This window comes from Pseudomonas sp. W22_MBD1_FP4 (assembly GCF_052113765.1).
Taxonomy (GTDB): domain Bacteria; phylum Pseudomonadota; class Gammaproteobacteria; order Pseudomonadales; family Pseudomonadaceae; genus Aquipseudomonas; species Aquipseudomonas sivasensis.
The window spans coordinates 567,759-621,875 of record NZ_JBGQOI010000001.1 but is presented as its reverse complement, the minus strand read 5'-3'; the positions used below and the strand labels follow the sequence as shown (position 1 = coordinate 621,875).

Genomic DNA, 54,117 nt, shown 5'->3' with positions numbered 1-54,117 from the left:
CCACACTTCCTAAAGACCAACACATAACCCTGTGGTGAGCGGGCTTGCCCCGCGCTGGGCTGCGAAGCAGCCCCAAAACCTGCCAACGCGGTTTTACTAAGAAATCACGGCGGTCTTAGTGGGGCCGCTCCGCAGCCCAGCGCGGGGCAAGCCCGCTCACCACAAGAGCGTCGTTTTCTCAGGTTATGTCTTCACCACAGATGTGTAGATGCCCACGGCCATTGCAGCATGGCCATCTCCACACTTCCTAAAGACCAACACATAACCCTGTGGTGAGCGGGCTTGCCCCGCGCTGGGCTGCGAAGCAGCCCCAAAGCCTGCCAACGCGGTTTTACTAAGAAATCACGGCGGTCTTATTGGGGCCGCTCTGCAGCCCGGCGCGGGCGGTGCGACGATTCGATAAGCCCGCTCCCAGCGTTGATAAATGTGCTTGCCAACCCTCAGGACTTGAAGCGTCCCACCAACCCATTGAGCTCATCCGACAAATTCGACAAGCGCCCCGAGTCGTCCTGCGCTGAGTTGGCCAGGCTTTCCACCAGGCGCGCTTCGTCGTAGATCTGCTGGATATGCCGGTTGATTTCTTCGGCCACGCTGTGTTGTTCCTCGGCGGCGGCGGAGATTTGCAGGTTCTGGTCGCGGATCTCGTTGACCGACAACTGGATGCCTTCAAAGCTGTCCCGCGCGCTTTCAATGGACGACACACTGGCCCGTGACAGGTCCAGGCAACTGCCCATTTTTTGCGTGACTTCCTGGGTCTTGTTTTCCAGGGTGCCCAGCAGGTTTTCGATTTCGCCGGTGGAGTCGGAGGTGCGCTTGGCCAGCGCCCGTACTTCATCGGCCACTACCGCAAAACCACGACCCTGATCACCGGCGCGGGCTGCTTCGATGGCGGCGTTGAGCGCCAGCAGGTTGGTCTGTTCGGCAATCGCGCGGATGGTGCCGATGATCTGGTTGATGCTGCGGCTGCCGGCTTCGAGTTCGACCATGGCGTCGGACGACTCGGTCAGACGGCGGCCTAGGCGGTTGACGTTATCGGTGGTGACTTCGATCTGTTGCTTGCCCTCGGCCACACGGCGATGGCCGTTCTCCGCCGACTCTGCCGCGCTGCTGCAGGAGCGCGCGACTTCGTTAGCGGTGGCGACCATTTCGTTGAATGCGGTGGACACCAGTTCCACGGCCTCACGCTGGCGCCCGGCGGCTTCGTTCATGTTGTGCGCCACTTCGCTGTTGACCTTGGAGGCGTTGTGCAAATTGGCCGAGGCCGCGCCGATGTGCTGGATCAATTGGCGGATGGCGGCGAGGAACTTGTTGAACCAGCCAGCGAGTTCAGCGGTTTCATCCTTGCCCTGCACGTGCAGTTCGTGGCGCAGGTCGCCTTCACCCTCGGCAATCGACTGCAAACCGGTACTGACCTGGCCGATGGGCTTGACGATCACTTTGGAAAACGCCGCCGCGAGCACGCCGAAGATCAGCACCAGCACGCCGACGATGACGGCGGTGAGGTAGGTCATGCGCGTGGCTTCGGCCATGACTTCGCGGTGTTCGATCAGGCCGATATAGCGCCAGCCCAGGCCGGGAGAGGTCCACACGTTGGCCATGTAGCGCACGCCGTTGATTTCCACTTCGGTAGAACCCTGGGGTGTCTCGGCCAAGTGCGCATAGGCGGCACCCAACTCCTTGAGCGGCTTGAAGCTGTGGGCGGCGTCGCGCGGGTCGACCAGCACCACACCGTCCTCGATCAGCATTACATAGCCGCTTTCGCCGAGCTTGATGCTCTTGACCAACTCGGTGAGGTTCTTCAGCGACACGCTGACCACGAACACCCCCTTGGCCTTGCCGGCGTTATCCAGCAATGCCCGCGCGGTGCCCACCAGGGCCACGTCGTCTTTGTCGTAATAGTACGCCGGGGTGCGTACGGTCTTGCCGGGGCTGGCCATCGCGGCTTTGTACCAGGGGCGTGTGCGTGGATCGTATTTAGCCAGTTGTGGATCATCGGGCCATTTGACGTAGGTGCCGTCTTCCAGGCCGATGGACAGGATGGCCGCCGCCGGATGGGTGGCGCCAAACCGGGCGAATCGGTCGATCACCTCTTGCGCGGCCGCAGGCATCGGTTGGCTGGCAGCGTCGGCGGGTTGGTAATTCTTGAGGGTGTTGACGGAGGTGTATACAGGATCCGTGGCCATTTGATCGACGTTCTGCAGCGTGCCGTCGAAGAACTGACGGATATTGCCATCGATCTGGCGGATTTCGCGGGTGCTGCCGTCAATGAACTGATCGACCGCCTGGGTCCGCGTGTTCATGACAGAGATCACCGCCACCAGGCTGACCGGGATAAACGCGACAGAGACAAACGCCAGTACAAGCTTATTTTTTATTTTCATCGAGACGACCATCAGCACGGAGGGTGGTGAAACCGTCGCGTTCTGCACCCGCAGCGCGGCGATTTGCTATCACCGTTGTTTCGGCTAGATGCCGGCAAATCTTTAGGGTTTTTTGTACACAATACAATCGGTGATTGTTCTGTATCCAATCAGTAGACATCACGCAGATAACGCTTCTGCTCACTCAGTTGGCGCCAGTACTCCACGGCGTCCTCTACGCCCAGTCCGCCGTGGGTATTTGCGACCTGGCGCAGTGCCTGGTCAACGTCCTTGGCCATATGGCGGGCATCCCCGCAGATGTACAGCTTGGCGCCGTCCTGCAACCAGCGCCACAGCTCGGCGCCGTGTTCGCGGATGCGGTCCTGCACGTAGATCTTCTGCGCTTGGTCGCGGGAAAACGCCAGGCTCAGATGGGTGAGCAGGCCGTCGCGCTGCATGCCTTGCAGTTCGTCCTGGTAATAAAAATCGCTGGCGGCGTACTGCTCGCCAAAAAACAGCCAGTTACGGCCCTGATGCCCCAGGGCCCGACGCTCCTGCAAGAACGCACGGAACGGCGCCACACCGGTGCCGGGACCGATCATGATCATCGGCACATCGCCGTCGTTGGGCGTGCGGAAGTGTTTGGACGGCTGCACAAACACCGGCACTTCGCCGTCGCCGACGCGGTCGGCGAGGAAGGTGGAGGACACGCCTTTGCGCTTGCCATAACGCACGGCGGCCACCGTCAGGTGCACTTCGTGGGGATGGGCCTTGGCACTGGAGGCAATCGAATACAGACGCGGTTGCAGACGTTTGAGGGTGCCCAGTAGCTCGTCCGCCGAGCAGTCGATGGGATATTGCTGCAACACATCCGTGAGCTGTCGGCCCCATAGCCAGTCTTTGAGTTCAGCCTTGCGCTCGGGCCGCAGCAGTTGTTCCAGGCCCGGATTGGCACTGCGCTCGGCAATAAAGGCCAGGGTCTCGCTGCCAGGACGGGCGATCTCGAAGTGCTGGGTCAGCGCCTGTTGCAGCGATACCTCACCAAAGGTGTCGATGTTTACCGAGGCGCTAGGGCTCAGGTGGGTCAGCTCCAGCAGTTCGCTCACCAGTTCCGGGCAGTTGCGCGGCCGCACGCCGAGGGCGTCTCCGGCTTCGTAGGTCAGGCCGGAGTCCGCCAGGTCCAGGGCGAATTGGCGAGTTTCCTTGTGGGCGTTCTGGGGGTTCAGGTGCCGGTTGAGCAGCAGGCGTGATTGATGCAGTTTGGTTTTGCCGGCGGGTGTGGCGGCCAGTGTGACGGGCTTTGCCGGGTTGAGGGTTTGCTGCAACTTCGTCAGCCAGGCATCGGCGCGTTCTTCGAATTCGGTATCGCAGTCGACGCGTTCCAGCAGGCGCGTCGCCCCCAGTTCCACTAGGCGCTGATCAAGCCTTTTGCCGTGCCTGCAAAACTGGTCGTAATTCGGATCACCCAGGGCCAGTACGGCAAAGCGCAGGGACTCCAGGCGCGTGTCGACGGTGCTGAGGCTGTGCCAGAAACCTTCGCCATTGTCCGGTGGGTCGCCGTCGCCAAAGGTGCTGCTGATCAGCGCCAGGTTCTGGGTACTCGCCAGTTTGCTCGTCGGGAAGTCCGCCATGGCGCTCAGTTCCACGCTGATGCCCGCTTCGCGCAGGCGTTTGGCGAAGCGCTCGGCCAGGGCTTCGGCGTTGCCGGTCTGCGAGGCCCACAACAGGGTGACGTCCGGGGAGGGGAGTGGTGCAGCGCCTGTGCGACTGAACAAACCACCGAGCAACCCGTCCAGCCATAAGCGGGTGTCCTGGGCCAATGGCGCGCTTGCCGGCATCACCGGGACGCCAGCGTCCTGCCGCGCGGCGCTGGAGTGCAGGCCACTGAGGAAGCCGGCGAGGTAGGTGCGTTCACTGTCGCTCAGTGACGGCGCCGGCCTGTTACGGATACCGGTGAGATCAGCGAAGGCGTCAAGGCGCGACATGGTGAGGTCCTCCGGAAGGTCATGGGAAGTGGGCGCCGGTTGGTCGAGGAATTGATGGTCGATCAGCTCGACTCGGGCCAGCGCGACCGCGCAGCACTTGAACTCGGGCTGCAGGGAAGTCGGGTCGACGGCATCGTTGGTCACCGCATTGATCGCCAGGTGCTCGCCAAACACATCGTTCCAGTGGAAGGGCGCAAAGCAGTTGCCGGGCCGCACGCGGTCAGTGATCACCGCAGGCAGCACGGCACGCCCGCGCAAGGAGCGCACCTCCACCGGATCCTTGGCCGTGATGCCGAGGCGCGCGGCATCGTCGGGATGGATCTCCACGAACGGGCCGGGGTTGAGTTTGTTCAGGGTGGCGACTTTGCCGGTCTTGGTCAGGGTGTGCCACTGGTGCTGCAGGCGGCCGGTGTTGAGCACGAAAGGGAAGCATTCGTCGGGCATTTCCGCAGGCGGCATATGGGGGCGCGGGAAGAATTGGCCTTTGCCGCTGTCGGTGGCGAATCTGAGCGTGCCGGTATTCAGGTAGCGGATCGGGTTTCGGTCTGCGCCGTCGGCTGAAGGGCAAGGCCATTGCAACGGTTGTTCACGCAGGCGCGCATGGCTGGCGCCGCGCATGTCATAGCCGGTCTTGGGGTTCCAGGCGCGTTTGATTTCTTCGAAAACGTCGGCGGCGCTGGCATACGTGAACGCGTCGGCAAAGCCCATTTCACAGGCGACCCGGGCGATGATCTGCCAGTCCGGCAAGGTTTCACCGGGTGCATCGACGGCCTTTTGCATCAGGGTCAGGTTGCGCTCGGAATTAATCATCACCCCTTCGGCCTCGGCCCACAGCGCGCCGGGCAGCAGGATGTCGGCGTAGCGGTTGGTCTCGGTGTCGAGGTAGGCGTCCTGGGTGATCACCAGTTCTGCTGTGCGCAAACCGTCGATAGCGGTCTGGCGATTGGGCACGCTGGCCACCGGGTTGGTGCAGATGATCCAGCAGGCTTTGATCTGCCCGGCGGCCATCTGTTCGAACATCGCCACGGTGCCGTTGCCGGCTTGGCGCGGCAGGTGGCCAGGCGGGATTTGCCAGAGGTCTTCGATAAATGTGCGGTCGGCGTCGACCATGACCGAGCGCTGTCCTGGCAGGCCCGGGCCCATGTAGCCCATTTCGCGGCCGCCCATGGCATTGGGTTGGCCGGTGAGGGAAAACGGCCCGCTGCCGGGGCGGCAAATCGCGCCGGTGGCCAGGTGCAGGTTGCACAGGGCGTTGGTGTTCCAGGTGCCGTGGGTGCTTTGGTTGAGCCCCATGGTCCAGCAGCTCATCCACTCGGCGGCCTGGCCGATCCAGTCGGCGGCTTGGCGGATATCCGCTTCGGCCAAACCCGTGATGGCAGCGACGCTGTGCGGCGGGTAGTCCTCAAGAAAACCGGGCATAACCTCCCAACCTTCGGTGAACGTGGCGATAAAGCCGGGGTCGGTGTGGCCGTTTTTCACCAGCAGGTGCAGCAGGCCATTGAGCAGCGCGAGGTCGGTGCCGGGTTTGATCGGCAGGTACAGATCAGCTTTGTCGGCGGTGGCGCTGCGCCGGGGGTCGACCACGATCAGCTTCGCCCCGGCCTTGACCCGGTCCATCATGCGCAGGAACAAAATCGGATGACAGTCAGCCATATTGGCGCCGATCACGAAGAACAGGTCGGCGCGGTCAAAGTCTTCATAGGAACCCGGTGGCCCGTCGGAACCGAGGGACAGCTTGTAGCCGCTGCCGGCACTGGCCATGCACAACCGCGAGTTGGATTCGATATTGCGGGTGCGCACAAACCCCTTGGCCAATTTGTTGATCAGGTACTGCGCCTCCAGGGACATTTGTCCGGACACGTAGAACGCCAACGCATCGGGGCCGTCACGGTCGAGGATATGGCGCAAACGGCCGGCGGTTTCGCTGATGGCGGTGTCCATGGCGACCCGCACCGGGTCGTGATCGCGCTGCTCACGCAGGTAAGCGTTTTCCATGCGCCCGGACTCGGCGATGGCTTGGCCGCACGTAGTGCCTTTGGTGCACAGGCGGCCAACGTTGGTGGGGTGGGCCTTGTCGCCGATCACCTTGACCACCTTATTGTTTTCCACTTGCATCACGATGCCGCAGCCGACGCCACAATAAGGACACACGCTACGTACGCTTTGGTTTGCCATCCGTCACCCTCTAAACTTTTTTACCCGCCAACAAAAAAGCGCCCTGCAACCCTCCGTTTGGAAACGGGGGTTGCACGGCGCCTTTGTCGTGAATGGGCAATCAGCGTTGACTGCTTTATGCAGGTGTTCCTAGCAAGTCACGCGCCAGGTTTTTTCAAACGCTGCAATGGGTGCTTTTTTGTGAAGAACCGGGTTGTTCTGGTGAGCTGGCTGTTGGGGTGTGCGGGCTAGTCGAATCGTCGCACCGCCCGCGCTGGGCTGCGAAGCAGCCCCAACACTCATCAGCCTGGAAATTGATGATGCAAGTGCGCCTTTTTGATGCAACACGCACCAGTTGGATGCGCAATCCACGCTGTTCAGGCAACGCGAGGGGACTGCAGCGGCGCCACGTACGGCTCCGCGGCCGATTGGCACAGAGCCTGCAAGCTCCCCGTCAACCCCACTCGGTCAACGACGATCGACAGGCCATTGAGGTCATGGGCATAAAGCGATGGATCCGGCGAAGTCGTCCGAACAGATCCCGCATAAGAACAGGCAAAGACGCCTGGAACCGCAAGGTTTCAGGCGTTTTTTTTTGCTTTTTAAACCGTGATGAATGTTGTCAGGTGCTGATATGAACAAACCGATGAAAACCCTGATCGTCGTTGGCAATGGCATGGTCGGTCACCATTGTGTGGCGCAACTGATCGAGCGCGGCGCGCTGCAACACTACCACCTGCATGTGTTCAGCGAAGAGCCGATGCGCGCCTATGACCGTGTGCACCTGTCCGAGTATTTCACGGGCCGCGATGCCGAGTCGTTGGCACTTTCCGAGGCGTCGCTGTACCAGACGCCGGGAGTGACGTTGCACCTGGGCGTGCCGGTGCTGGAGATCGACCGCGTTCGCCGTGAGGTGATCACGGCTCAGGGCTGCGTGGCCTACGACACATTGGTCCTGGCCACCGGCTCCTATCCGTTCGTGCCGCCGATCGAAGGCGCCGAAGGGGATTCGCGGTTGGTGTATCGCACCTTGCACGACCTTGATGCCATCCGTGCAGCGGCAGCCAATGCCCGACGTGGTGTGGTGGTGGGCGGTGGCCTGCTGGGCCTGGAAGCCGCCAACGCCCTGAAAAGCTTGGGCCTGGAAGCCCATGTGGTGGAGTTCGCACCGCGCTTGATGCCAGTGCAGTTGGATGATTTCGGCGGCCTGGCGCTCAAGGCCCAGATCGAACGGCTGGGCGTCGGCGTGCACCTGTCCCGTGCCACGCAGTCGATCAGCGCTGGCGAGCAATACCGCTATCGCATGAACTTTGCCAACGACGAATTCCTCGAAACCGACCTTATCGTGTTCTCCGCCGGCATCCGCGCACAGGACGCCCTGGCGCGCCAGGCTGGCCTGGAGATTGGTCCGCGTGGCGGGGTGGTGATCAACGATGAATGCTTGAGTTGCGACCCGCACATCTACGCGATTGGCGAGTGCGCGTCGTGGAACGGCAGCCTGTTCGGCCTGGTCGCACCGGGGTACCAGATGGCCCGTGGGGTAGCCGCATTGTTATGCGGCCAGGTCGCCGAGCCCTTTGTCGGTGCCGACATGTCCACCAAGCTCAAACTGCTCGGCGTGGACGTGGGTTCCATCGGCGATGCCCATGCCCACACGCCGGGTGCGCGCAGCTATCAGTTCATCGACGAGGCCAGCGCCAGTTACCGGCGCCTGGTGGTGGACGCATCGGGCAAGCATGTGATCGGCGCAGTGCTGGTTGGCGACAACAGCTACTACGACACGTTGCTGCAATACACGCAGAACGCGATTGCACTGCCTGCGGAACCGGCCAGCCTGATCCTGCCGTCGTCCGCCGGTGCACCGACCCTCGGCCCAGGCGCGTTGCCGGAATCGGCCACGGTGTGTTCCTGCCACAACGTGACCAAAGGCGCGATTTGCTCGGCCATCGACGGCGGTTGCAGCGACCTCGGCCTGCTCAAATCCCAGACCAAGGCTTGCACCGGTTGCGGCGGTTGCGCGGGCTTGCTCAAGCAAGTGTTTGAACACGAGTTGATTGCCCGTGGCGTCAGCGTCGACAAGAGCCTTTGCGAACACTTCGCCTACACCCGTCAGGAGCTCTATGCCCTGGTGCGTGTGGAAGCGGTGACCACCTTCGAAGAACTGCTGGCCAAACACGGCCGTGGCCACACCGGTTGCGACGTGTGCAAACCGGCGGTGGGTTCGATCCTGGCGTCGTGCTGGAACCAGCCAATCATGGACGCCTCGTTGGTGCCGTTGCAGGACACCAACGACACGTTCATGGCCAACATGCAGAAGAACGGCACCTACTCGGTGGTGCCACGGATTCCCGGTGGTGAAATCACGGCCGACAAGCTGATCGTGATCGGTGAAGTGGCGAAGAAATACGACCTCTACACCAAGATCACCGGCGGCCAGCGCATCGACTTGTTTGGCGCGCAGTTGCATGAACTGCCGGATATCTGGGCCGAGCTGATCGCCGCTGGCTTTGAGACCGGGCACGCGTATGGCAAATCCACGCGTACGGTGAAGTCCTGCGTGGGCAGCACTTGGTGCCGCTACGGCGTGCAGGACAGCGTGAAGATGGCGCTGCTGATCGAGGATCGCTACAAGGGCCTGCGTTCGCCGCACAAACTCAAGTTCGCGGTGTCCGGCTGCACCCGTGAATGCGCCGAAGCCCAGAGCAAGGACGTGGGCGTGATCGCCACCGAGAAGGGCTGGAACCTTTACATCGCGGGCAACGGCGGCATGCGTCCGCGCCATGCCGAACTGTTCGCTACTGACCTCGACGACGCCACGTTGATCCAGTACATCGACCGCTTCCTGATGTTCTACATCCGCACCGCCGACAAACTGCAACGTACCTCTGTGTGGCGCGAAAGCCTGGAAGGTGGCCTGGATTTCCTCAAAGACGTAATCCTGCACGACAGCCTCGGCCTGGGCGCGGAGCTGGAGGCGCAGATGCAGCTGGTCGTCGACCGCTACGAATGCGAGTGGGCCAACGCCCTCAAAGATCCGGAAAAACTCAAGCGCTTCCGCACCTTCGTCAACGACAAACGCCCCGACCCGGACATCCACTTTGTCCAGGAACGCGGCCAGCGCCGGCCGATCATGGCCACCGAACTCAACCTGATTCCCGTCATCGAGGAGATTGCCTGATGAGCCAGCCTGACACTCAGCACCACCTGTCCACCTGGAAAGGGGTGTGCAGTGAGCAAGACCTGGTGAGCAACTCCGGCGTAGTGGTGTGGTTGGACGGCGCTCAAGTGGCGCTGTTCTACCTGCCGGGTGCGCAGGAGCAGACGCTGTTCGCCATCGACAACCATGACCCCGAGTCGGGGGCGAATGTAATTGGCCGTGGATTGGTCGGCAGTATCAAGGGCGATTTGGTGGTGGCTGCGCCGATCTATAAGCAGCATTACCGCTTGCAGGACGGCCAGTGCCTGGAGTCGCCGCACCAGCGATTGCAGGTGTGGCCGGTGCGATTGAATGAGGGCGTGGTGGAACTCGCAGTGAGCTGATCGACCTCGGTCCAAGTGTGGGAGGGGGCTTGCTCCCGATGGCGGTGTGTTAGTCAATATCGGTATGGCTGAACCACTGCTATCGGGAGCAAGCCCCCTCCCACATAAAACTGCTTCGCAGCTGAGAAATCCTACTGCTCTTTGCTGCAATCACGCGGGGTAATGCCTTTCTCCTTCGCGTACTGCGCCGCCGAGGCTTCGATGATCGGCCGCAGCAGCGCGCGGTCGGCTTGTACCCAATCGCTGATCAGGTTCCAGCGCTGGCCATCCCACTGCTGGAAGCGTACCGCGCCGCCGCCTTCATGGTCGGCGCAGGACAGTTTCAGCGGTTGCACCAGGCCTTTTGCGCCCAGGGCCTGAAGACGTGCATCGTCCAAGTTCAGGTGTTCGAAACCCCAGCGTACTTGTTCGCCAGTGAGGGGCTGGTGGCCGTATTTTTCCTGGGCCAGGCGCACGGCTTCGACGTTGAGAATGCCGTTCACCACACCGAGGTTGTAGTACACCGTGCCGAAGCGCTTCGGATCGGCCAGGTTGCCTTTGCCCGCGTCCACCACGCTTTGCTTGATGCCTTGCAGCACTGGGAAATCGGTGCCGGACGGGTGGGTGGTAATAGAGATAAAACCCTTGGCTGCGTTGCCGGCCGGCAACACGTCTTCTTCCGAGTTGCTCCAGATATTGCCGATGATGTGATCAGCCGGGTAACCGACTTTTTGCGCAGATTTGAGCGCCACCGGGTTCATCACGCCCCAGCCGCGCAGGATCACCCAGTCCGGCTTGAGACGGCGAATGTTCAGCCACTGCGATTGTTGCTCGTTGCCAGGGTGTGGCACTTCCAGCAGGGTCAATTCGAAGCCGGAATTTTTGGCCAGGGTTTCCAGTACCCCGTTGGTTTCCTTGCCGTACGGCGAGCCGTGGTAGAGCACGGCGATTTTCTTGCCCTTGAGTTTGTCGGCACCGCCTTCGCGCTGGCCGATGTAGTTGATGATCGCCGAGACTTCCGAATACGGGTTGAGCTGCAACGGGAACACGTAGGGGAAGACGCTGCCGTCGGTGGAGTCGGTGCGTCCGTGGTTGATGGTGATCAGCGGTAGTTTGTCGGCGGTCGAGCGATCCAGCGTGGCGTAGGCGATGCCCACCGACAGCGGGTTGGTGGCCGCTGCTGGCGCACCGTTGAGACCGCCCTTGAGGCGCTCGTAGCATTCGACGCCTTTTTCCACAACGTACTCGGTCTCGCATTCGCTCCAGGTCAACTTGACGCCGTTCACGCCGCCGTTGGCGTTGATGTATTGCAGGTAGTCGATAAACCCACCGAAGAAACCGGTGCCACCGGCGGCATAGGGCCCGACCCGATAGCTTTGCAACGGAAAGTATTGTTCGTTGGCGGCCTGGACGGTGCCCGTGAGCGTGGCGGTGATCAAGGCCAGGCCCAAGGCCAGGCGGCGCAGCGGTGCGGGGTGTCTCATGGAGGCAGTTCCTCGGGGTTCAGCTCGGGGGTTAGTAAGTTAGTAACGCAGCGGCCATACCCTGGCCCGTTGACGAAAGCGCTGCCACAGTCGGGCCAGCCCCTCCGGTTCCTTGATCAGGAAGGTGATGATCAGTGCACCGAACAGCATCTTCTGAAGGTTTTCCAGCTGGCCGGCGTCCATCAATCCGGCCGGCAGCAACGCGAAGAGGTTGCCCAGCAGGATCGGGAACAACACGATGAAGGCCGCGCCGAGGACGTTGCCGAGCACACTGCCCAGACCGCCGATAATGATGATGAAGAGCACCTGAAATGAGCGGCTCAGGTCGAAGCCGTGCGGCTCCACCGTGCCCAGGTAGGCGAAGGCCCACAATGAGCCCGCGACGCCCAGGTAGAAGCCGCTGATGGCAAACGCCAGCAGCTTGGCCTTGAGCAGTCGAATGCCGATCACGGCGGCGGCGGTGTCCATGTCTCGCACGGCCATCCAGTTGCGGCCCAGCTCACTGCGCACCAGGTTTTTACCGAGCCAGAACAGCGCCACGACCACGCTGAGGGTCAGCAGGTAGCGGCCACACGGCGAGCTGAAATCAACCCCAGCGATCAGCAATGGCGGTGAGGTGATTACGCCGGACGCGTTGTCGTTGGTAAACCAGCTGAAGCGGGTCAGTACCCACTCCACCACGAACTGGGCGGCCAGGGTCGCTACCAACAGGTAAAAGCCCTTGATGCGCAGGCTCGGCAGACCGAAGAACACCGCCACCAGCGCAGCGATCACGCCGCCCAGGCCAAAGCTCACCAGCAGCGGCAAACCGGGTACGCGCAATTGCAGGTTGTAGGCGGCAAATGCGCCCACCGCCATGAACGCCGCCGAGCCCAGAGAGAGTTGCCCGGCGTAGCCAGTCAGCAGGTTCAGGCCGAGGCCGGCCAGGGACAGCACCAGCAGCGGCACGAGGATCGCGCTGAACCAGTAGTCGTTGCCCAGCCACGGCATCACCACAAAGGCAAAGCCCAGCAGTAGCCACAGTGCGATGCGGTCCTGGCGCAGGCGAAAGGTGCGGCGCTCGGCCGCGTAGGAGGTACTGATTTGACCGACTTCTTGATACAGCATGCAGGCATTTCCTCAAAAAACGATCAGACCCGTTCGATGGCGCGCTCGCCGAACAACCCGGCAGGGCGCACCAGCAAGAACAGCAAGGCAAGGACGTAAGGCACCCAGTTTTCAATGCCGCTGCCGATGATCGGGCCGAGGTAGATCTCGGCGATTTTTTCGCTCGCGCCGATGATCAAGCCGCCGACAATCGCGCCGCCGATGGACGAAAATCCGCCGATGATCAGCACCGGCAATGCCTTGAGTACCACCAGCGATAACGAGAATTGCACCCCCAATCGCGCGCCCCAAAGCAACCCGGCCACCAGCCCGACAAACCCCGCCACGGCCCACACCAGGGCCCAGATGCGCGGCAGGCGAATGCCCACCGCCATGGACGCCAGCGGGTCGTCTGCGACTGCACGCAGCGACAGGCCGATACGGGTTTTGTTGAACAGCAATGACAGGGCGAGCACCAACGCGGCGGCGGTGCCGGCAGCGAACAGGTCGAACTGCGAGAGCAGCATGCCGCGGATTTCCAGCGGCTCGTCGGCAATGCCCAAATCCAGGCCATGCACCTGCGCACCCCAGAGGAATTGCGCGAAGCCTTCGATCATGTAGGACAGCCCAAGGGTGGCCATGAACAGGATGATCGGCGGGCGATTGACCAGGGGCCGCAGCACCACTTTCTCGATCAGCAGCGCAAGCACCACCATGCTCACCAGGGTCAGCAAAAACGCGAAGACAAACGGAAAGCCGCGCTCCAGCAGGCTGACAAAGGTCAGTGCGGCGAACAGCACCATGGCGCCCTGGGCGAAGTTGAAGACGCCCGAGGCTTTGTAGATCAGCACAAAACCGATCGCCACCAGGGAATACATCACGCCCGCCAACAGGCCGCCGATCAGCACCTCAAAGAAAAATTCCATGCTCAAGTTCCCAGATAGGCGGCGATGACATCGGGGTTGGCGCGCACTTGCTCGGGCGTGCCGTCGCCGATCTTGCGGCCGTAGTCGAGCACCACTACGTGGTCGCACAAGCCCATGACCACACCGATATCGTGCTCGATCAGCACCACGGTGGTGCCGAACTCGCGGTTGATGTCGCGGATGAATTGGCTCATCTGGGCTTTCTCCTGAGCGTTCATACCGGCCATGGGCTCATCCAGCAGCAACAGGGTCGGCTCGGACGCCAGGGCGCGGGCCAGTTCGACACGCTTTTGCAGGCCATAGGGCAGGGTGCCCACCAGCACGTGTCGCCAGGGATGGATCTGCAAAAACGCGATGACTTTTTCGGCGTGCAGGCGGTGCGCGTCATCCTCGCGCGGGGCTCGGCCCAGGCGCAGCATCTGCTCGATCCAGTTGCTGCGGCGCTTGAGGTTGCGCCCGGTGAGCACGTTGTCGAGCACGCTCATGCCCTTGAACAGCGCGATGTTCTGGAAGGTTCGCGCAATCCCGCCTTCGGCCGCCTGATGCGCGCGCATGCGCCGTCGGGTGTGGCCGGCGTAGTGGATGCTGCCGCTTTGGGGGTGGTAAACGCCGTTGATCACATTGAGCAGCGAACTCTTGCCGGCGCCGTTAGGGCCGATCAGCCCGCAGATGTCCCCGGCCTTGACGTCGAAACTGATGGAGGTGATGGCCTTGATGCCCTTGAACGACAGGGTAATGTCATCGAGCCGCAGTAAGACCGCTTGAGTGGTTGCATGCATGGTTGGGCTCGTCAGACAGCGTGAGGCAGTCGTTGGTCGGCGGGTTGGTGTTGGGGCGCTGGCTCTTGCCAACGGCCGGGATCGATGCCCAGGGCGGTAAAGAACGCCGCACTGTCCGGGCTCAACGCTGGCCCTACCAGCAAGGGCACGCGCAAGCGGCTCATGCCCAGCACATCGAGCAATGGTCGACGCACCAGCCAGTGGCCCAGCCAGCGGCGAATGATCGATGGGGTTGGCTGCATCGCCCAGCGGTACAGGCGATGACTGAATGTGCCCGGCAGCGGCAGGCGCTCACGAGCCCACTGTTCCAGACGGCCGTAGGATTCACGGGTGCCCAGCACCAAGGTTGGGCCCAGCTCGCGGCGGTCGGTGTCCCGGGTGGCCAGGGCTTCGGGGAAGTTCAGGCGAAAACCAGCGTGCAGCCAGGGCGCCAGCAAGTAGCGCGCCTGCCCGCTGGCGGCGAAAACCCGCGCGGCCAGGGCTTCCTCATTGGCGTCGAGGTGTTCGCGGGCCACCAAAGTGCGCGCGTCCATGAGCAACTGCCCGTGGGTCAATTGCACGCAGGTATCGGCGTGGAACACAAAGGCGAGGGCAGTTGACTGAGCGGCGCACGCCGGGGCAGGGAGGTCCGTGCGCAAGTCCGCATAAGCGACCAAGTGGGGGCCTTTGTGTTGATCCAGACCGCGCCCATCGAGGTACACCACCACACCGGGCCCACTGATTGACGGAATCGCCTCGGCGTTTTCGGCGAGAACAAATGTCGGCCGCAGTTGCACCAGCAGCGCACGATTGTCGCGCTCGGGATCGAGCAGCGTGACACTCCCCCCCAACCACTGCGCGGCCAGTGCCAGCAGCAAGGCTTCGGGGCGCGCTTGACTGATGATCAGCAGATCATCGTCAGGCCCGAAGTCCCGCTGGTGAAGGGCTGCGGCGAGTTGGCGTATGTCGTCTGCCAGCTCGCTCCAACGTCGCTCTTGCCAGATGCCCAGGCGCTTGTAACGCAAGGCAATCGCCGACCCTCGGGTGTGGGCTTGATGCAGCAGCGCCTGGGGCAGTGTCTGGGGCATGGGTGTGTCCTTTGGGTCGATGCAAAGGTGATTGCACGCGCCATGCCAGGGGGATAAATGCTTTTATTTCAAAGGGATACGTTTAATTTTAAAAAGGAGAGCCTGTTTGGATTCAGCACAAGCTGTGCAACTGCTGTTGGTGGGGCAACAGGCGTTTCCTCAGGTGGCCTGTCAGGTAACTCCCTTGGACTGTTCCCGTTGCTGAAAAGCAGGGGGCAAGCGTTAAAATGCCGCCCGCATCTTGCCCCCATCAAGGACCCTACATGCCACTGATCACGGAACGCGTAGCCCTGGCCCGCATCGGCGCCAATGAGAAGGTTATCTGCCGCATGGCCTCGGGCTGGGCGGTGATGGGGGATGTGCAGTTTCTGCCGGGCTACTGCCTGCTGCTGCCCGATCCGGTGGTCGCGAGTTTGAACGACCTGGATACCGAAGCCCGCGCGACTTACCTGCTGGACATGGCGCGCCTCGGTGATGCGGTGTTGCACGCCACCGACGCCCAGCGCATGAATTACGAAATCCTGGGCAACTCCGAGCCTGAGTTGCACTGCCATATATTCCCGCGCTACGCCTCGGAACCCGACGACAAGTGCCGGATGCCGGCATGGTTTTATGACTGGAAGAATGCTGTGCCTTATGCCGAAGAGGTGCATGGGGATTTGCGCAAGGCCATCGAGCGGTTGCTGCGTCAACCCAGTTGAGAGGCGAGAGCGTGCAGCCGCATTGGCGCCAACTTTTATTAACTTTCGCGTGAAGAGTGCACTTAGAAATATGAATCTACTCGATCCGTTGACTGGAACAGAACCGTTGACTCAATCGGGGAGACCCATAGAACCTGGGTTTCTAACGGCTTTCTGGGGCTGGGGTTTTTCAGCATTGGATAACCCCCTGCTACGAGGTTATCTGGCAGAGTTTTTGGTGTATCGGGCGCTGTTCAACATGCCTACTCCCGATTTCCAGGTACCCACATCGCATTTTTCAACCAAGATGGAAGGCGATGTTCATGACCTCGTGTTTTTCATGAATGATGAAAAATTCACTATTCAAGTTAAATCGAAAGACTCCTATAGCAAATCTCAGGTGTTCGATACCTCCTTCGCTGAAGGATTCGATTGTGTCTCCAATAGTCCGCTGCCCGCTGAGCATTGGTCAGACTTTTACATCTTCGCTTATCTGGCACTGGATAATAAAAAGTGTCAGGAGAACGAGCGTCTTCATGATAAGTGGAACCCCAATCCATCTCGTGCACTGCCGAGGGAGAAAGCGCGGTTCAAGCTCAATAAGCAGGCGTTGGTGAAATCGGTGTTGGAACTCGATAACTGGAGCTTCTACATTCTTGACCGAGAGCAATTACGTGGGCAGAAAAGCATCAACTTGAACAAGCTGCGCAGTAAGGTCAATAAGGGGGAAGCTGTGTGGGTACAGCATGGCGGTATTGCAGATGCGTTGGTGGATTTCGCCCTCGAACGGCACGCTAAACGCTGCGATGAAATGCTTTAGGTACCCTTCGCTCGTGGGGTACGTCACATAGCCGCCAGCGAAACCGCTACACTGCCGCCCCCGAATTTCAGCAAGGATGCTTTGAATGCGTTCGCTCGTCAGCGCTGTGCTCCTCTCCATGACCCTGGCGGCCCCGGCCATGGCCGAGCCTCGTTCGTTCTCGGTCAATGACCCGAGCGGCAAATACCTGGTCGAAGTGTTGTTCCCGCAGGTGCCGCAGGACTTGCAGTACCTGGCGCGAGCCCTGATCACGGTACGCGACGCAACTACCCTCGAAATCCTCCAGCAATTGCAGACTCCGGACGCCCAGGTGCCGCTGGACCAGAATGGTAAAACCGTCGACTGGCGTTTGATGGGCGAGAACGGCGTGGTCTACTTTGCCGACATCAATCAGGATGGCCGCCAGGACTTGGCGATCCGCAATGGCACCGGCGCGGATAAAGACTTCCAGTCCAGTTACGATGTGTACCTGCAAGACCCGCACAAGACGCAGTGGGTGCTCAACGGCCCCCTGACCGATCTTGCGAACGAAACCTCCGGCGGTATGTTTTCAGTCAATCCCAAGGACGGCGTTATCCATTCGCAGACCGACCAGGGTTGCTGCTGGACCCGCGCCAGCCGCTATCAGATGCGCGACGGTGAGTTGGTGAGGCTCAGCGCGTACACCCAGGCCCAAGTGCCTGCGACGGACGATGACGCCAACAACAGCATGCCCAGCGGCTACATGCTGCGCACCACCGGTGAGTGGAAGGACGGCCAGTGGCTGGAAACCCCAAGGCTCGAAGGGCCGGTCAATGAGGATCCTGAGTTCCTGGCCGGCACCCTCAACGGCAAGATCCCGGTGCAACTCTGGTACCAGCAACAGGGCGCGGTGTTGATTGGTGAATTGCGCTACACCAAAAGCGGCAGCGGCAAGCCAATCAAGCTGGTAGGCGAGTTGGGTGAATACGGCGACCAGTCGTTTGTCTACCTGCACGAATATGCCGACGATGGTCATCAAACCGGCATCTGGCGAATCACGCGGGAAACCGTCGAGCCCTATGCTTACTCCGGCACGTGGGTCAGTGGCGCCCAGGGTGACAAGCCAGAGTTGCAAATCCAACTGCATCGCGAGGACCGTGAGCCTGAGTACAAGAAACTCGGTGACGTTGCCCGCGATCAGCGTGACGGTCACTACCAGATGCGCAACGACTTCCTCGACCGTGACGGCGACCTGGACCTGAAGATCCTCCCCGACCGCGATGCCCAGGGCCGCGAAGTGGCGGAGTACACCGTAACGCTCAAGGAAACCGGTACCGACAAGGTCATCGTCAGCGCGCACCACAGCGTGCCGATGGAAACCGAAAACCTGATTATCGTGCGCGAGCCGTTGGCGACCCGGCGCGCCGGCCCGTATCACATTCAACTGGTGAAGGGTTTTGCGGTGATCAACCACAACTCGGCGCCGGACTTTCCGGATTACTTCACGGGGATGTATCGCAAGCAACAGCCTGGACAAACCCAGTGACTGCCCCAATCAGACCGGCCCCATAGAAATGCGCCTGGCGTTACAGCCTGCTCGCGGGCTGAGCGCCACGATATTCATCCCGGTGCAAGCGAGGCCGCCCAGCTGGCGGGCGGCCTCGCGTTGCGGGGTTAGCGGTTAAAGCGTTCTACCAACGCATATTGAGTGGCCGCCGTATTGGTCAGCTGCTTGCTAAGGTCGGTGGATTGATGGGCTTGTATCGACGTCTGGTCAGCCAGCTCCGCGATAGTGGTGATGTTGCGGCTGATCTCCTCGGCGACCGCGCTTTGTTCCTCAGTGGCGGCGGCGATCTGGGTGGTCATTTCGGTGATATGAGACACCGCTTCGCTGATGCCGACCAACGCCTGGTCTGCTTCCAGCACCCAGGCTACGCCTTCCTGCGCCTGGCGTTGGCCGTTTTCCATGCTTTGCACGGCATTGTTGGACGATGCCTGCAACTGAGTGATCAGCGCGTGGATTTGAGTGGTGGATTGGGAGGTACGCTGCGCCAGTTGGCGCACTTCATCGGCCACCACGGCAAACCCGCGGCCTTGCTCACCGGCGCGGGCCGCTTCGATGGCGGCGTTGAGGGCGAGCAGGTTGGTTTGATCGGCGATGCCTTTGATCACGTCCACCACGCTGCCGATTTCGTCACTGTCCTTGGCCAACTGCGCCACGGTGGTGCCGGTTTCGCCCACGACGGCGGACAAGCGCTCAATGGCCAGGCGGGTATCACGCGCGACTTCACGGCCACGTCCGGTCAGCACGTTGGCCTGCTGGGTGGCGTCGGCGGTGCGCTGCACATGGCTGGCGACTTCCTGGGTGGTCGCAGCCATCTGGTTGACGGCCGCCGAGACCTGCTCGGTTTCAACGCGTTGGCGATCCAGGCCTTTGGAGCTGGCGGTGGCCAACTGATCCGATTGCCCGGCCAGGGCGCTGAGTTGTTCGGCACTGTCCTGCAAGCGTGTGAGGCAGGTTTTCAGGCGCGAGTTTTGGCTGAGGAACGCGGTTTCCAGGCGTGCCTGGGGGCCGCTGGCGTCGCTGTACATCTGGGCAATCAAGGCATCCGACGTCGAGGGCTCGACACCCGCCAGCAGGCGCAAGGTGCTGCCTTGGCGTACGCGTGAGCAGAGCATACCCACCGGCACGGCAACGGCCACGGCCACCGCAATGGCGATCGGTGCACTGAGGAAAAGCCCGGCAATGCTGCCGGCGATACCGGTGGCCACGTACGGCACGGCACTCAACGCTGCGGGCAGCCAAGTGTCCTTAAGCAGCGCGCTGGATTTGCCTTGGCTGAGGCGGCGATACAGCACCTGCGCCCGGCGGATTTCATCGGCGCTGGGCTTGACCCTCACCGATTCAAAGCCAACGACTTCGCGGCCGTGGAAGATCGGTGTGACGTAGGCGTTAACCCAGTAATGGTCGCCGTTTTTCGAGCGGTTCTTGACGATGCCCATCCACGGCAGGCCTTGCTTGAGCGCACGCCACATATGGGCAAACACGGCCGGCGGGACATCGGGGTGACGCACGATGTTCTGCGGCGCGCCGATCAGATCGGCCCGTTCAAAACCGCTGATTTCGACAAAGGCGTCGTTGCAGTAAGTGATGCCCCCGTGAATATCGGTGGCGGAGATAAGTTTTTGCGAAGGCGCGAGTGAAATCTCACGTTGTGTTACTGGCTGGTTGTTGCGCATTCCGGCTACTCCCTGGTTGCACACAGTGCATCGGCGCCAACGTGCAGAAGATTAATCCACATCGGCTATTTCGCCAGCCATTGGTCAAAAGCCTGAAACTTATCGATGAAAAACCTCATAATGGCGGCCATTTTTGTTTAGCCCGTAATTCTGGTGTGCCCCCATGGAAATCAAGGTCAACTTTCTCGACAACCTCCGGCTTGAAGCCAAGTTCGATGACTTCACGGTGATTGCCGACCAACCTATTCGCTATAAGGGCGATGGTTCGGCACCGGGGCCCTTCGACTACTTCCTGGCATCGTCGGCGCTGTGCGCGGCGTACTTTGTGAAGCTGTACTGCCAGACCCGCAACATCCCCACCGACAATATCCGCCTGTCCCAGAACAACATCGTCGACCCGGAAAACCGCTATAACCAGATCTTCAAGATCCAGGTCGAGTTGCCCGCGGATATCTCCGATAAGGACCGCCAGGGCATCCTGCGCTCCATCGACCGTTGCACGGTGAAAAAAGTGGTGCAGGCCGGTCCCGAATTTGTGATCGAAGAGGTGGAAAATCTCGACGCCGACGCCCAGGCCTTGTTGATGCCCAGCAGCCTGTCGGAGCAGGGCACCTACATCGCGGGCAAGGACCTGCCGCTGGAACAGACCATCGCCAACATGTCCGGGATCCTTGCCGGCCTGGGCATGAAGATCGAGATCGCCTCGTGGCGCAATATCGTGCCCAACGTGTGGTCGCTGCATATCCGCGATGCGCACTCGCCAATGTGTTTCACCAACGGCAAGGGCGCGACCAAAGAGGGCGCGCTGGCGTCGGCATTGGGCGAATTCATCGAGCGGCTCAACTGCAACTTCTTCTACAACGACCAATTCTGGGGTGAAGAACTGGCCAACGCGCCGTTCGTGCATTACCCGGACGAGCGTTGGTTCCAGCCAGGCCCCAACGACGAGCTGCCGACTGAAATCCTCGACGCTTATTGCCGCAAGGTTTACGACCGCGAAGGCGAGCTGCGCGGTTCGCATCTGTTCGACACCAACTCCGGCAACGAAGCGCGCGGCATTGTTTCGCTGCCGTTCGTGCGCCAGTCCGATGGCGAGGTGGTGTACTTCCCGTCCAACCTGATCGAAAACCTCTACCTCAGCAACGGCATGAGCGCGGGCAACACCCTGGCTGAAGCCCAGGTGCAGTGCCTTTCGGAGATTTTCGAGCGCGCGGTCAAGCGTGAAATCATCGAAGGTGAATTTGCCCTGCCGGACGTGCCGGCTGAGGTGCTCGCCAAATACCCAAGCATTGTGGCGGGCATCGAAGGCCTGGAAGCCCAGGGCTTCCCGGTGCTGGTCAAGGATGCATCCCTGGGCGGCGAATTCCCGGTGATGTGTGTGACCCTGATGAACCCGCGCACCGGCGGGGTATTCGCCTCGTTCGGTGCCCACCCGAGCCTGGAAGTGGCGCTGGAGCGCAGCCTCACCGAATTGCTGCAAGGCCGCAGTTTCGAGGGTTTGAACGACTTGCCGCAGCCGACCTTCGAAGGCCAGGCGGTGACGGAGCCGAACAACTTCGTCGAGCACTTCATCGACTCCAGCGGTGTGGTGTCGTGGCGCTTCTTCAGCGCGCAATCGGACTACGAGTTTGTCGAGTGGGACTTCTCCGGTGAAGGCGAAGACTCCAACGTCCAAGAGGCTGCGACCTTGTTCGGCATCCTGGAAGGCATGGGCAAAGAAGCCTATATGGCGGTGTACGAGCACCTCGGCGCCACCGCTTGCCGCATCCTGGTGCCGGATTACTCGGAAATCTACCCGGTGGACGACCTGATCTGGGACAACACCAACAAAGCGCTGTTCTTCCGCGAGGACATTCTCAACCTGCATCGCCTGGACACGGAAGAATTGCAGGCATTGGTCGAGCGCCTGATCGAAAGCGAGCTGGACGATTACACCGACATCACCACCTTGATCGGCATCGAGTTCGACGACAACACGGTATGGGGCCAACTGACCATCCTGGAGTTGAAGCTGCTGATTTTCCTGGCCTTGCAGCAATATGAAGAGGCCAAGGAGTGCGTGGAGATGTTCCTGCAGTACAACGACAACACCGCCGAGCGCGGCCTGTTCTACCAGGCGTTGAACGGTGTGCTGGAGATGGAACTGGACGACGACTTGGACTTGGCGGATTACGAAGCCAACTTCCGCCGCATGTTTGGTAATGAGCGAATGGATGCGGTGATCGGCTCGGTCGATGGCAGTGTGCGGTTCTATGGGTTGACGCCGACCAGCATCAAGCTGGAAGGCTTGGACCGGCATTTGCGTTTGATTGACAGCTACAAGAAGCTGCATTCGGCGCGTGCCAACATCGTCCAGGTGTAACGCATACCCAATGTGGGAGGGGGCTTGCTCCCGATGGCGGTGGTTCAGACAAATATTCAGTGCCTGACACGCCGCTATCGGGAGCAAGCCCCCTCCCACGTTTGATCGTTGTTTTTTGGGGGGGTTATATACGGGCCAAGGCTTGCGCCAGGTCCGCTCGTAGATCCTCCACATCCTCAACCCCCACCGACAACCGCACCAACCCGTCGCCAATCCCCAGCTGCGCCCGCGTCGCCGCCGGGATGCTGGCATGGGTCATGATCGCCGGATGTTCGATCAGGCTTTCCACACCTCCCAGGCTTTCGGCCAGGGCGAAGATGTTCACGTGTTCCAGAAAGCGGGTGGCGCCCGCCAGGTCGCTGTTCAAATCCACTGAAATCATCCCACCAAACCCGCGCATTTGCCGGCGTGCCAGTTCGTGCTGCGGGTGGGATGCCAGGCCTGGGTAATAGACCCGCGCCACTTGCGGTTGTTGCTCCAGCCAGGTGGCCAGGTCCAGCGCGTTGCTGCAATGACGCTCCATGCGCAGGGCCAACGTTTTCACGCCGCGCAGGGTCAGGAACGCGTCGAAGGGGCCAGCGATGGCGCCCACTGAGTTCTGCAGGAAACCCAGGCGATCAGCCAATTCGGGGTTGTCACCGACAATGGCGATACCGCCGATCACATCGGAATGGCCGTTGAGGTATTTAGTGGTGGAGTGCACCACCACATCAACGCCCAGCTCCAGCGGGCGCTGGATCCAGGGGCTGGCGAAGGTGTTGTCAGCCACGCAGATGATCCCGCGATTGCGGCAGATACCTGCGATGGCGGCCAAGTCGGTGAGGCTGAGCAGCGGGTTGCTCGGGGTTTCGACCCAGACCATGCGCGTGTCGTCCTGCAAGGATGCTTCAAACGCCCTTACATCACTCAAATCGACAAAGCTGAAACGATGCCCGGCGCTGCGTTGGCGCACCTTGTCGAACAGCCGAAAGGTGCCGCCATAGAGGTCGTTACCGGAAACGATATGGGCGCCCGCATCCAGCAGTTCCAGCACCGTGGAAATCGCTGCCAGCCCGGATGCAAAGGCAAACGCCTGGCTGCCGCCTTCAAGGTCGGCCACGCAACGCTCCAGAGCAAACCGCGTGGGGTTGTGGGAGCGGCCGTAGTCGAAGCCCTTGTGCACGCCGGGGCTGTCTTGCAGGTAGGTGGAGTTGGCGTAGATCGGCGGCATCAGCGCGCCAGTGGTTGGGTCTGGGAACTGCCCGGCGTGGATCACACGGGTGGCAAACGCACTTTTATCAGGCTGGCTCATGCAAGGGACCTCCGTAGGTGGTTGAGCAGGTCGACGCGGGTGATCAGGCCATAAAAGCCTCCTGCATCGGCAATGATGGCGACCAAGCCGCGATCCAGTTCAGTTTGCAATTCGGCCAGGCTGGCGCTGGGGGACAGGGTTTGCAGGTTGTCGGTCATGGCGCTGGCGACGACCATCGTGAAGTGCGCGGCATCGTGGTGCAGGCCCAGCAGGATGTCGGATTCGTCGATCACGCCCACCAGTTCGCGGCCGTTGACCAACACCGGCAGTTGCGACACGTCGGCCAGGCGCATGCGCTGGAAAGCGGTGAGCAGGGTGTCGTCGGGGCTCACGCTGATCACGCGGCCGTCTTCGAAGCGGCGGGCGATCAGGTCGCGCAGGTCGCCGTAGTGTTTGTAATGCAGCAACCCCGCGTCGGTCATCCACTGGTCGTTGTAGACCTTCGACAGATAGCGCGTGCCGGTGTCGCACACAAAGCTAACCACGCGCTTGGGCGTGGTTTGTTCGCGGCAATAGCGCAAGGCAGCGGCGAGCAGGGTGCCGGTGGAGGAACCGCCGAGAATGCCCTCGGCCTTGAGCAGTTGGCGCGCGTGGTCGAAGCTCTCTTCATCGCTGATGGAATAGGCGTGGCGCACGCTGGACAGGTCGGCAATCGACGGAATGAAGTCCTCGCCAATGCCTTCCACGGCCCACGAGCCGGGTGTTATCAACTGGCCGCTGCGGCTGTATTCAGCCATTACCGAACCCACCGGATCGGCCAGTACCATTTCCAGCTCCGGTTGCACGCGCTTGAAGAATCGGGTCAGGCCGGTGAGTGTGCCTGCCGAACCGACGCCGACCACAATGGCATCCAGGTCGTGCTGGGTTTGCGCCCAGATCTCCGGCGCGGTGCTGGTCTCGTGAGCCTGGGGATTGGCCGGGTTGTTGAACTGGTCGGCGAAGAATGAGCCGGGAATCTCCTGGGCCAGACGCGCAGCCATGTCCTGGTAGTACTCGGGGTGGCCCTTGCCCACATCGGAACGGGTGATATGCACCTCGGCGCCCATGGCCTTGAGGTGCAGCACTTTCTCCGTGGACATTTTGTCGGGTACCACCAGCACCACCCGATAACCCTTGGCCCTGCCTACCAGCGCCAGGCCCAAGCCGGTGTTGCCGGCGGTTGCCTCAATGATGGTGCCGCCGGGACGCAGGCGGCCGTCACGCTCGGCGGCGTCGATCATGGCCAGGCCGATGCGGTCCTTGATGGAACCGCCGGGGTTTTGGGATTCCAGCTTGAGGAACAGCGTGCAGGGGCCGGTATCGAAGCGGCTGACCCGTACCAACGGCGTGTTGCCGATCAGTTCGAGTACGGCGGGGCGTGAGAGTGTAGGCATGGCGTCACCTGGGTGCGCAGAGGAGACATGAAACACTAGGTCGGTATTGGGTGAGTCGCAACCGGGCCGTCGGCTCGCTGTCTTTTTTTGGCGCATGGGCCGACGCGCCAATTGCGCCTGACGCTGCCAGGCGGAGCGCATTGAAGCCCTGGATAGCCTCGCCAGTTGCCGCCTCAGCCCTTTATCGCTGCCTCAATCGCCGCAATGTCGATTTTGGTCATGGTCATCATCGCATCGAACGCGCGCTTGGCGATGGCTGGATCAGGGTTAGTCACCGCCTCCGTCAACACGCGCGGCGAGATTTGCCACGACAGGCCCCACTTGTCCTTGCACCAGCCGCAGGCGCTCGGCTGGCCGCCGTTGTCGATGATTGCGTTCCAGTACCGGTCGGTCTCGGCTTGGTCATCGGTGGCCACTTGGAAGGAAAACGCCTCGGTGTGGGGAAAGATCGGGCCGCCGTTCAGGCCAATGCAGGGGATGCCGAGTACCGTGAATTCGACGGTCAAGACGTCGCCCCGCTTGCCGGACGGGTAATCCGCTGGTGCACGATGCACGGCGTTCACCGCACTGTCGGGAAAGGTGTTGGCGTAGAACTTGGCCGCCTCTTCGGCGCTCCCGTTGTACCAGAGGCAGAGGGTGTTTTTGTGGGTCATGAGCAGTCTCCACGCAGTCAAGGGTCTGTGGAGTTTAGCTGCGTTTCAATGGCGGCCTTATCAAGTCGAGACGGTTGAGGTCGGCGTTATAGGCTCGATAGAGGTCGGCCAATTCGTGGTGGGTCATCAGCGTTCACTTCTACCCGTTGAGTTCTGCGCTGACCTCATCCGCCCACATCGTGCCCGGCACGGCGGCGGCAGGATCGATGCATTGGATCTCGGGTAAACAGCGCGCCATCGTGTTGTCTCGCAGATGTGCCTGGAACACGCACAAGCTGCGGGCGAACTGGGGCAGTGAGGTATTGATGAGTACGCGCGCGTGATGGGCGTCGTGGTTGAAATAGACAATCGTCCGACTGTGTCGATCAAGCGCGATGACGTCCCCGGAGCCGGTGTGCCCCAAAGGATAATAGTGGTTGGCGATGCCGAATATTGCCAACCTGCGTTGTGCTTCGGCTTGGCTGTAGGCCTCGAAACTCAGAAAGGGCGCGGCGTCGCGCGGCAGGCCGTGCTTGAGGAGGAATTCCGCGTCTGGCGCGGGGAGGGTGGCCAGGTCACTGGGGTTGAAGGTGATGAATTCGTCAAAGCCGAGGTCCAGGCCGGGCGGGTCGGGTGGCAGTACCGAGATGAAATGTGTTTTGAAGTCGAAGTCGGTCATAGTCGTTCGCCGCGTTATGTGAAGGGGGGCGGGATGCTGACATAGAAACACTGCAGGGCCTGGGGTAGAACCCGTTCACAGCCTCAAGGTTGATCCAGCTAATACCGCAGCAATGGTTGCCGCAGCATGAGTGCGAGGAGTTTTAGTTACTCGACTTATCTGGCAGTGGCGCCGTATGAATTTCGTCATACATAGCGGTTGCCACTGAAGCAGCATAAACAATGTATTTCAGATCGCTCGCGTCACTCTTGACTTCGTAAATTTCACACAGAAGACTTCTTTTGTCCTTGGGCAACTCCACAGGCGACCAAGATGAAGGGCTCTTGAAGTTATACTCAGGGCCTTTGTATGTTAGAGACCTGATGCCAACAACCATGCGCTTATAGTGTTGCCTATCAGGTCTTTTAGAGTTTTCATAGCTGCCTTTAAATGTTCCTAGAGAGCCTGAGACAACATCTACGCACGCTTTGTCTAGCTCGGTCTCATAATCAGCAGCCGCATAGGTTCCAACGGTCCCATGATTGGAATAGAATTTTGCACGTGGCGACAACTTTTCTTCTGGGTATTTGGCGGTGTATTCATCACCCTCGAAGTAATATTCGATATACCCTCGCGAAATATCTACCCTGCTATATTTCTTTCGCTTTTCTATGATGTCGTTGAAAGAGTACCAGCGCTGCTCAATTAGTTTATGCTCGACTTCCAGTCCGCCCGCAAAGACCTTCAAGGAAAGCGCGGAGCCAAATAAGATAGATGCAATCAAAAGATTTTTCATGAATTGACCTGAAGTATGATTTTTTATTTTATTTAAAATAGGTCTGTTGATGTTGCGCGTTGATTAATTCCGCGAACCTTTTCAGCTTCGGCTTGTGTCTTCTGTTGAACAGTCCAAGTGATTGCCGCACCTACAATTGTCAAGCTTGTTGCCATATCAAAGCCAAGCTGGATGTTACTGAACCACGTGCTCATTTGACTTCCTTGAGTTTTATTTGATTTCCTTGAACATCACTTTTTGTAGCCGTTTACGCCGTAACAACGGACTCCAGCTCAAATTTCACGCCGCATAAGCGGCGTTGTCGTGCTTTTTTAATCGTGCTCTCGCTCTGAGCGGGCACGCCGCCGGTAATTTGCTGCGTGAGCATAAAGGCGATGCCGGGTCGTAACAACCGTCCGTCGCGACCCACACCGCCAACGCCCGGTATCTGAACCTGTCCGCAGGCGCGGTGCAGCACCACTACGAGACCAAACCTGCAGCGCACTGACCTGGCGCCATGAGTTGCGCGATGAAGAGGTGCGTTCGGTGGTCAACTACGTGGCGGATGTTGCTGGCAAAACCAGCTTCGGCAGTAACGGCCCATCGGCGATCAAGGACACCAGCGTGCTCGGTCTGGGCGTGACGTGGGGGTGCGATGCGGGCCACTTAAACTGCGTGGCCTGCACTCGTGGTGAAGCGATCACTCACTGATCCGACCAAACCGCCAGTTCATAACCATCCGGATCAATGAAGTGGAACCTGCGCCCACCGGGGAACGCAAACGTCTCGCGGCTTATCACAGCGCCTGCCGCCGTGATTCGTTGGTGCGCCCCTTCGAGGTCATTCGCAAACAAAATCACCAACGGCCCCCCTGGCCGAACGGGTTCTCCCGTGGTGAACCCGCCCGTCAGCCGCCCATCGCTGAACTCGGTGTAGGTGGGCCCGTAGTCCACGAATGTCCAGCCGAAAACGGCGCCGTAGAAGGTTTTGCTACGGGCAATGTCGCCCACGTTGAATTCTATGTTGTCGATCTGACGGTCTTGACCACGAACGCTCATGGTTGCCTCCTTGGCGGATGATTGAGGCGCGAGTGTAACGGTTCTGACGACGGACTGAGTTACCATGCCGCCGCGAAATTCCCGCCGACCGCTCTGGCTACCTATGTCCTCCAACGCGCTGTACACCGATCTTTCCATCTACTACGACCTGATGTGCGCCGACATCGACTATCGCGCACAGAGTCACAGCGTTCGCCGGTTGCACCAACTGTTCGGCAATAACGGGCGTCGACACTTGGACCTGGCCTGCGGCACCGGGCCCCATGTGCGTCATTTCCTCGACTTTGGCTACCACAGCGCCGGCCTGGACATCAGCCAACCGATGCTGGACCTCGCCCAACTGCGCTGCCCGGAGGCGCGGTTCAGCCGCCAGGACATGGCGGGTTTCCAGGTGGATGACGCGCAAGATCTGATCACTTGCTTTCTCTACTCGACCCATTACAACGCCAGCCTGGCCAAACTGCGCATGTGCCTGACCAGCGTGCACGAGGCACTCGCTGAAAATGGCGTGTTCTGTTTCAACGCGGTGGACAAGCTGCACATCGACAACCGTTTGCTGGTACGCCATAGCGTTGAGTTTGAAGGCAGCCACTTCACCTTCGGTTCCGGCTGGCACTACAGCGAGGAGGGCGAGCAGCAGGCGCTGCGCCTGAGTATCGAGAAGACCACTGCGGGTGTGACTGAGGCTTGGCAGGACGAACATCCGATGGTCGCCTTCAGTTTCACCGAGTTGCAGCAGTTGTTGACGCCACAGTTCGAGGTGCACATCTTCGAGCATGACTACGAATGCATCACGTCCTGGGAGGGCACGAGCGGGAATGCTTTGTTTGTCTGCGTGAAGCGCTGATACCTGCTTTACCCAGTTTCCTGTGGGAGATGTCGAGCTTTAGCGAGGCTTCGAAGGCGGCGGTACAGGCGAAGTATTCTTACCTGACCCACCGCATTCGTGGGCATTACGTCATGTAGCACTAACGCGAGAGCACCGCCGCTGAGCCTTTTTCCTCAGCGCCCACGTCATGCAGGGAGATCCTCGATGTCTCCGGCAACGCCAACCCGCCTGCCAGCGCCAGCAACGCTACGGCTATCAGATAAAACGCGGGTGACAGGTTGCTGCCGGTGGTGCTGATCAACCATGTCGCCATCAGCGGCGCGGTACCCCCGAAGATCGTATAGGCCATGTTGTAAGTGATTGCCGAGGCGGTATACCGCGTCCGAGTCGGGAAGGTCTCCGAGAGCAACGCCGCCGTGACCACCCCACATAACACCGCACCTACCGCGAGCAGCATCACCCCCACGATAGAGGCCGCGAACGAACCTGAACTGGCCATCAGGAACGACGGATACACCACCACCATCAGCAATACGCAGGCGGTCATTACCGTGACCCGACGCCCCACCCGATCCGAATACAGCCCCGCCAGCGGGCAGATTGCCGCGGCGAAAATCAGCGCGCTCAACGACACCAGCAACGCCGCCGCCCGACTCAGCCCACCTGCCACCTGCAGGTATGTCGCGAAGTAGGTGGTGAACATATAAAACGAGAGCGCCGTCAGCGATACAAACGCGCCCAGGCAGCAAATCGCCGCACCGTGGTTGCGCAAGGTTTCCTTGAGCGGAGAGTGGGCGACCGCGTGTTCCTGCTTCACGGCCTGGAAGGCGGGTGTCTCATCCAGTTTCCAGCGCAGATACAGCCCGACCAGACCCAGCGGTGCGGCGATCAGGAACGGCAGGCGCCAGCCCCAACTGCCCATCGCCTCGGCGGACAGCGACGCCTCAAGTGCGTAGGCCACCACTGCGGCAGCGGCGAACGCGGAGAACGTCGACACCGGCACGAAGCTGCCGTACCAGGCGCGTTTGTTGCTCGGCGCGTGCTCCATCAGATAGGCGCAGGCACCGGCATATTCGCCCCCGGCGGAGAAGCCTTGGGCGCAGCGAATCAGCGACAACAGAATCGGCGCTGTCACGCCGATGGCGGCATAAGTGGGCAGCAGGCCGATCAAGGTGGTCGCACCGGCCATCAGCAAAATCGTCATGGCCAGGGTACGCTTGCGGCCGATGCGGTCGCCGAGCATGCCGAAGAAAATCCCGCCCAACGGCCGAAAGGCGAAGGCCACGGCAAACACTGCAAAAGTCTTGAGCAGCGCCGCGCTGGCATCGCCACTGGGGAAGAATTGTTGCGCGATGGTGGTGGCAAGAAAGCCATAGACGGCAAAGTCGAACCACTCGACGAAGTTACCGATGCCGGCGGCGATGATGACCTTTCGCAGGGTTTGGGGGCTGACCTGTTCGGTGGATGAGCTCGTCATGGGGGAAGGCCTCGGAATGCGCAGGGGGATGCCTGATTATCCGAGGCGGCGGCCAGACGGCGGGGTTCAAAAGAGTCCTCCGCGTAGTCAGCAGCGACTTTCTGCAAGGGCTAGAGGCACGCTTCAGGCCTTGGCGGAACGCTGAGCGGACGTGCGATACGTCAGCAGCACAATTCCTGTCACCACGATGACGCCGCCAGTCACCTGACCGGCGCTGAGCATTTGATCGAGCACGAGCCAGCCCATCAGCAACGTCGCCAGCGGCTCAATGTTCATCACCGGCGCATTTCGCGGCATATCCAGGCGCGGCACCGACATGAACAGCACGATAAAACCGGTGCCGTAGAGCACGACCAACGTGGCCAGCGCCAGCCAACCGGTCAGGCTGGCCGGTGGGCTCAGGCCGTCGGCAAGGGCGCCACTCCAGCCCGCAAGGTTAACGCTGCTGAACACAATGAAGATTGTCAGCAGACTGCGCACCGAACCCCGTACCTGGGACAACTTGTGATCGGTGATCCACAGCGCGCAAGCGAATACAAAGGCAGCGCAGAAGGCGAGGGTGACGCCGAGCAGCCATTGCGGGCCGATGTCGGCGTCGGCTGAAAGGCGAGCGGGCACGTCCAGCACGAACACCAGACCCACCAGAATCAAACCCATCAGCAAGGCGGTGCGCGCCGTCGGACGTGGGCCGCCTAGTGCCCAGGTCAGCAGCGCCAGCAAAATCGGGAAAACGTTGGCCACCAGCAACGCCAGCGCTACCGGTACGCGGGCTACGGCGGAATAGAGGCACAGGCTTTGCGCGGTGATGAGCAGGCCCAGCAGTAACTGCCAGCGCCATGCACCCGAAGGCAGGCGCAGGCTTTGCCGTTGCCAGAGTACCAGCGCGCCCAGCACCAACAACGTACCGCCGGAGCGCAGCAGAATAGCGAGGAGAACACCGGCGCCGTCGTCGAAGGCCACGCGAGCGGCGATGTGGTTGCCGGCGAAGGCGCAGCCCATGCAGAGCAGGATCAGCACGGCGATGTGGCGGGGGAAAAGATTGGGGGCAGGGGGCGTCATGGTAAGGGCTCGGGCAGTGGCTTCCATCGTCGAGGATGGCAAATTATTTTTAGGTTGTCGTACAACGCTGTGGCGGATTTGTAGCGTGTTTGGGGCGAATGGGCAAGGGAGGTTTTTTGTGGGATGACCGCGGGCTTTGTTTCTTATGGACTTAACAAGATTGTTTAGGTGATTGCGTTGAGGTAGAGATAGACAGGGCTGAGCAGGAGAGGTCGTATGACTATTGAGGGCCTATTGAGTAATTCGCCATGCGCGACCATGAGGCCCGTTTAATATCGTTCGGGTGCTGGCAAGCGGTCGCGCAGTGCAGAGGTGCAATGTCTCACTGGAGCGTCGGTAATCGGTCCAACGCACAATTTCGGTCCATTTTCGGCTCATCGGCCATGGGGACGCGCGCGCCCGAATCGACATTGAATATGTCAATGTGACAACCGCTCAGCGCGCCCGGGCTGTCGACAATTCCTCCTTTGATCACGTAACGCGCGCCCGGCGCAAATTGGCTGACAAACGCTATGCTGCACGAGCGATTGGCATTGGCCGCACCGCGCATCACCAAGTGCAGCGGCTTGCCGGCTTCAATCGGAAAGAAGCCCTCCGGCGTCGATACGTTCTTATAAACGGAAACCAACTGCCCTCCCTGCGCAATCGCCACGGTTCTGCCGTATTTGCAGGCCATTGGAGGCGCCTCGACCAGGGACACGCTGTTTCGATAATTCTCCATCGACACCAACTCGCTACGGATAAGCGCCTGAGGCGCCCCCGCAGGCACAAGGTATTTCGGCGCTGGGGCGCAGCCTGCAAGCAGCAGAAGTGAACACAGGTAGAGAGGCTTCATAATTTCCTTATCAAGGTCGGTAAAGGGCGGCCTCAACTAGCCTGATGAATCAGAATGGGTCAAGCGGTAAGTGAGAAGGATAGATACCTGACCCGGTTTGAAATAAAGGTGAATCGCCCTTGGTTTATTGAATAGGCGCAACGGTTGCTCTTGGCCGAGGCTGTGTAAAAACGTTTTTTTACGCGATAGGCACTCAAAACTGGACTGAAAATCGCGCTTCTGTGCGAAATTCACATCTGCTGATGTGCCGATAAATTTCGGATTTAACGTAGATGCGCACACTTCAATTTTGGCTAAGCGGTTTTACACACTCTGGTCCAGAAGTGGACTCTCAAATTTGTCTACGGTATCTGGGCCGCTTCAATGGCTCCCCAGGATAGAAGTTGGAGCACAAAATATGCCCGTCGCACCCAATCAGAATTCCCCAATCATTTTGGTCCTGGCTCAACAGAGCGACTTGGATAATCTTGTAGCCATTCGAATTGAGGCCATGCGCGAAAGTCTGGAGCGTGTTGGTCGATTTGATCCAGTCCGCGCGCGCGAGCGGTTTCTCAGCAGTTTTGAGGCTCGCAACACCCGCTACATCGAGGCGTCTGGAGAGAGGGTTGGTTTCGTCGTGATCAAGCATCAACACAATGAACTCTTGCTCGACCACTTGTATGTGAGACCGAGCGCGCAAGGGTCAGGGGTAGGGTCTGCTGTTCTCACTCAGATTTTCAAAGAGGCGGATGCGGCTGCGCTCCCTATTAAAGTGGGTGCTCTCAAAGAAAGCGCTTCGAATCGCTTTTATATCCGCCATGGCTTCCAATTCATCGGAAGCAGTGAGTTCGACAATTACTATATTCGACAGAGTGTTCCGGCGATCGGCCCAGATTGCTAGCTGGATGCGATGCACCTCGACGTGCGCTTTGACACACTCTGGACCATAAGCAGACGCTCGTGATCCGCTGCCTTTCATGATGGGCAGAGCTAGACCAACACCAACTGATAATCACCGCCGGTGTTCAAACCAGTACTGAAGTCATTTCTGGACGGTAAACGTAGTAACTGCCGAGCAGAGTTCTGAAAACACCCAATGGTCTATCCTTCAAGACTTGACGCAAATTGATCAGGGCCCTGATGTATGAACTCTCTCTGGATCGCATTGGCCATTTTTGGGTGCCTGGTTGCCTCCTCGCTTCTCATGATGTTTTGGTACCCAAGACTGGCATCCCACCACAGGGATGACGACACCAACACCGTAATTCGTCTAGTCGCCAATATTTTTGTGGTTATGACATCGCTGGTCTTTGGCTTGATGATTAATTCTGCCAAAAACACCTTCGAGTCCATTGATGCAAACTTCCATGGGTACGCAACCAGCATGATCATTTTTGATCGGACGCTGCGGGGCTATGGCGATGCGGCACAAGACACGCGCAATCGTCTGATCACCTATCTTGAGCGCGCTATCGAGACCCCGTATCGGGGAGACGAAGCGCTGCAGCATCGAAACAGCGAGGCGGCTAAATACCTGGATGACATAGGCAAGTCATTGGCTGTTATCAAGCCCCCGGACCGCTACCATGAAACGATGCTTCAGGATATTCGTCAGCAATATCATTCGCTCATCGAGCAACGCTGGAGGATCGTCGAGCAGTCGGAGGGAGCGATTCCTGGCCCCCTTATTGGGATGCTTGTTGCTTGGTTGACGCTCATTTTCGCTAGTTTTGGATACCGCGCACCCCGTAATTCGATGGTGATAGGAATGTTCATCGTCTCGTCATTGCTCATTGCGGCTTCCGTATACCTTGTGTTGGACATGGACGTGCCATTTCATGGTCCTATCCAAATATCCGACGAACCCCTGCGCAGGGCGCTCGCCGTAATGCAGCTATAGGGGAGCATGACGGGCAGCGTTTTGAGTAGTGGTCTCGGAGCGGGTCATATTGATGTCTGCTTTTGGCCAATCGTTGCATTTCGCGAACGGCAGCTTTGGGTCGGAAGCCGCGCCTTATGAACGACGGATTTCGGCCATACGCGGGCAGTCACGTTTGTTCGCCATCAAGCGATGGACAGCTCCTCGCTTGCCTCAGTTTGAACGCGGGTTTATCGCCGAATTGGCGCATTGCTACACCGACAATATGGACTCATGAAGTCCATGGAATTTTGAGGGTCTCCGGCTCAACATTGACGCCGGTTCAACAGGGAGGCTGCAATGGATCTGAAGTTCAGTCACGTAGATGTATTGGTCAATAATCTCGAAGAAGCCTGTGCTTACTACGCACAGATACTTAATGCCCGGATATCCAAAACGCTCGTTTGGGAACGAGGTGGCCTGCATGTGCGCTACGCGATAGCGCTGATCGGTCAAGAGCGTTTCATGTTGGTACAGCCATTGGCGGGGAATCTGAGGGAGCTATTAGACTCCGCGGGAGAAGGGATGATTTATCGCCACTGCTATTCGACGCCGGACATCGAGAAGGCCTACGACGAACTGATGGTCGCCGGTGTTCAGCCACAAGACGAAAACGGAAAGCCATTGGCCCGCGCGAACCTGCAATCCCCATCCGGGACACGCATTATCTGGTTGCCCAAGCGCTTTGGGCACTTCTCCATCGAAATCCTGGAAGACAAGGCGTTAGAGGCATTTGTAGAGGATGCATTTTCCTGAGTTATGCGGCGATGAAGGTCTGCTTGCGGCCAGAAGCGGACGTCCAGCCCACCACTTTCTTCAGGGAGAAGCTGCCAACAGGAAGGCAATCTTGAAAAGGATATAAACTCGCCTGGCGGTGTCCCAGACGTCAACATACGGAAATAGATTCGTGCAGATTCATATTATCTACACCCGAACAATCATGTTCCTCTCCAAGCATCCTTACCAATCATGGAGAGAAATTCAAAATCAGTACCCTGACTACATGACTTCGCTCGGCCCTTGGGAAGAAGATACGGTCATCGAATACCTTGCAGATGAATACCCAGAACTTTCCCCGCATCCGCAAGAGCAAGTCAATGCATTCATAGCGGATACTCAAGAGGCAAGAGTGCTTACTTTTGCCGCGTAAATCGTCTTAGCGAGCATTCTCAGAAGCTCGCACTCGACGTCCGCTTTGGGTCGATAGCTGCCGGTGGCGACTGGCAGTCATCGGCCAGAAGCGGCCACTCAATGGTGTCTATAGCGGAATTCATCTCCTGACTGACCTCGGTTTACGACATAGAAGCGTACACCAATGAGTGGGGGCTCTTAACATCAGCAGGTTAGCTGGACTGCTGATCGCTGATGCTTTCTTCTTCTCTGAGTTGGCCACTCATCGCATCGCAGCTAGCCGACCACGATGTCAGCCATTGCGGCATCGCTGGCGACTTTTCGGGTAGTCCCAACTCCCGTACAAATTCGCCTGGTGGAATAATCCCTTTAGATGAGCGAAATAGACCCCGCATTACTACAACTCCGATCACCCGTCCCTTGCTCAGAAACCGATGTTCCATAAAGCTCCATTTGTCGTCCCAGCCCAGCATTCTGGTGTGGACTTCAAACGTTTCAAACAGCTTAAGCTCACGACGAAATTTACCCCAGGTGTCCCCTACGATTGGTAGCGCTTTCGTTCTAATAGCCACTCGATACGCACCACTGCGCAGAACGAAATCCATACGTCCGACATCGGCGAGTGTGAAGTATCGGCCATTGGTGACGTGTCGATTGAAGTCAAGATCTAGAGGCCATACGCGCATTCGGATGACGGTTGACCCCAGAGCTTTTACGGGGTTGCGCCACGGTCGGCGGAGTAGCATGAACAGTAGCCGAAACCATAGATTCATAAAAAACACCGATAGTTGAATGATCAGTGCACTTTAAAGAGTGAGGAGTGGGCTAGGTAGGTCTGAAAATGACTTAATTTGCCTTAAAAGTGCATTTGAATCACTGCTGCCAGAGGATTAGTGGTTTTATGGTGAAATCTGGCTCCAAGGCTGTAACCGTCCGGGCAACACTCCTTCCTAACAACGTCACTTGATCCTCAATTGGGTTTCATTACGTCGCCTTAGTCCTAGCTGAAGGCGGTTGAAACTCAATTGAGCGAATGGCCGCTACTGGCCGATTTATGCCGTTCGTGACGGGCAGCAACCGACCATTAGCCGACATTCACGAAAGACGGCTTTCGATCCAGAGTGTGTAAAAACGCTTCGTCATTGATCCGTGCAGCGACACATTGGTTGCTTTGGACTGGTCAGATCGTCGAAAGAGCAGTCGCTTTTTCTAAGACGGTTTGTAACATCTGCTCCGGTGATTGTTCCTTGTTGAAGAAGCTCGGGGACAATTTATCAGAGTCGTTTTCAGTCGATTGCCTGAGCAGGGCGAGCGGCCCCGATTGTCCTAACTGCTCTTGGTAAAGACTTTTTATACTGTCCCTAAAGCCATCAGGGTATGCCGCTTTCTCGACCCCTGGAAGATCATCGAAATAGTCCATGATGCCTTTGAAGATTTCACTGTTGTCACCGCCGTTCGTTATATTGGCGTACAACTTGGAAAAATATGTTTCATCCTGCTTACTAAGCTCCCCATAAGCGGCATATCGTTCTGCATCTGTATAGGTTCCTGAATCATCATAAACAATATTGCTTAGCCCGTTTCGGGCCATACCTTCAAATGGGTTTGGAAGTTTTTCGGGGGGGAGTTTAGAAAGCCCAATTGCGTAATCTAGTGACTGCAGACCTAACGCCAAACGGGTAGGGTCGTCTGTTTTGGGAAGTAGATCCTCGTTATTAAGATTCCCGCCAGCAATCCGCTGCCCGAAATTGTACATATCGCTCTGACCTTTTACATATTGTCCTTTTAAATCCCTATTGGACAAAGAGGCTTGTTTGTCATCAGCGTTACTTAATGCGTACAGTGCCCGTGCAGAATCGGAGATTGTGACGGTCTCGGTCGTCTTGAGGGCGGCATCCCCTGAAGGTAAATTTACAGGGTTGGACGAAGGAAGCTTCTCTTGTGTAGAAGGCTTTGCCTGTGTACTTGCTTGATACGATTTGATCGAAATATCCATGGTAATACTCCATGCGCTGAAAATAGCACGAGAGCTATCTTCAGCTAGGGTGCCTATACAAATGTCGGATTATTTTATTTCATATTCGACAGTGTAGTTATAGGGAGGCGCCGATTGAATTGCTGTGACATTGGCGTTGCAAGTAGCGTTATCTGAACCAGTGCTAGTGCCCATTTTAGTCAAGCTAGAGGTTTTAGTCGTTGGATTGACCTGGTGCCTTGCTGCAAAACGACATTCTTATTGCCTGAAGTATAGACGAATCGCATTCCTGAAACCGTATCAGCGACACTGGTCAGGGCAAATGTCGTCGTTGCAGAAGGCAGAATCGTACTTGGAGTGGGGGCTACACTCCCGAAAAAGTACTCGAAAGTGTACGCGGCTGGACCAGTCGTAGAGTCCTTCAACTTCACGGTGACGATTGTGCCCGCTTGGGCACATGCAATCATAGGGGCGAATAAAGTTGCTGCCCCGAACAGTTTAGCGAATCTCATAAATATCCCTTTAATTTTGATAGTCACTATAACTATTGTCCTTCCGCGTCGTCTTGTATAGAAAAAACAGCAAGACTCAACCTTTATAGCGGCAGGTAACCAGAATTCTTTAAGCCAAGGGTTGCTGTTTTTAACACATCGGATGAGTAAAGATTTCACAACTTGCAGGAACTAAAATATATCCAGCCTGTACCCCTTCAATTTCAATAGCTTGCGCAGTGGTCCTGGTTGCCGCTACCGGTTATCACCATAGTCATAGTACATAGGTTGAGTTACTAATTTTCGCCATTGCCCGTCGGTACACTATTCTCGGCTCGTTTCGGTAGAAAGATGACCGCCTGTCTACGCGCAGAGGTTGCTGGCACGATTCAGCCAATGATTTCTATGTCTTCGGTCTCCCACCAGCGCTGACGTGCCTAAAACACTTTCCAATGTGTGATAGTGAGAAGACGCCCGTCGGGTAGGCCAGCGGTCTGGACCCAAAGCTGACGGCGGCTAAAGGCAGAAATCGGCCAGAAGCTGCCACTCAAAGCGACTCGATAACTCCCACCCAAGCGTGCATCATCATGCTCACCACGATCCCGCCCTGGCAGCGAAGCCGTAGGTGCAGAACCTGCCCGCTCACAAAAACAAGCATTTTGAAATGGAAGTCATCTCATGTTCGAACGTAACAAACTGGTTCCGGAGTTAATGGTCACCAACCTGGATAGCAGCCTGGCTTTTTGGGTTTCTCTTCTGGGGTTCAAAGTAGCTTATCAACGTTCGGATGACGGATTTGCGTACCTTGATTTGAATGGTGCTCAAGTAATGCTTGAGCAGATTGATCCGGACGCGGGTCAATGGCTGACTGCGCCATTGACCAAACCGTTTGGAAGAGGCATCAACCTACAGATTGATGTTGAGGCTGTGGCACCCATCATCCAAAAACTTGTTCAGGCTGGATTTCCACTCTATCGAGAATGCAAAGACACCTGGTATCGGGCTGACAAAATAGAAGTAGGTCAGCGCGAATTCATCGTCCAGGATCCCGATGGTTATCTCGTAAGGTTGGTAGAGCGGTTGGGTGAGAGACCGGCTTGCTCAATCTGAACCTAAGCCAAGCCGACCGTCAGCTTTGGGTCGATAGCTGCCGGTGGCGACTGGCAGTCATCGGCCAATAGCTGCATGTGGGAGCCGGCTGAAATCGACCTAAAGCGGACATTATCTGTGAGACGATTAAGGGTACGTACTCGTATATCTTATAAATAGTTTTTAAATTTCCACTTCCTGAGTCATTCCTTTCTCGGGCACCAATACACCAAAATCCCTCCATGCCGACAAAGCTTTCTCAAACGAGCCCAGGTTAAGCAACTCAACACATTCTTCATCGTAAAGTGAAAAAATTCTTACTTTATCCTTCATAAATTTTGCCCCCCAATCCTCCCGATACCATTCTTGAAAATCAACGTCAGTCTCCCTTACAGATTTTATTCGCATCATGCCCTCATCTAGCCACGCGATCGTGTTCGATAGGCCAACTCCCCCATCATCAGTTAAGAGACAAGAAAGCAGGCTAACACCGTTATTATTTACTGAGTTCGAACTGCAGTGTGGGAATAAACGTCCAAATGCCTCTTCCCATGAGAAGTACAATTTCATTTCAAGTCTCAATACTTAGAATTAATGGTCGCTGCTCGGAACGGGCAAGCATTGTGTGACTATATGTCGAACAATACAATCGATAGATGGCCACTCTGTTCAACGGTTTTTTTTAGCCGCTGCCTGTCACCTTTTCTGTCGATTGCAACAGGTTGCGGCGTCCGAGCAATGCGCAAGCTCACGCTGAAGCACATCAGGTTTCGTTGGCATGTTTGTCCGTTTTTTTTGACTTGGCCACCCGTAACTGGGCTGCAAACGGCCGCGCCCTGCCTGGAAATCGAGAACGTTATCCTGTCTGGCGAATTTATTTAAAAATAAATGTATAGCTACTATTATAAGATCCTATATTGTTTGTGTGAGTAGTTATCCATACGGCATTCATACCTTGCTTTATTTGCTCGTTTAAGTCCGATTTGCTCGTGCAAAATTTAATTCTACGGTATGTATTTGAATCTTTTATCCATATGCCTGCCTCGCAATTGCTAAACCTGCCGGCGGACGGCCCATCAAATGCAATCTAATACTCCGATTCATAATAAATAGTTTCGCTAGGCAATACATAGATGCTAACGTCATAAATGTTTAGAGAGCAAACAAAGGCTAAGCAAAAGCCTCCCAAAAAAGAGTCTACAACCCGCCTTGCCGCCTTGCCGCCTTGCCGCTTTGCCGCTTTGCCGCTTTGCCGCTTTGCCGCTTTGCCGGCAGGGTGACTGTAGACTTTCCGACCCGCAAGAATAAGTCCGACAATAGCGCCAGTCACTAGGTATGTCGTCCATTCGGGGATTGCCGGCATTAGAATTGTTCGCGCTGAAATGCGGGAGGCCCAGAAAACATAAAAAATCCATGCTCCCACAAACGAAAATACAATCGTTGAAACATCTACTTTTTAGTTTTTTCTCAGGTGAGCCCGGTTTCATTTCTTGCACGTTCTGTTTTTCTTAATACTTGGATGATTTATTAAAAGCGTCGTTGGAGTCACCTGTGGCTCACAGATCGCTGCGTGCACCGACAAGCGCCTTACGTCGATTGCCACCGTGAGCATGTTCAACTCGGGGTTTCGCGGAGCAATGGTTAAGGACTTCCAGGTGGCGACGATCTTGTGGTGTTGGCAGCAAGCCTCAGCCGCTTACGCCCTGAAGACCGCTCGTGAGAAGATCACGCGAATTCTATCTCGGCTGCTTGTTGAGCGTCTGCTTTTGGCCGAAAGCAGTCTTTCATGAACCACTGCAAGCCCCCAGGCGTGCTCCTCTATTCGCAAGCACAAGCTATGGCCAACGTTAAGCATTGCCACTATCTGCGAAAGGGTGCGGTGTTTCGACCGATTGCTTCGACCGTAAATCTGACGCGCATTTCGAACAGTTAGGAGGCCAAGACCTTGGTTTTCAGCAGACGCTAAAAAGCCCGCCAGGGCAGCCTTCTCTGTAGGAGGCTATTGGGCCTATGGCTCGTTATGGGGCTCGATAAAATGTAATTCAGTTAAATATAAAGCGGTTCCTGTTTTAACTATAGAGTTTGAAGTAAATATCCACCCTAGAATAGAAATCCATTCATATAGGTGCGTTTAGATGGTGCGGGTAGTTCGATTGGATTGTTTGAGGTTCAATTTAGTTCTTTAGTACCGTAACCCTATTTAATTCTTGAATTACTGCCGTCCGGCGCCGCATAGTGTCAATGCGCCATATCCCTGTCTGCGCCGTGAGAATACTAAAAAATCGGAGAGTCAGCATGTTAAATTCCTTGTCGGTGCGGAAGAGGTTGTTGTTAAGCTTTGGCTTGATGGTAGTGATTATTTTTATGATCTCTGCATTTTCTGTCACTAGCTTAAATGGATCAAATCTACGCTTCTCAAGTTATGTGGACGGTTTGAATAAGCGCATGGGCCTGATGAATGATCTATTGCTCGCTGCGCAGCAACGTGCGATCTCAGCACGAAACCTCGTGCTGGTTACCTCGGCAGCTGACAGACAGGCTGAGGCCGATACCGTAAATATCGAACATCAGAAGGTTAAAAGTATTTTGTCAGCGTTAGTGGCTGGAGTCGCTGCATTGCCTCCATCCGCTGATGGTAATAACGCTCGGAGCTTAGTTGCTAACATTGAGGAGATTGAGAAAGCGTATGGTCCGATTGCTTTGGAAATCACGCGGTTAGCCGTTGCTGGCGATGAAAAAGCGGCTATTGATATGATGAACAACCAATGCTTGCCACTCCTAAAGAAACTGGTGGCTAGCGTTACAACTTACAAGAGTTTTAACTCAGGTCTAGCGCTGGCTAGCATTAGTGAAGCGCAGAACGATTATAAAGACACCCGTAATCTTCTGATGTTTTTCTGCGCAGTAGCAATTGTCATCGGGGTAGTGCTGACTACTCTAATAGTTCGTGGCTTATCACGTGCTCTTGGTGCAGAGCCAACTGTCTTGTCCACCATCGCTCAGCGCGTTGCCAGTGGTGACTTGCGCCCGATTCTTGAAGCGAAAATGTCAGCGGCCGGCAGTGTGCTCTCCTCCTTGGGTGAAATGCAGTCACGCCTGAGCCTGCTTATTAGTCAGGTTAATACGTCATCGGGCGTAATTTCTGATGCAGCCGTTGACCTTTCCGCAGCGACAGAGCAGACCCGCATCGGGGTTGGTAATCAGAGAACTGAAATCGACCAAGTCGCCACTGCGATTCACGAAATGGTAGCAACCACCCTCGAAGTTGCACGCAACTCTGAGGAAGCAGCCCATGCGGCGCTCTCCGCTAACCTCCAAGCGCAGACCGGCGGAACCATGGCAAAAGAAGCAATAACCCAAATAAAACGTCTCGCATCTGAAGTATCAAAATCTGCCGCAGCCATGGCACAACTCAGGATAGAGAGCCTGAATATAGGCGGGGTATTGCAGGTCATAACGTCTGTCGCCGATCAAACCAACTTGTTGGCGTTAAATGCCGCTATTGAGGCTGCTAGGGCGGGCGATGCTGGTCGAGGATTTGCGGTGGTGGCCGATGAGGTGAGAACGCTCGCCAAACGAACTCAGGGCGCAACCCTGGAAATTGGAGCGCTGACTGCCAATCTGCAAAAAATAGCCGAAGAAGCTGCTGGGATGATGGAAGTGTGCCGCGGTTTGACGGATGAAACTGTAATACAGGTTTCAAACACTGGGGGCTCGGTTGAAACCATCGTGGAGATGATTGACAACATCCAGCAGATGGTCAGACAAATCGCTACTGCAGGTGAGGAACAAAGTTGCGTCGCGGAAGAAATTAACCGGAGTGTTACGTCGGTTCGCAATATTGCGGATGATTCAGCTTTATCGTGCGAGCGAACTGCCCGTTCGAGTACTAACTTGGCCGAGCTCGGAGCCGTGCTACAGCAGCAAATAGGTAACTTTAAGGTTTGACGAGTTTATTGAGATTGCGTCTATGAATTGAGGACCACTTGAGTTGAGCCACACTCAGCATTACGGTCAACAATCAGCACAAGCACTCCCATCAGAACGACCTGTATAGCTTCTCGACCTCGTATTCTCTGTTTAGAACTGGGTACGCAAACGGCGGAACTCGAACCGCTGCTATTGGCCTGAAGTTATCTCTCACGACGTATTTCAAATAGGCCCAAGCGCGCGATCAACACCACGCCGAGGCCTTTCGAAGATCACCACCTCACGGATGAAACCGGCGCCCCAACGCGTCTAACCGCACCGCAATCGGCGGCAGTTGTTCGCTGCTCCTGGCCAGCATCTCTACATCCTGTGCCGTGCTCTGCGCGATGCCCTGCACCGACTGCAAGCGCCCGACGATCTCCAGGTTTGCTGAGGTCTGTTCCCGCGTAGTGCTGACGATCCGCCCGTTCAGCGCATCGATTTGGGTGATGTCATTGCCTACTGCCTTTAGCATTTGCACCGCGACCTGGCTGTCTTCCACGCAACGTTCTACGCCGTGGCGGCTGTCCTGCATGGCTTCGACGGCTTCGCGGCTGCCTTGCTGTAAGCCTTCGATGATGGTTTTGATTTCCTGGGTGGAAACCGCTGTGCGTTGCGCCAGGTTGCGCACTTCGTCGGCGACGACGGCGAAGCCGCGGCCTTGTTCACCGGCGCGGGCGGCTTCGATGGCGGCGTTGAGGGCGAGGAGGTTGGTTTGGTTGGCGATGCTGCTGATGACGTCGAGCACCGAGCCGATCTGTTCGGCTTGCACGGCCAAGCCTTGAACGGTCTGGTGGGTGTCGGTGAGGCGTGTGGCCAGTTGGGTGATTTCGTGTTGGGCGCGGCCGACGCTTTCCTGGCCGCGCAGAATTTGTTGGCTGGCGACGTCGGCGTGCGCGACCGCTTCCTCGACGTGCACCGTAATGTTGCCCATGGCGTGTTCCATGCGCTGCATGGAGTCAGTCATTTGTGCGATTTCGGCCAGTTGGTGGCGTGCGCCTTTTTCCAGGGTGCCGCTGGCGTGGGCCAGTTCTTGTCCGAGTTGGCCGAGGCCGTGGGAGTCGCGGGAGACGCCGTCAATGAGCCCGGTGATCTGTTGCAGGAAGTGGTCGAAGCGCTTGGCCAGGGACATATGCGCCTTGCCTTCACCTTGTGCGGTTTCCACGGTGAGCTGGGTGGTGACAGCGAGCATTTTTTCGAGCATTTCCTGGCTCTCGACGGCTTCGGCCTGGCTGTGCACGGCGAGGTAGAGGAGGGCGACGGTTTCCATCACCACGTAGAAAGCATGCACAAACACCATGGTCCAGCCGCCGTGGTGTTCCATCACGAAGACCGGGAAGCCTTGATGCTGTAAGGCATGGAAGACCACGTGGTGCACGGCGATGGTGAGTGCGGCCACGAGGATCGGCAGCCAGTCGCGGTAAAACGTCAGCACCGCCAGCAGGGCGAAAATTCCGAAGTGGGCTTCGATCACGCCTTGTGCCTGGTTGATATGCAGCGCGGCCATGACCATCAGACCAGCGCCCAGTGCGCAGCGCATCACGCGCGTACCGCCGATGGCGCGGTAGAGCGCGGTGAGCAGCAGGCTTGTGCCGCCACCGACTACGATTGCTTGGATCAAAGTGTCGTGCCAGAACGCCAGGCCTACGGAGAACAGCGTCATCAGCCAGATCAACGCCAGCATGATGCGGTCGGCTTTGCGGTAGTGCTCTAGAAAACGCGTGCGGACGGGCATTCACTCTTACTCCCTGTGGTGTGGCCAGGAACAAAGCATGCGGCGTGCCACGATGGCGCGCTGCTACAGAGCAAAGCAGGTATCAGGATTTTTGCAGGTACGGGGGAAGCAAAAGCTTATCGGCAGTTGGGGAGAGAGCTTTAAGCGCCACTGCCAGGAGGAAAGGCTGCCCGAGCGGGCAGCCTTGATGACGATCAGAAGGTGTATTTGGCCGTCAGCATCATGTTGCGTGGGGTGCCGTAGCTGTCGCCGCCGTAGTCCACGGATTTGGCGATGGTTGAGTAGTAGCTGCGGTCGAAGATGTTGTTGGCGTTGAGCTGCAGGTCCAGGTTGTCGTTGACCCTGTAGCCGGCCATCAAGTCGGTGACGGCGTAGGCGCCTTGTTGCAGGCGGTAGGTACTGCCGTCAGCCAGCTTGACGTCGTTGTACATGCGGCTCTGCCAGGAGATGTTGCCGCCCACCCGGAATTTCTCCAGCGCGCCCTGGAGGTTGTAGCGGGTGGTCAGTTTGAACAAGTGCTCCGGGGTGTCGGTGTCGTACTGCTTGTTGACAAGCTGCGGGTTGGCTTCGTCCTTGATGGTGTGGGTGCGCGCGTAGGTGTAGCCACCGCCGACCTGCCAGTTCTCGGTGAGGGCGCCTTGCAGTTCGAAGTCGATACCCTGGCTGCGAATCTCGCCGGAGGCTTCATAGCACTCGGTCTGCGGGCAGTTTTGCACGGTCACTTTGGTGGCACGATTTTCCTGGTCGACGCGGAACAGTGCGACGCTGGCATTCAGCGCGCCGCCCAGGTATTCGCCTTTAACGCCGACCTCGTAGTTTTTGCCGACAATCGGCTTGACCGGGGTCGCCGAACTGTCTTTGGCGGTCTGCGGCGTGAAAATGTCGCTGTAGCTGACGTAGACCGAGTGATGGTCATCCAGCTCGTAGATCAAACCCGCGTAGCGCGTCAGGTTTCGGGTGACTTTGTAGTCGCCGCTGTTGCTGCCATGGGCATCGTAGTCATACCAGTCCAGGCGCCCGCCGAGGATCAGCTTGAGCGGGTCGGCCAGGCTCAGGCGCGTGGTCAGGTAGAAGCCGTCCTGGGTGGTAATTTCACGGGTGTCGGTGGTGTGGACGAAGTCCGGTTTGCCTGCGGTGATCGGCCAATTGGTGTTGTACGGGCTGTAGTCGTGGCTGGTCATGTCGTAGATGCGGCGGCTGGCACCGACCACCAGCTCATGGGTGCGCCCGAACGCCTGGAACGGGCCGCTGACGAAGCCGTCGACGCCAGCCTGGTTTTCGTCGTAGGCGGCCTGGTAGACGGTTCGCGCCAGTGATTTGTCAGCAGCCCAGCGCGATTGATACGAGCCCGAGAACAAGGCTTTCTGCTCGGCGTAGTTGGCGTTGACCTGCAGCTTCCAGTCGTTGGCCAGTTGCTGGCGCAGTTCGGCGAAGACCGTGTTGATCTCCTGGTCCTTGTTCTCCCAGTCGGTGCCGGGGTTGTAGGAGCGGGGCAGGTCGAGGTGATGGCCATCCTGACCGATCATTGAGGAACCCCAGAAGTAATTGGTCTTGTCCTTCTGGTTTGAGTAGCCGAGGGTCAGGGTGGTGTCTTCACCCAAGTCAGCTTCGGTGACGGCATAGAACAGGCCGTGATACTCCTCGGCGTTGTCGATGAAGCTGTTGGCGTCGCGGTAGGAGGTGACCACCCGGCCGCGCCAGGTGCCGCTGTCATTGAGCGGGCTGGAGGCGTCGAGTTCGCCACGGTAGTCGTCCCAGCTGCCAGCGGCGCCGGTCAGGGTGACTTTCTGCTCGTCCAGGGGCCGCTTGCGGATCAGGTTGATGGCGGCCGACGGGTTGCCCGCGCCGGTCACCAGGCCGGTCGCGCCGCGCACCACTTCAACGCGGTCGAACATCGCCAGGTTGGGCTGCGCGCCGACTGAAACGCCGTTATAGCCGCTCGGAATACCGTCATACATCAGGTTGTCGATGTCGAAACCGCGCGAGGTATAGGACTGCCGGCCCGGTCCGTTGGAGTAATTCAGGAACAACCCGGGCGTTGCGTTGACCACGTCGTTGATGCTTGTCATTGCCTGGTCATCCATGCGCTGGCGCGTAATCACGGTGACGGCTTGTGGCGTTTCACGCAGGGTGAGTGGCAACTTGGTCGCGGTCTTCATCGCGCCGGTGGTGTAGGACTGCGTGCCCTCAGTGGTTTCGCCCAACTGCTGCTCGCCGGAGATTTGGGTGGCGCCCAGTTCCAGGGTGGTGACCGGTGCTTCGGCGTCGGCGGCGAAGGCCGCGTGCGAGGTGGCGAGACAGACCGCCAACGCGATCAAACTGGGTGTAAAACCTTTACCGCCGGGCTGGTGCACAGGCATCGAACGAGCTCTCCCCTAAGTGCCTTTCCCTGGCGAATAATAAAAGTGTTGATAATTATTCGCATCAGTGTGACAGATTGATTCTGTAGGAAAAAGCCATAGGGATGAATTAGTTAACGATTTTTTCACATCTGCATGGCAGGCCTTTCGCCAGCACCTGCCGTTATTGAGCGTTTATGGACGGTGTTCAATCGCGCTTCGGAATCGCCACCCGACTCGTCGCTTTCACTTCGCGCAGCGCCAGGCTCGACTGGATCGACGCGATCCCCAATTGTCGCCTCAGGACGCTCTCTACAAAGTCGCTGTAGCTGTCGAGATCTTCCGCCAGCACCTGCAACAGGTAATCCGCATCCCCGGTGATTTTGTGGCACGACAGCACCTGAGGCAGTTCCTTGACCACCGCTTCAAAGGCGTCCGGCGCGTGGTCGGTGTGGATGGCAAAGCGCACATGCACAAACGCCATGATGTCCAGGCCGAGCAGCTTGCGATCCAGGTTGGCCTGGTAGTCCTTGATCACGCCTTCTTCTTCCAGACGCTTGCGGCGGCGCCAGCACGGCGTGAGGCTCAGGGCCAGACGCTCGCTGAGTTGGGCGTTGGAAATACTCGCGTCTTCCTGCAGCAAGGCGAGGATGGCGAGATCGGTGTCGTCAAGAACGACCTGCTTGGTTTTATTTTTCATATTCGCCTGTAATAGGGGTAAAAAATCCCGATAAAACTAACAGCGCAAGAACTAAAAGCAAAGAAAGCCCCGCACCGCCAGAACAAAATAGACCCTGTCTTTTACTGGCGGATGTATACACATGCTGACTGTTTTTAGCGATGCCCACCGTTTGCACCATGGCACCGAATTAAAGGATGGCGTACTCAAGCCATCGTTCGAGCAACCGAGCCGCGCCGACACCGTGCGTGACCGCGTCCAGCACGTCGGGCTCGGCGATATCATCGTGCCTCGCGCCTTTGACCGCGCCTGTTACGTCAACGCCCACAGCGAGCGCTACGTCTCCTTCCTTGAAACCGCATGGGCCGAATGGACCGCCATCGGCCGCAGCCATGACGCGCTGCCGCTGGTGTGGCCGGTGCGCGATCTGGCCAATGAACAGGTGCCGGATTTCATCGACGGCAAGCTGGGGTTCTATGCCATGGACGCCGGTTCGCCGATTACCGCGACCACGTGGCAGGCGGTGAAGACCAGCGCGGACATTGCACTCACTGGCCTCGCGCTCATCGATGAGGGCCACAACAGCGCCTTCGCCCTGTGCCGCCCACCCGGCCACCATGCCGCCCGCGAATACATGGGCGGTTATTGCTACCTCAACAACGCCGCGATTGCCGCACAACAGGCCATCACTCAAGGCGCCAAACGCGTTGCGGTACTGGACGTGGATTTCCACCATGGCAACGGCACACAGAACATTTTCTACGACCGCTCGGATGTGCTGTTCATCTCCCTGCATGGCGAGCCCGCCGTGTCCTACCCGTACTTTTCCGGCGCCAACAGCGAGCGCGGCAAGGGTGCAGGGGAGGGCTTCAACCTGAATTATCCGTTGCCGAAAAACACCACCTGGGATCACTACAAAATTGCCCTCGCCGACGCGTGCCAGCGGCTCAAACACTTCGCCCCTGAAGTGCTGGTGATTTCCCTCGGCGTCGACACGTTCAAAGACGACCCCATCAGCCACTTCCTCCTCGACAGCGAAGACTTCCTCGGCATGGGCGAGATCATCGCCAGCGTGGGCGTGCCGACGTTGTTCGTGATGGAAGGGGGCTACATGGTCGATGAGATCGGCATCAATGCCGTCAACGTGTTGCACGGTTTCGAAAGCAAAACCGCCTGACCCCCTAATAACAACGACCGCCCAACTTTTTTCTGCCAAAACTCAAAAACATAACAAGAGGTTTTGTGATGAAAACAACTACGTCCGGGCTTTGCGAAAAGCCTGCGTTGCAACGCACCCTGAGCAACCGTCATATCCAGCTGATGGCCATGGGCGGTGCGATCGGCACCGGCCTGTTCATGGGCTCCGGCAAGATCATTGCGCTGTCCGGCACCTCGATCATCCTGATCTACATGATCATCGGGCTGTTTGTGTATTTCGTGATGCGCGCCATGGGCGAGCTGCTGCTGTCCAATCTCAACTTCAAGAGCTTTGCCGACTTTGCCGGCGCCTACCTGGGGCCGCGCGCCGCGTTTTTTCTCGGCTGGTCATACTGGCTGAGCTGGAGCGTGGCGGTTGTGGGGGATGCGGTGGTGGTCGGCGGGTTTTTCCAGTACTGGTTCCCGGACCTGCCGGCGTGGATGCCGGCGGTGGGCATGCTGTTAACGTTGTTCGCGTTGAATGCGCTGACTGTCCGGTTGTTCGGCGAAGTGGAGTTCTGGTTCGCAATCATCAAGATCATCGCCGTGGTGACACTGATCGGGGTGAGCGTGGTGCTGATCGCTGGCTCGTTTGTCTCACCCACCGGCGTCACTGCATCGCTGTCGCATTTGCTGGACAAACAGGCGGCGTTTCCCAACGGCCTGTTCGGCTTTTTCGCCGGGTTCCAGATGGCGATTTTCTCCTTTGCCGGCACCGAGCTGATCGGCACCGCCGCGGCCGAAACCCGTGCGCCGGAGAAGACGTTGCCCAAGGCAATCAATTCGATTCCGTTGCGCATCATTCTGTTCTACGTGCTGGCCCTGGCGTGCATCATCGCCGTGACCTCGTGGCAGCAGGTGTCGCCGAGCAAAAGCCCGTTTGTGGAGCTGTTCCTGGTGGCGGGGTTTCCTGCGGCTGCGGGCATCGTCAATTTCGTGGTACTCACCTCGGCGGCGTCCTCGGCCAACAGCGGGGTGTTTTCCGCCAGCCGCATGTTGTTCGGGTTGGCCGATCTGGGGGATGCACCAGGTGTTTTCCGACGCTTGTCCAACAGCAGCGTTCCGTTGTTCAGCCTGGCCTTCACCACGGTATTGATGCTGCTCGGCCTGGTGTTGCTGTTTGTGGTGCCGGAGGTGATGACCGCCTTCACCATTGTGTCGACGGTCTCGGCGATCCTGGTGATTTTTACGTGGTCGACGATTCTCGCGTCGTACATCGCTTACCGTAAAAAACGCCCGGACCTGCACGCCAAGTCCACTTACAAGATGCCCGGCGGTGTGCCGATGGCTTGGTTTTCCCTGGGTTTCCTTGCGTTCGTGCTCTGCCTGCTGGCGTTGCGGCCAGACACACGCCTGGCCCTGTATGTGATGCCGGTCTGGTTTATCTGGCTGGCGATTGCCTACCAGATCAGAACGCCATTCTCAGGCCAACCGTCCCTTGGCGGCCGTTGAAGGTGTTGCTGTCCAGGTTGCGGTTGTAGCCCACCTCGCTGTAAACGCTGATGTCTTGGGTGACCTTCAACGTTGCACCGACGCTGAGGTCCAGGGTGGTGGACTTCTGCTCGGTGTCGATGTCGGTGACATCGGCAAAGGTCACGGTGTTCTGTCCGGCGCGGGTGTGCCAGACATTCGCCCGTACATAAGGCACCAGTGGCATGCCACGCACTTGGTAGTCGCCGCGCAGGCGGATTCCCAGGCGTGTGGTCAGGTGGGTATCGGCGTCATAGGACACGTCGGAAACCCCGTCGTTCTGGCTATTCAACGTGGTCTTGCTGACGATCACTTGTGCCTGGGGTTCCGCGACCCAGTTGGTCGTCACCGGGATCGGCCAGCCGACCTCGGCGGAGGCTGTGACGTTGTGCCCGCGGGTTTTCATCTTCACACCACGGTCCGACTCGTTGTTGCCATTGAAGCGTGTGCCCATTAACACCAGGTCAAGGTAGGCCTGGTTGGCGCCGATCAACGTCCAGTACACGCCCAGGCTGTCACCGCGTAAGGTGGTTTTGCCGGCGTTCTTGTCCTCCCGGCCGCCGTTGAAGCCTTTGACTGTGCCCCGCAAACGGCTATGGCCGACGAAAAACCCCAGGCGTTGCTGGCCATCGCCCATGGTGCTGGCATAGAGATCGCTGCCCACCTGGAAGCCCGTTACCGAACTGTCCAGCGTCGGGCTCACCGTGCCGGCGAAACTCTGGCGACTGCTGTTGCCGTAGACCCGACCCCACCCGGCCGATAAAGCGCCGGTCTGCTGTTGCTGGCTCTGGTCACCCATGCGCTGGTGAAAGGTGCCGAGCATGCCTTGCACGATTTGCTGGGCGGCGGGAAACAGCGCGGCGTATAGCGGCACTTCCGGGCGGTAGATGGGAATCGGCTCTGTCCCAGGGTTGGGCGGCAGCGGTGGTTCATCGGGAATGGGGACAGGCAACGGCACGATAATGACCGGGTTCGGCGGCACCACCGGGATGGTCGAACGCAGGTAGTAGTTTTCGGCGGTGCCGGCGGTGACGCCGCCCTTGAACAGGTAATAGTCGAACGCGCCGGCAGACACCGGCGCGCCAAGGGTAAAGGCGGTGCCGCTGCCGGTGGCGCCGTTGAGCGCCTGCACCACCTGGATACCATCTTGCAGCGTAGCGGCGCCTGCGCCGCCGAGGTTAGTGACGCGAATGCTCGTACTCCCCTGGATGGTCCCCTGGCTGATTACCAGTTTGTCGCTGGGCGAACCGTCGCCACCCAATACACTTTGCAGCGCGAGTTGGCCGCCGCTGGCGTTGTAGTTGCCATTGACCGTCAGGGTATCGCCGGTGCTGGTGCTGCCGGTGGTCATGTCGATCAGGCCGCTGTTGTTCAGGGTCGTCAGTTGGCCGGCGGTAAACGGATTGATGATCCCTGTGCTGACCCGTAATGCCGAGCTGCCATTCACGTTCATGGTGCCGGTCCCGGTAGCGGCATCCCCCAGTGTGAAGGTGCCGCCGAGGGACAGGCTCGAATTGTTGTCCAGGTTGACGATTTCCCAGTTCTGATAACGTTGCGGTGTGCTGACCTGGCTGTTGTCGAACGTCAGGGTATCGTTCTCCGTTCCGCCGTCCACAACGGGAGTAGGGGCGACAATGGCTTCGGTCAGGTTTTTCAGCAACGCCGTGTCGTTATCGCCGGCCAGCAGTACTGCCGAGTCGAGTTGGCCCGCGCCGTTCCATTCGAACTGGTCATTCCCCGCGCTCATGCGAATTTCCCCGGCAATCCGGCCACCCTTGATGACGATGATGTCGGCCCCGCCGCTGACGCTGAGGTTACCGCCAATGAAACTGGTGCCCGATACCAGGATCGTGTCGTCGCCAAAGCCGGTGACGAAGTTGCCGACAACGGTGCCGCCACGCATATCAAACAGGTTGTTGTCGAGTTTCATGTCGACGCGTCCGATGCTGCCGCCGGTCATCAATCCGTGGTCGCCATCTTCAAAGGCGCCTGTGATGGTGCCGCCGCTCATGGCGAAGTCGTCGATGCCATCCCCTTGGGCAAGGGATGTGATCGTGCCGCCGCTCATGGAGAATTTGTCCAATCCGGCGCCCTGGAAAATTCCACCGGCCGTACCGCCGCTGATTTGCATCACATCGGCACCCGAGCCCTGCAAGATCACACTGTTGACCGCCCCCTGGAACAGGCGAAAGATATTCGCGCCATCGCCCATGTTGACCCCACTGGTGCCGATGACCGCATCCGCGGTGTTCATCTCGATGAGGTCATTGCCCGCGCCATAACCGACGCCCAACACGCTGCCGTTGCCGGAGGGAAATATCAGACTGTTGTTACCTTGCGCATCAATGAGGTTGCCCCCCGCGCCGCTGGTGCAGGTCACCACATCGTCACCTGGCGTGATGGTGAAGGTGCACGCCTGAGCAGTGCTTGAACAGCTCAACAGCCATGCTGCTGACGCCATAATCAGGCTGGCGCCGGTCCGTTGGGGAAGTCGTTTGCTCATGATCCGTCCTCGCTCAATGCGACCTGACTCCACGGTGCCTGATGACAGGCACGGTTAAGGACCATGGCAACAACGAACGCGATACGGATCAGGGAATACGAGTTACCTGCTTCGAAAACACCGGCCAATGCAAAGGGTTGGCATGGCTTTCTCGACTGCACCTCACCTGTGCAGCACGTTTTGAACCTTAGACGCACATCCCTCGCGTCGCTACTGTGAGAAATAACAGGTACGGACGAGTCGGCGGCTATGCGAAGACGATCTCGTAAGGCTCGCGCATGCGATCCAACAACACCTGCGCCAGCATCGGCGCCAGGCCGATCTGCGGGTCACCCACCAGTTGACTCGCATAGGCATGGACCGCGTGGAGTTTGCGCGCAACGCTCCATGTGTCCAGGCGCACCTTGCGCGCCCGTTGCCAGGGGATGATTGCACCCTCGCGCGCGGGCCAGTGCCAGGCCCAGATCGGCAGTTCATACAGCTGCGCACCGACGAGATTGCACGCCTTCGCACTGGCGCGGCCGACCGCTTCGTGGTCGGGGTTGCCGTCGTTGCGCCACGTGGTGAACACCACATCGCCCGCTTGCAAGTAGCGCGCGATGAATTGGCTCAGTTGCGGCTCACGGGCCGACAGGGCGTTGTCGCAAAACCCACCGCGAATCCATTTCAGGCTATGCATGGGCATGCCCAGGCGACGCAGCGCTTCGGCGCTTTCCTGGGGCCGCACGACGCTTAAGCGGCTGGCCGGCCACCGGTCTGAGCCAGGATGGCTCGCGCTGCCGTCGGTGATGGAGATCAGTTGCAGGGGATATTCAAGGGTGCTGAGCAGTTGCAGCATGCCGCCGCACGCCAACACTTCATCGCCCGGATGGGGCGCGATGACCACCACCCGTGCACCGGCCGGGACCAGCGATGTCGCAGAGATAGGGGCGATTTGCGCCAGCTGCGGCGCAGTGTTCCAGATTTGCGCGGGGCCGCGACGGCCTTCACTGAGGGAGGCAGACTTCATGAGCGTTACATCCTTGTGGATTGGTGCTGGGTCGTGCCCCGTTGACGGGACGACTCTATTTATTCACCACAGACTCCGCCGTGATGGGTGCGTGGCCATTCAACCCTGAATGACCAGCAAGGCGTCTTCAGCATAGACAAGGATTCGCCGCTTTTACATTCTGTAATATGGATTTTTTCACGACGCCGGCATCAGGCTCTTCAAATAATCGCCAAACCCGCCT

The 54,117-nt window shown here is 58.4% G+C and carries 42 protein-coding genes and 3 pseudogenes (1 of these 45 cut by a window edge); 16 read left to right on the top strand and 29 right to left on the bottom strand.

Annotation, left to right across the window (positions count from 1 at the left end):
* Positions 1–440: 440 nt before the first annotated feature.
* The 3 genes and pseudogenes from ACEN2T_RS02875 to ACEN2T_RS02865 all read right to left on the bottom strand — a co-directional run bounded on the left by ACEN2T_RS02875 (position 441) and on the right by ACEN2T_RS02865 (position 6,520).
* Complete coding sequence (locus ACEN2T_RS02875; RefSeq protein ID WP_371260683.1) at positions 441–1,208, bottom strand: methyl-accepting chemotaxis protein; 768 nt, start codon at positions 1,206–1,208, stop codon at positions 441–443.
* A gap of 87 nt (positions 1,209–1,295) precedes the next feature.
* Positions 1,296–2,300 (bottom strand): annotated as a pseudogene (locus tag ACEN2T_RS02870) (cache domain-containing protein); the annotation flags it as partial.
* 230 nt (positions 2,301–2,530) lie between these two features.
* Positions 2,531–6,520, bottom strand: a complete 3,990-nt coding sequence (locus ACEN2T_RS02865; protein ID WP_442116274.1) for a molybdopterin-dependent oxidoreductase — start codon at positions 6,518–6,520, stop codon at positions 2,531–2,533.
* Between the two features lie 613 nt (positions 6,521–7,133).
* Between ACEN2T_RS02865 and nirB the strand changes: the two genes are divergently transcribed.
* A complete protein-coding gene (gene nirB, locus ACEN2T_RS02860) occupies positions 7,134–9,677 on the top strand; it encodes a nitrite reductase large subunit NirB (RefSeq protein ID WP_442116273.1) in 2,544 nt (847 codons plus the stop codon).
* Positions 9,677–10,039 (top strand): nitrite reductase small subunit NirD, encoded by a 363-nt coding sequence (gene nirD / locus ACEN2T_RS02855; RefSeq protein WP_099602330.1) that lies wholly within the window; start codon positions 9,677–9,679, stop codon positions 10,037–10,039. Before nirB ends, nirD begins: the two co-directional genes overlap by 1 nt.
* A 131-nt stretch (positions 10,040–10,170) precedes the next feature.
* Here the strand turns inward: nirD and ACEN2T_RS02850 are convergent, their stop codons facing one another.
* From ACEN2T_RS02850 to ACEN2T_RS02830, 5 genes are read right to left on the bottom strand one after another with little or no spacing between them, the layout of a single operon-like run.
* A complete protein-coding gene (locus ACEN2T_RS02850) occupies positions 10,171–11,502 on the bottom strand; it encodes an ABC transporter substrate-binding protein (protein ID WP_181643536.1) in 1,332 nt (443 codons plus the stop codon).
* A gap of 39 nt (positions 11,503–11,541) precedes the next feature.
* Positions 11,542–12,609: a branched-chain amino acid ABC transporter permease gene (locus ACEN2T_RS02845; RefSeq protein ID WP_095184622.1), complete on the bottom strand. Its 1,068-nt coding sequence runs from the start codon at positions 12,607–12,609 to the stop codon at positions 11,542–11,544.
* Positions 12,610–12,632: 23 nt separating this feature from the next.
* Positions 12,633–13,514 carry a branched-chain amino acid ABC transporter permease gene (locus tag ACEN2T_RS02840; RefSeq protein ID WP_032885303.1) on the bottom strand — a complete coding sequence of 294 codons (882 nt, stop codon included), beginning with the start codon at positions 13,512–13,514 and terminating at the stop codon, positions 12,633–12,635.
* A gap of 2 nt (positions 13,515–13,516) precedes the next feature.
* Positions 13,517–14,293, bottom strand: coding sequence for an ABC transporter ATP-binding protein (locus ACEN2T_RS02835; RefSeq protein ID WP_442116272.1), 777 nt, complete (start codon positions 14,291–14,293; stop codon positions 13,517–13,519).
* A gap of 11 nt (positions 14,294–14,304) precedes the next feature.
* Positions 14,305–15,360: an AMP-binding protein gene (locus ACEN2T_RS02830; protein WP_442116271.1), complete on the bottom strand. Its 1,056-nt coding sequence runs from the start codon at positions 15,358–15,360 to the stop codon at positions 14,305–14,307.
* A 263-nt stretch (positions 15,361–15,623) separates the two neighbouring features.
* Here ACEN2T_RS02830 and ACEN2T_RS02825 point away from each other — a divergent pair, with 263 nt between their 5' ends.
* The 3 genes from ACEN2T_RS02825 to ACEN2T_RS02815 all read left to right on the top strand — a co-directional run bounded on the left by ACEN2T_RS02825 (position 15,624) and on the right by ACEN2T_RS02815 (position 18,367).
* On the top strand, positions 15,624–16,061 hold the full coding sequence (locus ACEN2T_RS02825; protein ID WP_442116270.1) for an HIT family protein: 438 nt from the start codon (positions 15,624–15,626) through the stop codon (positions 16,059–16,061).
* Between the two features lie 70 nt (positions 16,062–16,131).
* Positions 16,132–16,860, top strand: a complete 729-nt coding sequence (locus ACEN2T_RS02820; protein ID WP_442116269.1) for a hypothetical protein — start codon at positions 16,132–16,134, stop codon at positions 16,858–16,860.
* An 85-nt stretch (positions 16,861–16,945) separates the two neighbouring features.
* A complete protein-coding gene (locus ACEN2T_RS02815) occupies positions 16,946–18,367 on the top strand; it encodes an XAC2610-related protein (RefSeq protein ID WP_442116268.1) in 1,422 nt (473 codons plus the stop codon).
* Positions 18,368–18,495: 128 nt separating this feature from the next.
* Here the strand turns inward: ACEN2T_RS02815 and ACEN2T_RS02810 are convergent.
* Positions 18,496–19,440 (bottom strand): annotated as a pseudogene (locus ACEN2T_RS02810) (methyl-accepting chemotaxis protein); the annotation flags it as partial.
* 351 nt (positions 19,441–19,791) lie between these two features.
* Positions 19,792–20,061 (bottom strand): annotated as a pseudogene (locus ACEN2T_RS02805) (PAS domain-containing protein); the annotation flags it as partial.
* Positions 20,062–20,224: 163 nt separating this feature from the next.
* Here ACEN2T_RS02805 and ACEN2T_RS02800 point away from each other — a divergent pair.
* Positions 20,225–22,423 (top strand): OsmC domain/YcaO domain-containing protein, encoded by a 2,199-nt coding sequence (locus ACEN2T_RS02800; RefSeq protein WP_032885296.1) that lies wholly within the window; start codon positions 20,225–20,227, stop codon positions 22,421–22,423.
* Between the two features lie 124 nt (positions 22,424–22,547).
* Here the strand turns inward: ACEN2T_RS02800 and ACEN2T_RS02795 are convergent, their stop codons facing one another.
* The 6 genes from ACEN2T_RS02795 to ACEN2T_RS02770 all read right to left on the bottom strand — a co-directional run bounded on the left by ACEN2T_RS02795 (position 22,548) and on the right by ACEN2T_RS02770 (position 27,367).
* Complete coding sequence (locus tag ACEN2T_RS02795) at positions 22,548–23,714, bottom strand: cystathionine gamma-synthase (protein WP_442116267.1); 1,167 nt, start codon at positions 23,712–23,714, stop codon at positions 22,548–22,550.
* Positions 23,711–25,087 (bottom strand): pyridoxal-phosphate dependent enzyme, encoded by a 1,377-nt coding sequence (locus ACEN2T_RS02790; RefSeq protein WP_442116266.1) that lies wholly within the window; start codon positions 25,085–25,087, stop codon positions 23,711–23,713. Before ACEN2T_RS02790 ends, ACEN2T_RS02795 begins: the two co-directional genes overlap by 4 nt.
* A gap of 173 nt (positions 25,088–25,260) precedes the next feature.
* A complete protein-coding gene (locus ACEN2T_RS02785; protein WP_442116265.1) occupies positions 25,261–25,740 on the bottom strand; it encodes a VOC family protein in 480 nt (159 codons plus the stop codon).
* 139 nt (positions 25,741–25,879) lie between these two features.
* Positions 25,880–26,398 (bottom strand): SUKH-4 family immunity protein, encoded by a 519-nt coding sequence (locus tag ACEN2T_RS02780; protein WP_442116264.1) that lies wholly within the window; start codon positions 26,396–26,398, stop codon positions 25,880–25,882.
* A 142-nt stretch (positions 26,399–26,540) separates the two neighbouring features.
* Complete coding sequence (locus tag ACEN2T_RS02775; protein ID WP_442116263.1) at positions 26,541–27,173, bottom strand: hypothetical protein; 633 nt, start codon at positions 27,171–27,173, stop codon at positions 26,541–26,543.
* 32 nt (positions 27,174–27,205) lie between these two features.
* The gene (locus ACEN2T_RS02770) at positions 27,206–27,367 is read right to left on the bottom strand and encodes a hypothetical protein (RefSeq protein WP_158234810.1); all 162 of its coding nucleotides are present in this window, start codon (positions 27,365–27,367) and stop codon (positions 27,206–27,208) included.
* Positions 27,368–27,674: 307 nt separating this feature from the next.
* Between ACEN2T_RS02770 and ACEN2T_RS02765 the strand changes: the two genes are divergently transcribed.
* The gene (locus tag ACEN2T_RS02765; protein ID WP_442116262.1) at positions 27,675–27,863 is read left to right on the top strand and encodes a hypothetical protein; all 189 of its coding nucleotides are present in this window, start codon (positions 27,675–27,677) and stop codon (positions 27,861–27,863) included.
* Here the strand turns inward: ACEN2T_RS02765 and ACEN2T_RS02760 are convergent.
* A complete protein-coding gene (locus ACEN2T_RS02760; protein WP_099602345.1) occupies positions 27,857–28,210 on the bottom strand; it encodes a VOC family protein in 354 nt (117 codons plus the stop codon). The two genes, ACEN2T_RS02765 and ACEN2T_RS02760, sit on opposite strands and share 7 nt — an antisense overlap.
* A 103-nt stretch (positions 28,211–28,313) precedes the next feature.
* Between ACEN2T_RS02760 and ACEN2T_RS02755 the strand changes: the two genes are divergently transcribed.
* Positions 28,314–29,057, top strand: a complete 744-nt coding sequence (locus ACEN2T_RS02755; protein ID WP_163033213.1) for a class I SAM-dependent DNA methyltransferase — start codon at positions 28,314–28,316, stop codon at positions 29,055–29,057.
* A 121-nt stretch (positions 29,058–29,178) separates the two neighbouring features.
* Here the strand turns inward: ACEN2T_RS02755 and ACEN2T_RS02750 are convergent, their stop codons facing one another.
* From ACEN2T_RS02750 to ACEN2T_RS02740, 3 genes are all read right to left on the bottom strand, one after another.
* Positions 29,179–30,516 (bottom strand): MFS transporter, encoded by a 1,338-nt coding sequence (locus ACEN2T_RS02750; protein ID WP_442116261.1) that lies wholly within the window; start codon positions 30,514–30,516, stop codon positions 29,179–29,181.
* Positions 30,517–30,639: 123 nt separating this feature from the next.
* Complete coding sequence (locus tag ACEN2T_RS02745) at positions 30,640–31,575, bottom strand: EamA family transporter (protein WP_181643522.1); 936 nt, start codon at positions 31,573–31,575, stop codon at positions 30,640–30,642.
* Between the two features lie 322 nt (positions 31,576–31,897).
* Complete coding sequence (locus ACEN2T_RS02740; protein WP_032885281.1) at positions 31,898–32,410, bottom strand: hypothetical protein; 513 nt, start codon at positions 32,408–32,410, stop codon at positions 31,898–31,900.
* A 397-nt stretch (positions 32,411–32,807) separates the two neighbouring features.
* Between ACEN2T_RS02740 and ACEN2T_RS02735 the strand changes: the two genes are divergently transcribed.
* The 4 genes from ACEN2T_RS02735 (at position 32,808) to ACEN2T_RS02720 (ending at position 35,457) form a co-directional block, all read left to right on the top strand.
* The gene (locus ACEN2T_RS02735; protein WP_095184639.1) at positions 32,808–33,290 is read left to right on the top strand and encodes a GNAT family N-acetyltransferase; all 483 of its coding nucleotides are present in this window, start codon (positions 32,808–32,810) and stop codon (positions 33,288–33,290) included.
* A gap of 243 nt (positions 33,291–33,533) precedes the next feature.
* On the top strand, positions 33,534–34,289 hold the full coding sequence (locus ACEN2T_RS02730; RefSeq protein WP_442116260.1) for a bestrophin-like domain: 756 nt from the start codon (positions 33,534–33,536) through the stop codon (positions 34,287–34,289).
* A 318-nt stretch (positions 34,290–34,607) separates the two neighbouring features.
* Positions 34,608–35,063, top strand: a complete 456-nt coding sequence (locus ACEN2T_RS02725) for a VOC family protein (RefSeq protein WP_032885278.1) — start codon at positions 34,608–34,610, stop codon at positions 35,061–35,063.
* A 151-nt stretch (positions 35,064–35,214) separates the two neighbouring features.
* Entirely contained in the window at positions 35,215–35,457 is a 243-nt protein-coding gene (locus ACEN2T_RS02720; protein ID WP_122681087.1) for a hypothetical protein, read from the top strand.
* A gap of 193 nt (positions 35,458–35,650) precedes the next feature.
* Here ACEN2T_RS02720 and ACEN2T_RS02715 read toward each other — a convergent pair whose 3' ends face one another.
* Together ACEN2T_RS02715 and ACEN2T_RS02710 are read right to left on the bottom strand one after the other, a co-directional pair.
* Positions 35,651–36,211 (bottom strand): thioesterase family protein, encoded by a 561-nt coding sequence (locus ACEN2T_RS02715; RefSeq protein ID WP_442116259.1) that lies wholly within the window; start codon positions 36,209–36,211, stop codon positions 35,651–35,653.
* A 407-nt stretch (positions 36,212–36,618) separates the two neighbouring features.
* Positions 36,619–37,434 carry a hypothetical protein gene (locus ACEN2T_RS02710; protein WP_122757564.1) on the bottom strand — a complete coding sequence of 272 codons (816 nt, stop codon included), beginning with the start codon at positions 37,432–37,434 and terminating at the stop codon, positions 36,619–36,621.
* A 1,148-nt stretch (positions 37,435–38,582) separates the two neighbouring features.
* Here ACEN2T_RS02710 and ACEN2T_RS02705 point away from each other — a divergent pair.
* Entirely contained in the window at positions 38,583–39,014 is a 432-nt protein-coding gene (locus ACEN2T_RS02705) for a bleomycin resistance protein (protein WP_032885277.1), read from the top strand.
* Between the two features lie 162 nt (positions 39,015–39,176).
* Here ACEN2T_RS02705 and ACEN2T_RS02700 read toward each other — a convergent pair whose 3' ends face one another.
* On the bottom strand, positions 39,177–39,563 hold the full coding sequence (locus ACEN2T_RS02700) for a hypothetical protein (RefSeq protein WP_442116258.1): 387 nt from the start codon (positions 39,561–39,563) through the stop codon (positions 39,177–39,179).
* A 1,725-nt stretch (positions 39,564–41,288) separates the two neighbouring features.
* Between ACEN2T_RS02700 and ACEN2T_RS02695 the strand changes: the two genes are divergently transcribed.
* The gene (locus tag ACEN2T_RS02695; protein WP_442116257.1) at positions 41,289–42,941 is read left to right on the top strand and encodes a methyl-accepting chemotaxis protein; all 1,653 of its coding nucleotides are present in this window, start codon (positions 41,289–41,291) and stop codon (positions 42,939–42,941) included.
* Between the two features lie 262 nt (positions 42,942–43,203).
* Here the strand turns inward: ACEN2T_RS02695 and ACEN2T_RS02690 are convergent, their stop codons facing one another.
* The 3 genes from ACEN2T_RS02690 to ACEN2T_RS02680 form a co-directional block, all read right to left on the bottom strand.
* Positions 43,204–43,896: a methyl-accepting chemotaxis protein gene (locus tag ACEN2T_RS02690; protein ID WP_442116283.1), complete on the bottom strand. Its 693-nt coding sequence runs from the start codon at positions 43,894–43,896 to the stop codon at positions 43,204–43,206.
* Between the two features lie 995 nt (positions 43,897–44,891).
* Positions 44,892–47,057 carry a TonB-dependent siderophore receptor gene (locus tag ACEN2T_RS02685; protein WP_442116256.1) on the bottom strand — a complete coding sequence of 722 codons (2,166 nt, stop codon included), beginning with the start codon at positions 47,055–47,057 and terminating at the stop codon, positions 44,892–44,894.
* A 187-nt stretch (positions 47,058–47,244) separates the two neighbouring features.
* The gene (locus tag ACEN2T_RS02680; RefSeq protein WP_260366771.1) at positions 47,245–47,736 is read right to left on the bottom strand and encodes an Lrp/AsnC family transcriptional regulator; all 492 of its coding nucleotides are present in this window, start codon (positions 47,734–47,736) and stop codon (positions 47,245–47,247) included.
* A 121-nt stretch (positions 47,737–47,857) separates the two neighbouring features.
* On the opposite strand from ACEN2T_RS02680, the gene ACEN2T_RS02675 reads away from it, so the two are divergent.
* Both ACEN2T_RS02675 and ACEN2T_RS02670 read left to right on the top strand, forming a co-directional pair.
* A complete protein-coding gene (locus ACEN2T_RS02675; protein WP_095184652.1) occupies positions 47,858–48,892 on the top strand; it encodes a histone deacetylase family protein in 1,035 nt (344 codons plus the stop codon).
* 68 nt (positions 48,893–48,960) lie between these two features.
* Positions 48,961–50,364 (top strand): amino acid permease, encoded by a 1,404-nt coding sequence (locus tag ACEN2T_RS02670; protein WP_122753469.1) that lies wholly within the window; start codon positions 48,961–48,963, stop codon positions 50,362–50,364.
* On the opposite strand, the gene ACEN2T_RS02665 is transcribed toward ACEN2T_RS02670, so the two are convergent.
* The 3 genes from ACEN2T_RS02665 to ACEN2T_RS02655 all read right to left on the bottom strand — a co-directional run.
* Positions 50,321–52,885, bottom strand: a complete 2,565-nt coding sequence (locus tag ACEN2T_RS02665; RefSeq protein WP_442116255.1) for an autotransporter family protein — start codon at positions 52,883–52,885, stop codon at positions 50,321–50,323. The genes ACEN2T_RS02670 and ACEN2T_RS02665 overlap by 44 nt on opposite strands.
* A gap of 247 nt (positions 52,886–53,132) precedes the next feature.
* On the bottom strand, positions 53,133–53,894 hold the full coding sequence (locus ACEN2T_RS02660; protein ID WP_442116254.1) for a PIG-L deacetylase family protein: 762 nt from the start codon (positions 53,892–53,894) through the stop codon (positions 53,133–53,135).
* Between the two features lie 177 nt (positions 53,895–54,071).
* Positions 54,072–54,117, bottom strand: the 3' end of a protein-coding gene (locus tag ACEN2T_RS02655; RefSeq protein ID WP_095184653.1) for a glycosyltransferase. Its footprint extends 614 nt past the window's final position; the window shows 46 of its 660 coding nt (coding positions 615–660); its start codon lies off the right edge, out of view — the gene reads right to left on this strand; the stop codon is at positions 54,072–54,074.

Bases quoted from the DNA above. Each gene is read 5' to 3' on its own strand.
- ACEN2T_RS02875 (WP_371260683.1), bottom strand. From the start codon at position 1,208: ATGAACGAAGCCGCCGGGCGCCAGCGTGAGGCCGTGGAACTGGTGTCC.
- ACEN2T_RS02865 (WP_442116274.1), bottom strand. From the start codon at position 6,520: ATGGCAAACCAAAGCGTACGTAGCGTGTGTCCTTATTGTGGCGTCGGC.
- nirB (WP_442116273.1), top strand. From the start codon at position 7,134: ATGAACAAACCGATGAAAACCCTGATCGTCGTTGGCAATGGCATGGTC.
- nirD (WP_099602330.1), top strand. From the start codon at position 9,677: ATGAGCCAGCCTGACACTCAGCACCACCTGTCCACCTGGAAAGGGGTG.
- ACEN2T_RS02850 (WP_181643536.1), bottom strand. From the start codon at position 11,502: ATGAGACACCCCGCACCGCTGCGCCGCCTGGCCTTGGGCCTGGCCTTG.
- ACEN2T_RS02845 (WP_095184622.1), bottom strand. From the start codon at position 12,609: ATGCTGTATCAAGAAGTCGGTCAAATCAGTACCTCCTACGCGGCCGAG.
- ACEN2T_RS02840 (WP_032885303.1), bottom strand. From the start codon at position 13,514: ATGGAATTTTTCTTTGAGGTGCTGATCGGCGGCCTGTTGGCGGGCGTG.
- ACEN2T_RS02835 (WP_442116272.1), bottom strand. From the start codon at position 14,293: ATGCATGCAACCACTCAAGCGGTCTTACTGCGGCTCGATGACATTACC.
- ACEN2T_RS02830 (WP_442116271.1), bottom strand. From the start codon at position 15,360: ATGCCCCAGACACTGCCCCAGGCGCTGCTGCATCAAGCCCACACCCGA.
- ACEN2T_RS02825 (WP_442116270.1), top strand. From the start codon at position 15,624: ATGCCACTGATCACGGAACGCGTAGCCCTGGCCCGCATCGGCGCCAAT.
- ACEN2T_RS02820 (WP_442116269.1), top strand. From the start codon at position 16,132: ATGAATCTACTCGATCCGTTGACTGGAACAGAACCGTTGACTCAATCG.
- ACEN2T_RS02815 (WP_442116268.1), top strand. From the start codon at position 16,946: ATGCGTTCGCTCGTCAGCGCTGTGCTCCTCTCCATGACCCTGGCGGCC.
- ACEN2T_RS02800 (WP_032885296.1), top strand. From the start codon at position 20,225: ATGGAAATCAAGGTCAACTTTCTCGACAACCTCCGGCTTGAAGCCAAG.
- ACEN2T_RS02795 (WP_442116267.1), bottom strand. From the start codon at position 23,714: ATGAGCCAGCCTGATAAAAGTGCGTTTGCCACCCGTGTGATCCACGCC.
- ACEN2T_RS02790 (WP_442116266.1), bottom strand. From the start codon at position 25,087: ATGCCTACACTCTCACGCCCCGCCGTACTCGAACTGATCGGCAACACG.
- ACEN2T_RS02785 (WP_442116265.1), bottom strand. From the start codon at position 25,740: ATGACCCACAAAAACACCCTCTGCCTCTGGTACAACGGGAGCGCCGAA.
- ACEN2T_RS02780 (WP_442116264.1), bottom strand. From the start codon at position 26,398: ATGACCGACTTCGACTTCAAAACACATTTCATCTCGGTACTGCCACCC.
- ACEN2T_RS02775 (WP_442116263.1), bottom strand. From the start codon at position 27,173: ATGAAAAATCTTTTGATTGCATCTATCTTATTTGGCTCCGCGCTTTCC.
- ACEN2T_RS02770 (WP_158234810.1), bottom strand. From the start codon at position 27,367: ATGAGCACGTGGTTCAGTAACATCCAGCTTGGCTTTGATATGGCAACA.
- ACEN2T_RS02760 (WP_099602345.1), bottom strand. From the start codon at position 28,210: ATGAGCGTTCGTGGTCAAGACCGTCAGATCGACAACATAGAATTCAAC.
- ACEN2T_RS02755 (WP_163033213.1), top strand. From the start codon at position 28,314: ATGTCCTCCAACGCGCTGTACACCGATCTTTCCATCTACTACGACCTG.
- ACEN2T_RS02750 (WP_442116261.1), bottom strand. From the start codon at position 30,516: ATGACGAGCTCATCCACCGAACAGGTCAGCCCCCAAACCCTGCGAAAG.
- ACEN2T_RS02745 (WP_181643522.1), bottom strand. From the start codon at position 31,575: ATGACGCCCCCTGCCCCCAATCTTTTCCCCCGCCACATCGCCGTGCTG.
- ACEN2T_RS02740 (WP_032885281.1), bottom strand. From the start codon at position 32,410: ATGAAGCCTCTCTACCTGTGTTCACTTCTGCTGCTTGCAGGCTGCGCC.
- ACEN2T_RS02735 (WP_095184639.1), top strand. From the start codon at position 32,808: ATGCCCGTCGCACCCAATCAGAATTCCCCAATCATTTTGGTCCTGGCT.
- ACEN2T_RS02730 (WP_442116260.1), top strand. From the start codon at position 33,534: ATGAACTCTCTCTGGATCGCATTGGCCATTTTTGGGTGCCTGGTTGCC.
- ACEN2T_RS02725 (WP_032885278.1), top strand. From the start codon at position 34,608: ATGGATCTGAAGTTCAGTCACGTAGATGTATTGGTCAATAATCTCGAA.
- ACEN2T_RS02715 (WP_442116259.1), bottom strand. From the start codon at position 36,211: ATGAATCTATGGTTTCGGCTACTGTTCATGCTACTCCGCCGACCGTGG.
- ACEN2T_RS02710 (WP_122757564.1), bottom strand. From the start codon at position 37,434: ATGGATATTTCGATCAAATCGTATCAAGCAAGTACACAGGCAAAGCCT.
- ACEN2T_RS02705 (WP_032885277.1), top strand. From the start codon at position 38,583: ATGTTCGAACGTAACAAACTGGTTCCGGAGTTAATGGTCACCAACCTG.
- ACEN2T_RS02700 (WP_442116258.1), bottom strand. From the start codon at position 39,563: ATGAAATTGTACTTCTCATGGGAAGAGGCATTTGGACGTTTATTCCCA.
- ACEN2T_RS02695 (WP_442116257.1), top strand. From the start codon at position 41,289: ATGTTAAATTCCTTGTCGGTGCGGAAGAGGTTGTTGTTAAGCTTTGGC.
- ACEN2T_RS02690 (WP_442116283.1), bottom strand. From the start codon at position 43,896: ATGGGCAACATTACGGTGCACGTCGAGGAAGCGGTCGCGCACGCCGAC.
- ACEN2T_RS02685 (WP_442116256.1), bottom strand. From the start codon at position 47,057: ATGCCTGTGCACCAGCCCGGCGGTAAAGGTTTTACACCCAGTTTGATC.
- ACEN2T_RS02680 (WP_260366771.1), bottom strand. From the start codon at position 47,736: ATGAAAAATAAAACCAAGCAGGTCGTTCTTGACGACACCGATCTCGCC.
- ACEN2T_RS02675 (WP_095184652.1), top strand. From the start codon at position 47,858: ATGCTGACTGTTTTTAGCGATGCCCACCGTTTGCACCATGGCACCGAA.
- ACEN2T_RS02670 (WP_122753469.1), top strand. From the start codon at position 48,961: ATGAAAACAACTACGTCCGGGCTTTGCGAAAAGCCTGCGTTGCAACGC.
- ACEN2T_RS02665 (WP_442116255.1), bottom strand. From the start codon at position 52,885: ATGAGCAAACGACTTCCCCAACGGACCGGCGCCAGCCTGATTATGGCG.
- ACEN2T_RS02660 (WP_442116254.1), bottom strand. From the start codon at position 53,894: ATGAAGTCTGCCTCCCTCAGTGAAGGCCGTCGCGGCCCCGCGCAAATC.